At 61.8% G+C, this 42,923-nt stretch carries 32 protein-coding genes; 5 read left to right on the forward strand and 27 right to left on the reverse strand.

Features of this window, described 5'->3' with window-relative positions:
- Positions 1 to 84: 84 nt before the first annotated feature.
- The 5 genes from HMPREF3055_RS08335 to HMPREF3055_RS08355 all read right to left on the reverse strand — a co-directional run bounded on the left by HMPREF3055_RS08335 (position 85) and on the right by HMPREF3055_RS08355 (position 3,277).
- On the reverse strand, positions 85 to 891 hold the full coding sequence (locus tag HMPREF3055_RS08335; RefSeq protein WP_070738836.1) for a DUF3159 domain-containing protein: 807 nt from the start codon (positions 889 to 891) through the stop codon (positions 85 to 87).
- Entirely contained in the window at positions 881 to 1,420 is a 540-nt protein-coding gene (locus tag HMPREF3055_RS08340) for a hypothetical protein (RefSeq protein WP_005507846.1), read from the reverse strand. Before HMPREF3055_RS08340 ends, HMPREF3055_RS08335 begins: the two co-directional genes overlap by 11 nt.
- The gene (locus HMPREF3055_RS08345; protein WP_049337392.1) at positions 1,420 to 2,211 is read right to left on the reverse strand and encodes a DUF3710 domain-containing protein; all 792 of its coding nucleotides are present in this window, start codon (positions 2,209 to 2,211) and stop codon (positions 1,420 to 1,422) included. The genes HMPREF3055_RS08340 and HMPREF3055_RS08345 overlap by 1 nt, the downstream gene beginning before the upstream one ends.
- Before the next feature lie 77 nt (positions 2,212 to 2,288).
- The gene (gene dut / locus HMPREF3055_RS08350; RefSeq protein WP_070506583.1) at positions 2,289 to 2,735 is read right to left on the reverse strand and encodes a dUTP diphosphatase; all 447 of its coding nucleotides are present in this window, start codon (positions 2,733 to 2,735) and stop codon (positions 2,289 to 2,291) included.
- A gap of 242 nt (positions 2,736 to 2,977) precedes the next feature.
- Complete coding sequence (locus tag HMPREF3055_RS08355; protein WP_005506382.1) at positions 2,978 to 3,277, reverse strand: DUF4193 domain-containing protein; 300 nt, start codon at positions 3,275 to 3,277, stop codon at positions 2,978 to 2,980.
- 326 nt (positions 3,278 to 3,603) lie between these two features.
- Between HMPREF3055_RS08355 and sepH the strand changes: the two genes are divergently transcribed.
- The gene (sepH, locus tag HMPREF3055_RS08360) at positions 3,604 to 4,722 is read left to right on the forward strand and encodes a septation protein SepH (RefSeq protein ID WP_193389567.1); all 1,119 of its coding nucleotides are present in this window, start codon (positions 3,604 to 3,606) and stop codon (positions 4,720 to 4,722) included.
- Positions 4,723 to 4,822: 100 nt separating this feature from the next.
- Here sepH and HMPREF3055_RS08365 read toward each other — a convergent pair whose 3' ends face one another.
- Both HMPREF3055_RS08365 and HMPREF3055_RS08370 read right to left on the reverse strand, forming a co-directional pair.
- Positions 4,823 to 6,088, reverse strand: coding sequence for an alkaline phosphatase family protein (locus tag HMPREF3055_RS08365; RefSeq protein WP_070738837.1), 1,266 nt, complete (start codon positions 6,086 to 6,088; stop codon positions 4,823 to 4,825).
- An 86-nt stretch (positions 6,089 to 6,174) separates the two neighbouring features.
- The gene (locus HMPREF3055_RS08370; protein ID WP_005506389.1) at positions 6,175 to 6,768 is read right to left on the reverse strand and encodes a DUF5998 family protein; all 594 of its coding nucleotides are present in this window, start codon (positions 6,766 to 6,768) and stop codon (positions 6,175 to 6,177) included.
- Positions 6,769 to 7,054: 286 nt separating this feature from the next.
- Here HMPREF3055_RS08370 and HMPREF3055_RS08375 point away from each other — a divergent pair, with 286 nt between their 5' ends.
- Positions 7,055 to 9,580, forward strand: coding sequence for a DNA gyrase/topoisomerase IV subunit A (locus tag HMPREF3055_RS08375; protein WP_049346342.1), 2,526 nt, complete (start codon positions 7,055 to 7,057; stop codon positions 9,578 to 9,580).
- Positions 9,581 to 9,773: 193 nt separating this feature from the next.
- Here HMPREF3055_RS08375 and HMPREF3055_RS08380 read toward each other — a convergent pair whose 3' ends face one another.
- From HMPREF3055_RS08380 to clpS, 14 genes are all read right to left on the reverse strand, one after another.
- The gene (locus tag HMPREF3055_RS08380) at positions 9,774 to 13,754 is read right to left on the reverse strand and encodes a thiol reductant ABC exporter subunit CydD/CydC (RefSeq protein WP_246826927.1); all 3,981 of its coding nucleotides are present in this window, start codon (positions 13,752 to 13,754) and stop codon (positions 9,774 to 9,776) included.
- Positions 13,755 to 13,932: 178 nt separating this feature from the next.
- On the reverse strand, positions 13,933 to 16,182 hold the full coding sequence (locus tag HMPREF3055_RS08385; protein WP_049352960.1) for an ABC transporter ATP-binding protein/permease: 2,250 nt from the start codon (positions 16,180 to 16,182) through the stop codon (positions 13,933 to 13,935).
- Positions 16,179 to 17,306: an efflux RND transporter periplasmic adaptor subunit gene (locus HMPREF3055_RS08390; RefSeq protein ID WP_049352961.1), complete on the reverse strand. Its 1,128-nt coding sequence runs from the start codon at positions 17,304 to 17,306 to the stop codon at positions 16,179 to 16,181. Before HMPREF3055_RS08390 ends, HMPREF3055_RS08385 begins: the two co-directional genes overlap by 4 nt.
- Positions 17,307 to 17,369: 63 nt before the next feature.
- A complete protein-coding gene (locus tag HMPREF3055_RS08395; RefSeq protein WP_049340615.1) occupies positions 17,370 to 18,323 on the reverse strand; it encodes a hypothetical protein in 954 nt (317 codons plus the stop codon).
- 232 nt (positions 18,324 to 18,555) lie between these two features.
- Positions 18,556 to 19,626, reverse strand: a complete 1,071-nt coding sequence (gene cydB / locus HMPREF3055_RS08400; protein ID WP_070688870.1) for a cytochrome d ubiquinol oxidase subunit II — start codon at positions 19,624 to 19,626, stop codon at positions 18,556 to 18,558.
- Between the two features lie 21 nt (positions 19,627 to 19,647).
- Entirely contained in the window at positions 19,648 to 21,219 is a 1,572-nt protein-coding gene (locus HMPREF3055_RS08405; RefSeq protein WP_049340619.1) for a cytochrome ubiquinol oxidase subunit I, read from the reverse strand.
- 525 nt (positions 21,220 to 21,744) lie between these two features.
- On the reverse strand, positions 21,745 to 23,847 hold the full coding sequence (locus tag HMPREF3055_RS08410; RefSeq protein WP_070543255.1) for a DNA gyrase/topoisomerase IV subunit B: 2,103 nt from the start codon (positions 23,845 to 23,847) through the stop codon (positions 21,745 to 21,747).
- 333 nt (positions 23,848 to 24,180) lie between these two features.
- Positions 24,181 to 25,410 carry an RDD family protein gene (locus tag HMPREF3055_RS08415; RefSeq protein WP_070604658.1) on the reverse strand — a complete coding sequence of 410 codons (1,230 nt, stop codon included), beginning with the start codon at positions 25,408 to 25,410 and terminating at the stop codon, positions 24,181 to 24,183.
- A 321-nt stretch (positions 25,411 to 25,731) separates the two neighbouring features.
- Positions 25,732 to 26,388: a non-canonical purine NTP pyrophosphatase gene (locus HMPREF3055_RS08420; protein ID WP_070690115.1), complete on the reverse strand. Its 657-nt coding sequence runs from the start codon at positions 26,386 to 26,388 to the stop codon at positions 25,732 to 25,734.
- Positions 26,389 to 26,426: 38 nt separating this feature from the next.
- On the reverse strand, positions 26,427 to 27,158 hold the full coding sequence (gene rph / locus HMPREF3055_RS08425; protein WP_005506419.1) for a ribonuclease PH: 732 nt from the start codon (positions 27,156 to 27,158) through the stop codon (positions 26,427 to 26,429).
- A 142-nt stretch (positions 27,159 to 27,300) separates the two neighbouring features.
- Positions 27,301 to 28,194 (reverse strand): MBL fold metallo-hydrolase, encoded by an 894-nt coding sequence (locus HMPREF3055_RS08430; RefSeq protein ID WP_049350312.1) that lies wholly within the window; start codon positions 28,192 to 28,194, stop codon positions 27,301 to 27,303.
- Positions 28,185 to 29,237, reverse strand: a complete 1,053-nt coding sequence (gene murI, locus HMPREF3055_RS08435) for a glutamate racemase (protein WP_070690113.1) — start codon at positions 29,235 to 29,237, stop codon at positions 28,185 to 28,187. Before murI ends, HMPREF3055_RS08430 begins: the two co-directional genes overlap by 10 nt.
- 154 nt (positions 29,238 to 29,391) lie before the next feature.
- Positions 29,392 to 30,018: a DUF2017 domain-containing protein gene (locus HMPREF3055_RS08440; protein WP_070634413.1), complete on the reverse strand. Its 627-nt coding sequence runs from the start codon at positions 30,016 to 30,018 to the stop codon at positions 29,392 to 29,394.
- Positions 30,018 to 30,338, reverse strand: coding sequence for an ATP-dependent Clp protease adapter ClpS (gene clpS, locus HMPREF3055_RS08445; RefSeq protein ID WP_005506424.1), 321 nt, complete (start codon positions 30,336 to 30,338; stop codon positions 30,018 to 30,020). Before clpS ends, HMPREF3055_RS08440 begins: the two co-directional genes overlap by 1 nt.
- Before the next feature lie 239 nt (positions 30,339 to 30,577).
- Between clpS and HMPREF3055_RS08450 the strand changes: the two genes are divergently transcribed.
- Both HMPREF3055_RS08450 and HMPREF3055_RS08455 read left to right on the forward strand, forming a co-directional pair.
- Positions 30,578 to 31,876, forward strand: a complete 1,299-nt coding sequence (locus HMPREF3055_RS08450) for a nicotinate phosphoribosyltransferase (protein ID WP_070738839.1) — start codon at positions 30,578 to 30,580, stop codon at positions 31,874 to 31,876.
- Between the two features lie 74 nt (positions 31,877 to 31,950).
- Positions 31,951 to 32,577 (forward strand): isochorismatase family protein, encoded by a 627-nt coding sequence (locus HMPREF3055_RS08455; RefSeq protein ID WP_070600355.1) that lies wholly within the window; start codon positions 31,951 to 31,953, stop codon positions 32,575 to 32,577.
- 182 nt (positions 32,578 to 32,759) lie between these two features.
- On the opposite strand, the gene HMPREF3055_RS08460 is transcribed toward HMPREF3055_RS08455, so the two are convergent.
- The 6 genes from HMPREF3055_RS08460 to HMPREF3055_RS08485 all read right to left on the reverse strand — a co-directional run bounded on the left by HMPREF3055_RS08460 (position 32,760) and on the right by HMPREF3055_RS08485 (position 41,218).
- The gene (locus HMPREF3055_RS08460; protein ID WP_246826928.1) at positions 32,760 to 34,187 is read right to left on the reverse strand and encodes a transcriptional initiation protein Tat; all 1,428 of its coding nucleotides are present in this window, start codon (positions 34,185 to 34,187) and stop codon (positions 32,760 to 32,762) included.
- Between the two features lie 319 nt (positions 34,188 to 34,506).
- A complete protein-coding gene (locus HMPREF3055_RS08465; protein ID WP_070738841.1) occupies positions 34,507 to 36,294 on the reverse strand; it encodes a DEAD/DEAH box helicase in 1,788 nt (595 codons plus the stop codon).
- Positions 36,295 to 36,623: 329 nt separating this feature from the next.
- A complete protein-coding gene (locus tag HMPREF3055_RS08470; RefSeq protein ID WP_005506434.1) occupies positions 36,624 to 36,923 on the reverse strand; it encodes a DUF3039 domain-containing protein in 300 nt (99 codons plus the stop codon).
- A gap of 310 nt (positions 36,924 to 37,233) precedes the next feature.
- A complete protein-coding gene (locus HMPREF3055_RS08475) occupies positions 37,234 to 38,910 on the reverse strand; it encodes a hypothetical protein (protein WP_049352976.1) in 1,677 nt (558 codons plus the stop codon).
- A complete protein-coding gene (locus HMPREF3055_RS08480; protein ID WP_049352977.1) occupies positions 38,886 to 39,902 on the reverse strand; it encodes an ABC transporter ATP-binding protein in 1,017 nt (338 codons plus the stop codon). Before HMPREF3055_RS08480 ends, HMPREF3055_RS08475 begins: the two co-directional genes overlap by 25 nt.
- A 317-nt stretch (positions 39,903 to 40,219) precedes the next feature.
- On the reverse strand, positions 40,220 to 41,218 hold the full coding sequence (locus HMPREF3055_RS08485) for a co-chaperone YbbN (RefSeq protein WP_049350321.1): 999 nt from the start codon (positions 41,216 to 41,218) through the stop codon (positions 40,220 to 40,222).
- 294 nt (positions 41,219 to 41,512) lie between these two features.
- On the opposite strand from HMPREF3055_RS08485, the gene HMPREF3055_RS08490 reads away from it, so the two are divergent.
- Positions 41,513 to 42,799 (forward strand): AI-2E family transporter, encoded by a 1,287-nt coding sequence (locus tag HMPREF3055_RS08490; protein ID WP_049347476.1) that lies wholly within the window; start codon positions 41,513 to 41,515, stop codon positions 42,797 to 42,799.
- The last annotated feature ends 124 nt before the right edge of the window (positions 42,800 to 42,923 follow it).

The raw sequence follows: 42,923 nt of genomic DNA on the forward strand, positions 1-42,923 counted from the left end.
ATGCGTCCAAGTTTCGGGGCGCAGTTCAGGTACCGGGGCTTTCGCGTACTTCTATGAAGTTCTTCTACGTATGAAGTTGTGGAGTTAGCGGCTTTCTGAACCGTCAGCTTCGGTAGCGACAGATACGTCAGATTCTTCAGCATCTTCAGATTCCTCGCTCACCAGCGCCTCCTCCGGTGCCGACACACGCCACGCCAGCCACACGCCCAAAGCGTACAGCGGCAGACCCATAATCAGGCGGGTCGCGCCCAGCGCCTCCACATTATTCGCAAAATACAGGGGCACCTGCACGGCAAGGCGCAGCATCATCAGCACGGTAATAATCCAGGTCGCCAGCATGTACTGGCGCAGGCGTACCGGGTTCTGGCGCCAGCTCAGCGCCTCACCGCGAATGACCGCAAAAATCAGGCCCGTAATCGGCCAACGCACCAGCATCGACAGCAGATACGCCAGGATGTACACGCCGTTCGTCCAGAAGCCCACCACAAAGTAGTCGCTCGCATTACCGGTACGGTACGCGGCAAACGCACAAATCGCCACGCCCACCAGACCGGTCAGCGCACTCACCAGCTTAGAGCCCTGCACCAGACGAATCAGCGTGAACACGCCCGCCGCAGCCAACGCCGCAATCAGGGACAGGTTCAGTTCCTTCGTCACGGTGAACAGCACCAGGAACGCCACAGCGGGCAGGGAGGATTCCACCAGGCCGCGCCAGCCGCCGATAGCGTGCAGAATATCCACGTCGCCGTTGGCGGTGCGGCGCATATTCGCACCCATGGAGGCGCTCAGGCTCTGCGCGAGCTGGTTCTCCTCCCCCGCAGGGCCAGTTTCAGAGCTAGTTGCGGGGTTAGCGTTCGGATCGGGCTGGGTCGAAGACTGCTCAGCGCTCATGTTTTCCCTTCTCAGCAAAGAATTGCGGCACGATCTCATAGCGCGGGTTATAAATCACCGGCTGATGAGCCCTCACCGACACCACACCGGAACAGCGCAACAACGCACCGGCAAGCACACCGGGCACCATCTGCTGCCCCTGCCACTTCAGCAGCACCCTATCCCCCGGGTTGAACGGCGCATACGGCGGGAAAGACACCTCGTGAGGCTCCTGCACCGCCACGGTCGCCAAAGACGCCGTGTTCAGATGGTGCTGCTTCTCGGGGTCCTCGGATTCCTCCTCGAAATCCTCACCGGGCGGCTCCACGATCGGCATACCAATCAGCGCCAGCGGGCTCGACCACTGCAGGGGTTTCGACTTAGCCACCACCAGCTCGGCACGGTACATCGGCTTATCCTGCAACGCAGGCAACCACACCTGCTCCACGCGTCCGGCAAGGCGTACGCGAAAGCGCTCGGGGTACCCGGGAGCAAGAATCTGCTCCTCAGGAACCGCGAGCGCACTCGGGTAGTTCGAAAACTCAGGCATTAGCCAATCTCGGTAATCTCAGGGCCGCGGCGAGGCATCGGGCGCAGCTTGCTGTGCTCGTTCTCGGTTTCTTCCTCAACGGCGGGCTCTTCCTCAGCCACAACCAGGTCGGCGGGCAGAGTCATGGGCAGCAGTTCACGCGGCGGGCGCGGGTCGTCGCCACGGTCCACCACGACGGTGCGGAAGACTTCCTCCACGGAGGCGGCAGCCTTATCGTCACCGAGCACAGCCGCGCCGGAAATCACGCCGCGCAGGAACCAGCGGGGGCCGTCCACACCCACGAAGCGGGCGATGCGCTCGCCGGGCTGACCGTCCGGGGTGACGGCGGGCAGGCGGGTCAGCATCTCGGCACCGAATACGCCGGCGTAGATTTCGACGATGCCGCCCTGGGATGCGACGGACTCGGTCAGATCGTGACGGATGTCGTCCCAGATGCCGGTGGTGCGCGGTGCGGCGAATGCCTGCACCTGCAGGGTTGCGCCGTCGCGGGTAATGGTTGCGGCGATGACGGCGCCGGTTGCGTCGTCAGTTTCGAGGCGCAGGTTCATGCCGTCGAGCAGCTTGATGCGCAGTGCACCCAGGTCGACGTAGTCTTCGAGGTCTTCGGCGGTGACTTCTTCAATGTCGTGCGGGCCGTTGACGCGGTCGTACTTGATGACCTCGGGAGAGTTCTCCTCTTCCTTCAGCTCCTCAACCTCGACGTTGGTCTCCTCAATCTCTTCGGCGACAGCCTTGTCGATGGCGGCCTTTTCAGCCTCCTCGGCGTGCTTCTTCTTACCAAATCCGAACATGGTATTCCTACTTTCACCGCACGCAGGGTGCGGGGGTTTCTTCTCTTCTCTCGTGCGACAATCGCGGTGAGAGCAGACTAGTGGATTCCGCTGGAGCCGAAGCCGCTGGAGCCGCGTTCGGTCTGTTCCAGTTCATCCACCACGGTAAAGGTTGCGTGCTCGTACTTCTGAATGATTAGCTGGGCGATGCGGTCGCCGCGCTGCACGTGGAAGGACTTGGTCTTGTCAGTGTTGAGCAGGGTGACCATCAGCTCGCCGCGGTAGCCGGAATCAACGGTGCCGGGTGCGTTCACAATGGTGATACCGTTCTTGGTCGCCAGGCCGGAGCGCGGGTGCACCAGACCAACGTAGCCTTCGGGCAGGGCGATTGCCACGCCGGTGGGGACGAGGGCGCGTTCGCCCGGTTCCAGTTCGAAGTCGATGCGGGAGCGCAGGTCAGCGCCGGCGTCGCCGGGCTTTGCGTAGGCGGGTGCGGGCAGCTCGGGGTCGAGCAGCTTAATGTGGACGTTTACGGGGGTCATCATGGTCAATACTCTAACCTTTCGCGGGTGTCTGTGCCATCACCTCGCGCTGTGTTGAGGCTCTACTGCGGGGTGTTTTCGTTGCATGTTCGCGTTCAGCACGTGCCGCGGCATGCTGTGCCGAGGCATATACGCGGCGCTGTTTGTGTGTGCGCGGCTTTCACATACTCAACGGGGCGGGTGCACTCGGCACTCGCCCCGTCATGAGGTGTATGTCGGGTGGGTGTTAGCCCTTCCCTAAAGTTTTAGCCCTCGCACTCGATGCAGTAGGACAGGCCGCCCTCTTCGCGTGCAATCTGCGAGCGGTGGCGCACCAGGAAGCAGGATGCGCAGGTGAACTCGTCGTCCTGAGCGGGCAGAACAACAACGTTCAGCTCCTCGTTGGACAGGTCAGCACCGGGCAGCTCGAAGCTTTCTGCTGCGCTGTTTTCGTCTTCGTCCACCGCACCGGACTGCATCTCGGAACGGCGGGCGTTCAGCTCCTCGTAGGACTCTTCGTTCTGCTCTTCGTCCTGCTTGCGAGGTGCATCGTAATCAGTTGCCAAACTTTCACGCTCCGTTGGTTCTGTGGCTGTGTGTTGGACTAGGCCACGCTGGTTTAATGAGTGCTCTAGGTGCCGCTGGTGTGTATTTAACCTCGACGGCATGCCAGGTATTGTTCACCATTGGCACCCTATTTGTCTAATCCTGGGTAGGCTTTGGACTGTTTAGGCGTCACATTCTAGCTTTTTCGGTGCGAAAAGTACATCTTTTTTTGGTGAAAATCCCGCCTCCGCTACTGATTTACCGCGCTTTCACGGTACCCTGGTAGGTAGTTTGCGTTCCGTGCAACACATTCACGAACGCGTCCGGTTCACCTATGGAGGTTCTCATGCTTGAACTGCGTCTGATTGGCGTTCACGATGACGGCGAAAATCTGGTGCTTGAGTCTGCTGACGGCACCCGCTTCTTGTTGCCGATTGACGCGAACCTGCGCACGAGCATCACCAAGGCTCGCCGTATTCAGCCCGCCCGCGGTCTGGGCGCTAAGGGCACCTACGGTCCGCGCGATATTCAGACCCGTTTCCGTCAGGGTGCCTCCGTTGAGGAAATCGCTGAAGAGTCCGGTTGGGAACCGGAGCGCGTGCGCCGCTACGAGTGGCCGATCGTTGCTGAGCGTGCCCACATTATTCGTGCCGCTCAGAGCGTGAAGATTGGTCGCCGCAGCTCCGCTTCGGGTACCGCACAGATTCCCGTGACCCTGAGCGCCCGCATTGAGGAAGTCTCCGAGCGTTACGGTTTTGAGGACGCAACCCAGGACTGGACCACCCGCCAGCAGGAGAACGGTCAGTGGCGCGTTGAGGTTGATATTGCGCTGAAGGATTCGGTGCGTCAGAACCTGCCCGCGCAGGTCGTCTTCCCCGCACGTTGGGTGTACAACCCGGCGAACCAGGGCTTGTACGCTTCGAATGAGGCGGCGTATTTCCTGATGGGCAATAGTGAGGATGCTGTTGCCGCCGCCGCGAAGAAGGCTCCCGTGGAGGTTCCTCCCGCCCGCCTGCCGAAGGCACCCGAGCCCGCACCGGCACCCCTTACTTCCTCTGAGAGCGCTGATGAGCGTAAGCTCAAGGAGCTTTTGGAGCGCGCCCGCTCGGTGCGCCCGGCGCAGGTTGAGGAGCCCGAGGTTTTCGTGCACCGCGAGTCCGCTCAGCCCGCTGAGCCTGTAGCACCGGCGACTCCTGCTGCACCGGCAGCCCCCGAGCCCACCGCAGAAACCACCGTAGAAACCACCGACCCGCTGGCTGTGGATTCGGAAGCACCCGTTGAATCCGTTCCGGTCGAGTCCTTCGCCCTGCCGGCACCCGTCGAGGACGCACCCGCTGCTGAGGCGCCCGCAGCTGAGGTACCGGCTGAGCCCGCCTCCGCGGCCGAGAAGCCCAAGTCTTCCTCGAAGAAGCAGCGCGTGAGCGTTCCCGCCTGGGACGACATCATCTTCGGCGGCCGCAAGTAAGCGACCGCCCTCGCGCCGCCTGATCAAGGGTATCTAGACATACGAAAACCGCTGGTTATTCACCCGAATAACCAGCGGTTTTCGTTTATCCTCCAGCGTTTTAGAAGGTCTTGAGCATGCGCAACGGCACCAGACGCTCAGCGTCCGTCAGCGAACCATGCTGACCAACCATGTGCAGGGCACGCTCCTGATAGTGGCGCATATCGTACAGCGCCCAATCGTCGCGAGCGCACACCATCAGGTCGCCAATACGGCCGCGCGCCGCATCCGTGATGACCGGACCAAAGTAGCCGGCACGCATCAGCTCACGAGAGTCAATCACCCAGGCGCGCTCGCCCCAGTACTGCGCCCAACGCTGAGCGGTGGCGGTACGTGCCGCCTCCGAGGTGTCTTCCAGGTACAGGTGCACGGCGCGCGGTTCACCGGCGGTCATGGCGATGTTGCGGGTCAGCTCCTCCACGCCAGAATAGTCGATGCGCTGGTGCTCGGGCACGTTCACCATGCCGTGATCGGCGGTCACGAAGAGTGCCGCCCACGCAGGGGCGCGCTCCGCCAGACGCTTCAGCACCGAGTTCAGTTCCTCCAGCTGCTGTAGCCATTCGTCGCTGCCCACACCGTAGCGGTGGCCCGCCGCGTCAATCTCGCCCCAGTACAGGTACACGGTGGTCGGGGTGCGGCTGGAGAGCGCCTCCAGGGCGTAGGTGACGCGGGCGTTATAGCCGACGGCGTCCACGAAGTCGCCGCCGCGCAGCGCCGCCTCCGTCAGACCGGTACCGCGGTACTTACCCAGCGAAATGGTGAGCACGCGGCGGTTCGTATGGTGGCGTTCCAGCACGGTCGGCAGCGGCTGCCAGGCGTGCGGGTCCACCGACTGATCCCAGCCGGACAGGTGGTTCATAACCGAACCCGCTCCCCCATTACCTGCCGGGTTGCGCACCTCGTAGCCGGCAATGCCGTGCGCGCCGGGTGCCGTACCGGTACCCAGCGAGGTCAGGGAGGCGGCGGTCGTGGTGGGGAACGCAGCGTCCAGCGGGCCCAGGTTCAGGGTCTTACGCAGGGCGGGCGCGTAGCCGCCGTAGCTGTTGAGCAGCTGCTCACCCAGGCCGTCCACCATGATCACGCAGGCGTGACGGAAAGACGCCGGATCAACATCCTGCTCCGCGAGGCGACCGGCAAGGTTCAGCGGGTCGGCAACAGAGTTGAACGCCGGGTCAGAATCCAGGGCGTGCGCGGGGCGCGCCAGGCTTCGCTGAGCCACCAGAGAGGAGGCGGACTCCAGCACATCGGCGATGCTATTGCTGCCGTAGGCGGGCGCGGGAGGCAACGGCGCGCCCAGAGCATCGTGCAGGGTGGTCTGTACCGTCATAAGGTCCTCTCAGGGGTGTGGCGGGTGTGTGAAAGTACGGGGCACCGCGCGGGCTGTTATCGTGCGGCGAGCGCTACCGCCGGTGCTTATCGGCGGGTTGCGTACATGCGGGCACGGTGCAGCGCACGCGCAAAATGCTGCGCACGCTGAACCGACTCCGGGCCGTCAGCGGTCGCAGAAACACGCACCGCAATGTCCTCACGGCGCGCATCGCCGGTGAAGCCGTGGTCGGCGTTGCACTGCGGATCCTGGCAACCGGCAGGAGCCAGCTCCATGTGCAGCGAACCGGTCCAAGCAATCTGGAAGGAAATCTCAGTCGGGGCGGTGCTACCGGCGTTGTACGCCTGCGGCTGGCTGAAACCGTAGCTGATGGTGACCGCGTTCAGGGCGCTCAGGTGCACCGCCTCCACGCTCACATGTGCCACGGTGCCCTGCGCGTCACCTTCAAGGTGCTGGTCGTCCAGGTGCGCAAAGATGACGTGCTCACCGCAGAGCACCATCACGGTGATGTGGCGGTGAAAATCATCGCGTGAGAAGTGGGTTTCATGCTGTACGAAGTGCGCGTCCGGGTTCATGCCCGCCAGCGCGTCATCCACCACTTCCAGCACGAGGTCGGGGTAGAAACCGGCATGCTTAATGTCTGCGACCAGTTGCTCGCGTTCGGGGGTGGTGGCGTACATCGTACCTCTTTCGTGCGGTGCCCTCATGAGGCGACGTCGGTCGGCACACACGATGAGGGCGGTTAGGTATTACTCCCCTCTACCTTAGAGGGTTCCAGCCGGGCTGTGCTACTTGACCACGCTAATACAGGCTCATATGACGGTGTGCAATCCCCCGGTATGCTTCGGTTACTGCCCCGCAACCGCCTTGGCGCACCCCACAGATGACGCCGACCAACCAGCCCGTCTCATCCGCTACCACCCGCTAAAATAGGAGGAGCGAAAACACACCGACACGAGGAGATATATGGCTCGCCGATCCAAATCCGCCGTCAGCGACTACCCGGTGGATGTGGTAGAGAATATCGTCGACATCGACGTATCCGCCGAGATGGAAACCAGCTTCCTGGAATACTCCTACTCGGTGATTTATTCGCGCGCCCTCCCCGACGCCCGCGACGGCCTCAAGCCCGTGCAGCGCCGCATCCTCTACATGATGCAGCAGATGGGCCTGCGCCCCGACAAGGGCCACGTCAAGAGCGCCCGCGTGACCGGCGAGGTCATGGGTAAGCTCCACCCGCACGGCGACGCCGCCATCTACGACGCCATGGTGCGCCTCGCCCAGCCCTTCGCGCTGCGCCTGCCCCTCGTTGACGGTCACGGTAACTTCGGTTCCCTCGATGACGGCCCGGCAGCCGCCCGATACACCGAAGCACGCATGGCGCCCGCCGCGCAGGCACTCACCGCGGACCTCGAAGAAGACGTGGTTGACTTCGTACCGAACTACGACAACCAGTTCATGCAGCCCTCCGTGCTGCCCGCAGCGTTCCCGAACCTGCTCGTCAACGGCACCACCGGCATCGCGGTCGGTATGGCGACCAATATGGCGCCGCACAACCTGCGCGAGGTCATCGCCGGTACCCGCCACCTCATCGCCCACCCCGAGGCGACCCTCAAAGACATCATGAAGTTCATCCCCGGCCCCGACCTGCCCACCGGCGGCACCATCGTGGGTCTGGGAGGCATCCGTGACGCCTACGAAACCGGCCGCGGCACCTTCAAGACCCGCGCGAAGGTCTCCATCGAGCAGGTCAGCCCCCGCAAGCAGGGCATTGTCGTCACCGAACTGCCGTACATGGTCGGCCCCGAAAAGGTCATCGAAAAGATTAAGGACGGCGTCAACTCCAAGAAGCTCACCGGCATCTCCGACGTGGTCGACCTGACCGACCGCACCAATGGTCTGCGCCTCGTCATCGAAATCAAGAACGGTTTCAACCCGGAGGCGGTACTCGCCGCCCTCTACAAGCACACCCCGCTTGAGGATTCCTTCGGCATTAACAACGTGGCGCTCGTGGACGGTCAGCCGCAGACCCTCGGCCTGCTCGACCTGATGCGCGTGTACATTGACCACCGCCTGAACGTGGTCCGCCGCCGCACCGAATTCCGCCTGGGCAAGCGCACCGACCGCCTGCACCTGGTGGAGGGTCTGCTCGTGGCAATCCTCGACATTGACGAGGTCATCCAGATTATTCGCGAGTCTGACGAGACCGCTCAGGCACGCGAAAAGCTGAAGGTCGTCTTCGACCTGACCGACACCCAGGCGAACCACATTCTGGAGCTGCGTCTGCGTCAGCTCACCAAGTACTCCCGCCTGGAGCTCGAGGCCGAACGCGACACCCTGCAGCAGGAAATCGCTGAGCTGCAGCGTATCCTCGGTTCCGATGCGGCGTTGCGCGAGCTGGTCTCCGACGAGCTCGCCGAGGTCGCCGAACGCTACGGCACCGACCGCCGCACCCAGCTCAAGACCAAGGACGACATGCAGGTCGCCATCGAGGCGGTTACCGCGCAGTCCAAGGCGAAGAAGAGCCTGGGCCTCGCCCTCGAGATCGCCGACGACCCGTGCTGGGTACTGCTCTCTGCCTCCGGCATGATGGGGCGAACCCCCGGCAAGCCCATCCGCGAGGCGCTCGTGGATCCCGGCAAGCGCTTCAAGCACGACGTGTTCACCTCGATTGTGCCGACCACCGCGCGCGGCGAGATTGGTGCCGTGACCTCCGCAGGACGCATGGTGCGTCTGTCCGTCATGGACATTGCGGTGCTGGACGAGAACGGCGGCACCCCCTCCATGGCGTCGGCGGTGAAGGCAGCCGAGCTGGTTCAGCTCGCCAAGGGTGAGAAGCTGGTCGCCCTCGTACCGCTGAATACGGTGCTGGCGCTGGCAACCGCGGGCGGCGTGATCAAGCGCCTGAACCCGGATTACCCGCTGAACCAGACCGAGTGGGACATCATGAAGCTCAAGGACGGCGACGAAATCGTAGCCGCCGCCCCCTGCCCCACCGACGATATGATTCTTACCTTCGTCACTCGCGACGCGAAGCTACTGACCTTCGACGCGGCGAAGGTCCGCCCGCAGGGACGCACCGGTGGCGGTATCGCAGGCATCAAGCTTGCCGACGGTGACCGCCTCATCGCCCTGGGTGTGACCGCGCCCGGCGACGCGGCGGAGGTCGTGACCGTCACCAACGGCAAGGACGGCCTAGCAAGCGCCAAGGTCACCGCCCTGAGCGAGTACCCGCAGAAGGGCCGCGCGACCGGCGGTGTGCGTGCGCACCGATTCCTCACCGGTGAGAGCCAGCTGGCCCTGGCGTGGGTGGGCGTGGGCCCGGCGAAGGCGGCATCCTCCGGCGGCGTGGCTCGTTCCCTGCCGACCGAGCACGGTGCCCGCGACGGTTCCGGTGTGATGCTCACTCAGAGCATCGGCATTGTGGGCCCGAACTATGCGGCTGTTTCTGCTACGCTGGCGGTTAGCCCGGAGGGTGAAAAGCTCTTCTAGGCGCGCCGTTCACGGACTTTCGACCTCAGGTTGTTTACAGAGCCTGGGGGAACCCGCGCAGATATAACGCGCAGAGCAATATGCCCAGAAAATTTTGCACAAAGAAATGCCCCGGTACTTTCACGAAGTACCGGGGCATTCCTCGCAGTTTCTTGCGTTCAATCTCGCCCGCGATGGCTACGCTCAGCTGCGTTTAGAGGCGAACCACTTCATCGCAGCGGGCAATATCCTCGGGACGGTGCGACACCAGAACCGTAGCCACAGAGCTAGAGCGGGTCGCCGCATCCAAGTCAGCCATCAGCGCGCGGGCAGACTCAGCATCCAGGTGCGCGGTCGGCTCATCCAGCAGCAGCACCGGCGAGTTCACCAGCAGGGCACGAGCCACCGCCAGACGCTGACGCTGACCACCCGACAGGAACGAACCGCCGGCACCCACCGGGGTGCGCAGGCCCTGAGGCAGAGCGTCAAACCACTCGCCCAGACCCACACGGCGCAGAACCTCAACCAGCTCTTCCTCGCTCGGGCGATCCGAACGGTCACGAGCCAGCAGCAGGTTACCCTCAAGGGTCGACTCGAAGATGTGAGCCGCCTGCGGGCACCACGCCGCGTAGCCGCGCAGCTGCTCGCCCTCCAGGACCTCACCGGAAGCCAGCACACGGCCGGACTCCAGCGGCAAGAAGCCCAGAACGGTCGCAAGCACCGTAGACTTACCGGAACCGGAGGGGCCGGTCACCGCAGTCCAGGAGCCCGCGCGGGCGTCCATGTTCAGGTGCGCGAAGACCGGGTGATCCATGCCGGGCCAACGGGCGGCGGCGTCCTGTAGGCTCAGGGCGGGATCAGTCTCAGCTACCTTCACGCCGAGCTCCTGCGGGGTACCGCAGCTGACCAGCTTGGGCTCGCCGGGCTTCGGGGGCCGCGGGGTATCGCTCTTAGAACCAGCCGCAGATTCGGGGCGGTCAAAGCGGTGGGCACGCTGACGGTCAGCCTCCAGCAGCTCCTCCATCTCGGCCTCCGCGCGGGCACGCAGACGCTCAACACGACGCGGCAGAACGTGGGTGTCCACCTCCGCCTCGGTCGGCACGGAACGCTTCAGGGTCGAGGTGGCAACAACGCCCTCCAGGGATACGTTGCGCACGCTCGGGGCAATCGTCGCGAGCAGGCGGCTGAACGCGGGCCAGGAGCGGACCGCCTCAACATGGCCCAGGGAGCTTTCCAGCATACCGGTGCACAGCAGCACCACAATCGCCGCTTCGGGGGCACGCACAGTGCCGTCAACAGCCAGCGGGTACGCAATGACTGCGCTCGCCAGAGCCGCACCGAACCAGCTCAGGGTCACGAGGGTACGGCCCACGCCCTGAGCGGTCGAGCCCTTCTGCAGGGCGGACAGGTTCTCGGCGTCCAGGGCACCGTTAGCCTTCTCAGCGGTGGTTGCCACGCCGTTAGCGCGTAGGTCCTCAGCCGCCGAGAGCATGCCGGTACCCAGGCGCAGCATCTGCGCGGTGGAGCGGCGAGCCAGCGCCTCCGCACGGGCATCGGCGCGGAGCACAATCCACGGAGCCACAAAAGTGCTGACCAGCACGGCAAGCAGAACCGGAATCAGAGCCTGCGGCAGGATGCACGCGGTTGTAATCAGCGCCGCGGTCATGACCAGCAGGTGCGCAGCCGGCGGAATAATAACGCGCGGCACGCCGTCACGCAGCTCATCAATACCGCCGACGAGGCGTTCGAGCAGCGCGTCACCACGCAGCAGGGCACGCACGCTGCTCACGCTCTGCCATGCGCCAACCCAGGCGCGCAGACGCAGAATATTTGCGGCGGCAAGAACCTTCGAGTGGGTCATCAGACGCTCAGCGTAGCGGGCGCAGGCACGGCCCAGACCGAAGAAACGCACGCCCACAATGGCGACCATCAGGTACATCATTGCCGGGCCCTCGGCGGCGCGAACAATCAGCCAGCCGGACAGCGCGGTCAGTGCCGCAGCCATCAGGGAAGTAATCGCAGCCATAATCACCGGGCCGGTTGCGGCGCGAACACCGATACCGGTCAGTTCCTTCAGGGTGCGCAGGCTTGCGAACAGGCCGGCAGGCTCGGCTTCCTCGGCCTCGGTAGCTGCGGAGGTGCCCGCCGGGGCGGTGCTTTCAGCCTCGTACTCTTCCCTGTCCTTGAGCAGGTGCGCGGGGGCTTGCTCGGGAACCTCAACGCGGGCGGTGTTCGCCTCGGCGGTCCAGGTGTAGCCCTGGGCGGTCTGCACGGCACGAACAAGGGTGTCGCATCCGGCGGCGAGCTCCTGCTCGTGGGTCACGATCAGCACGGTTGCGCCCAGTTCCGCCAGGCGGTGCAGGGCGCGGGTCACCAGGTATGCCGAGTAGGCGTCCAGGTGCGCGGTCGGCTCATCCACCAGGACGGTCAGCACGGTCTGCTCACCGCTGGCACGGTAGATAGCCTCGGCACGAGCCAGGGTGCGTGCCACGGCGAGGCGGCGCGCCTGACCTGCACTGAGGGCACCGGGTTCAAGGGCGGTCAGCTTCTGCATGCCCAGCTGAGCCAGCGGGCCAACCAGCAGCGCGGACTCGGCATCGGTGACGGACAGCTTCTTGGAGTCCATCGCTTCGCCGAGCAGAGCGGCTGCACGCTCACGCTCCGCCTCGGTGGCGCTGAGTGCGTAGAGCGCCATTTCGGTCTGCACGGTCGGCGCGGTGAAGACCGGTGACTGCGGAATAACCAGGGTAGTTCCCAGACCGGTCACGCTACCGGTCAGGTGCACGGGCTCCTCCGAGCCGGTGGGCACCAGACCTTCACGCACGGCACCGGAGAACACGTTCAGCAGGGTGGACTTACCGCAACCGGATTCACCCATCACGCCGATAACCGCACCGCGCTCACCCTGGGCGGTTTCACCCTGGGCGGTGGCAACGCGACGGTCCAAGTTCAGGGACAGGTTAGTCAGCACCGCAGGACGCGCCGGGTAGCTCACCGACAGGTCCTCCACAGCGATGGTGGAAGGCTGAGCCTTCTGCGCTGCCGAATCCTGCGCTGCCGAGTCCGCAGCGGCGGCGGGCAGGGGCGCATCAATAATCTTCTGAGCGCTACGCAGGGCGGCAACGCCGTCCTCCGACTGGTGGTAGGCGGCACCCACATCACGCAGCGGCTGGTAGCATTCGGGAGCCAGCAACAGCACGAGAATTGCGGTGTCCAGGCCCAGGGTGCCGTTGACCAGGCGCACACCAATCAGCACAGCAATCAGCGCCACCGAAATGGTGGTGATGAGCTCCAGCGCGAGCGAAGACATGAATGCGCTACGCAGGGTCTGCATGGTGCGTTCACGGTAGCGCTGACCGAGGGCGTTCATGGCGCGGGTCTGCGCGCGTTCACGGCCCAGACCGATAATGACGGGCAGGCCGCGTACCAGCTCCAGAATATGGTCGGAGAGTCGGTGCAGTTCAGCCTGCGCTTCCGCGGTTTCGTCGCGGGTGTTCTTACCAATCAGGATCATGAACACCGGAATAAGCGGCAGGGTACATGCCAGGACCATGGCGCTCATCCAGTCCAGGGACGCCACAACGACCCAGAGGATGAACGGTACAATCGCGGTGGACACGAACGCAGTCAGGGTCTTGGTGTAGTAGTCATCCAGGGCGTTCAAGCCGCGGGACAGCAACACAGCGGTCGCGCCGGTACCCTCGGGGGTGTCTGCGCCACCGGTGGCGAGCACACGCTTGAGCAGCGAGGAACGAATCTGAGACTTCGCCCCGGAGGCGGCACGCTGCGCGCTCACAGCCAGCAGGTAGTCGGTACCCGAGCGGACAAGCAGGGCAGCCACGGCGACCGCAATCAGGCCGGGGGTAATGGTGTCTGCGTCGCCGAAGATACCACCGAGGCCGAGCAGCCAGCCGCCGTGCGCCTCCAGCTGCGCCTGTGCGGAGCCCGAGAACTCAATGTAGGCGCGGTACACGTCCGGGGCGCTCGTCTCTTTGAGGCGCGCGTGCTCGGCGGCAACAGCGGCGAAACCGGCGTGTGCTGCGCGGGCAATAATCACAGCCAAGGCGGCACTGAAAAGCACCGTCGCGATGGTGTGCACGGCGGTGATGACACCGAACGTGCTGAGGGTTTTACGGGCGTCAGGGCCCAGAGGTGGGCGGCGGTCAGTGCGGTCATTGCGCTTTCCTTCGGTCACCTCTGGTGCCTCAGTGTTCTGATGTTTGTCAGCGTGACGCGGTGTGTGCGTTCGACTCACGTGTTGTCCTTAGTCTTCTGCTGTTTTTACCTCCCATCAGTTTAAGGGTTGGGCTATCTAATACCTATTTGACCAGTCAGGTTTCAGGTAATTAGTTGGTCCTCACCCGGCGCTCACTCTAGCCGCGCATCGCATCGGCTGGGCTCTTGCGGGATGCCACCCACGCCGGGTACGCCGAAGACACCAGACCGGTAAGGGCGCCAACGCCCACGCCGAGCACCACGAATCCGGGTGAGAGAACCGCCTGCCAGCCCTGCACGAGCGAAAGAATAATCGTCGCAATCATGCCGGAGCAGGCGCCGATGGAGCCGCCGAGCACGCCGAGCATGACGCCTTCCATGAGGAAGATGCGGGCAATCAGCCATTTACTCGATCCGATGGCGCGGCGCAGCGCAATCTCTGCGGTGCGCGATTGCACGGACAGGTACATTGCGGTTGCCGCCGAGAGGGAGGCGAGCACCAGCAGAATACCGGAGAGCACACCCACGTACAGGCCCAGATCCGAGGCAATGGACGCGCGTAGGCTCTGCAGGTCGGAGGGGGTTTCCACGTTGATCTGGCTGGGTTCAGCGGGCTTGAGGGTCAGCGGAATTGCCTTGGCGACCGCTTTGCCGTAGCCCCGTTCGGTTTCGGTAATGTAGGTCACCTGGCCGCGTCCGGTGCGCTGAAGTGTGCCCGGGGAGACAATGACCGTATTCCTGAATTCGTAGCCGCTATTGCCGGGGTCGAAAAGGCCGACGACTGGCATCAGCTGACCATCCACCCAGATGCTCACACCGGGTGCCACCTGCGGCAGTCCGCCGAGCTTAATGCCGTACTCGACGGCGGGTAGCTCGCCGGGGCGGGGCTCGGTTGTGGCGTTATCTGCCGCCTTATCTTCGGGGATAATGCCGAGGGCGCGGGCAGCGGAGACCGACACAATAGCGCCGGAGAGCTGCTCGGAGCGTTCACGGTCGGCAACGTTCTGCTGGGTGAGGGTCGAGTTCATCTGTTCGAGCGCACGCAGGGTTTCGGGGTTCATGCGGGCACCGATTTGCTCGAGCCGGGTCTTCGAGGTGGAGCTGAGGCCAATCGCCGTTTTGGGTTCGTCCTCGTAGGGGCTGAACCGGGTGATTCGCACGTCGGCGGGTGCCACGCTGCTGACGAATCCGGTGTTCTTCACGTAGTCCAGCGCGCTAATGCGGTCGGCAACATTCTGCGCGGATTCGCCCTGCCGGTAGGTTCCGAGCATGTTCTGGTCATTGTCCCTGTCGCTGATGTAGAGCGTGGATTGTTCGGATCCGAGCAGGCGCTGGTTCACCTGGTAGCTGGCGGATTCGCTCATGCCGGAGGCGCTGATGAGTCCGCCCACGCCCAGTGCGAAGGACAGACCCAGCAGCAGGGTGCGTAGCGGTCGTGAGGTGAGCGCCGAGATTGCCTCGATGCTGTCGTCGGTGAGGAAGCTTCCGCGGCGATGCGTAGCGGGCTTCTCCCCCGGTGCGAGGCTGGTGGTAGCATCTACCGGGGCACCAACCGTGGCTTCTGCCGGGGTGTCCGTTGCAACCGGCACAGCCTCGGCAACCGGCACCTCAGCGACCGGCACCGTAGCCAAGTCGGCGCGGCTCTGCTCGTGCAACTGCCCATCCTCAATGCGAATCACACGGCGGGCGGCGGCGGCAACCTCCGGGTCGTGGGTAATAACCAGCACGGTACAGCCGGTCGCGTTAATGCGCTGCAAAATCTCAATGACCTTGGCGCTATTGTGGCTGTCCAGGTTGCCGGTGGGCTCGTCGGCAAGAATCAGCGGCGGGCGCGTGGCGAGGGCACGAGCAATGGCGCAGCGCTGCTTCTCGCCGCCGGAGAGGTAGCGGGTGCGGATGCTGGCGCGGTCGCTCAACCCCAGAAATTCTAGGGTTTCTTCGGTGCGTTGCAGGCGCTCGCCGTAGGGTACGCCCTGCACGCGCAGGCCCATGGAGGCATTGGTTGTGCTGGTTTCATCCAGCAGCATGTTTGAGGACTGGAAGATGAAGCCGAGGTGATCTCGGCGCATTTCGTCGCGTTCTCTGTCGCTGAGTCCTTCCGTGTTTTTGCCGAAGAGGCTGTAGGTTCCGCTGGTGGGCGTGTCGAGCAGACCAATGGCGTTGAGCAGGGTTGATTTACCGGAGCCCGACGGACCAATAATGGCGAGGAATTCGCCGCGTTCGACCACCAGGTCGAGGTGGTCGAGGACTGCTCGTTCGCTCCCCTCGAAGACACGGGTAATGCCGTGCATTTCGATAGCAGGCGCGGTACCGAGTCCGGCGGCAGGTGTAGCTGCGGACGCTACGTTGGGCGCAACTGTAGGCGCACGTCCTGGGCTTGTGTCGGGGGTTATCTTGCGGCGGCTCATGAGACAAGCACCTTCTGTCCCGCGCTGAGGTTAGCGTTAATGGCGGCGTATCCGCCGGCGGTGCGCAGGACCTCAACGTTGACTCGTTCGGTGGCGGGCGCGTCCTTGCTGGTCGAGGTGGAGCTTCCGCCCTTTTCAACGAGCACGTAGGTGCCCTGGGAGTCCTGGCGTACCGCGGTAGTCGGCACGGCGAGGGTGGTTGAGGTGTTGCCCTTGCTGGTGATGGAGGCGCTCTGCCCCGGAGTGAGCTTGCTCGGGTCGTCGGCGCTGAATCGCACGCTCTTCGCCGCACCCTTGGAGGGGTCGTTCTGCAGCTCACCAATGCTGGTGATGGTGCCCTCCACGCTGCCGGTAGAAGTGCGCAGGCTAACGCGGTCGCCGGCCTTGAGCTTATTGGCAACGGAGAGCTCAACGCTGGATTCCACGTAGGGTTCGCTGGTTTCTACACTCGCGATGGGGTTGCCGTCGTTAATGAGCTGGCCGACTGCCGCAACTGCGGTGACGGTGTGGCTTCCGCCGGGCAGAATCGCGTAGTTGTTACGGGCAATGCTGGTGACCCCTTCGCTGGGCACGCCGGTCAGGTGCGCGCGGTGCAGGCGCGTGACGGCGTCGAGGGTGTCCTCGGTGACGGTGCCGCTCTGAGCGGTGGCGTACCCGGCGGAGTTCAGTGCCTTCTGGAAGGCGAGCACGTCGTCGCCGTTATCGCCCAGGTTGAGGTCGCGGTACAGCGGCAGCGGCCCCTCCAGCACGAAGACGGGGTCGGCGCCAATGATGCCGATGAAGTCACCGGCCTTGAGCACGTTGCCGGGCTTCTGGTTCTGGTAGACGAGCACCGGCTCACCGTTGGTGCGCGCGCTAATCGGGGCGGTCTCCCCAGCCTTGGTGGTTCCGGCAATGGCGAGGCCCTCGCTGACGGTTCGTTCTTCAACCTTCGCCCAGACCGGGATCACGGTTTTTGCCTGCACGGCCGGGTCGGGGCCCGTGGCGGCGTAGCGGGTGCCCAGGTAGAAGGACAGCATGAGCGAACCGATGGCGAGGATTGCCAGCAGCAGGAGCACGCGGGGTCGGGCGATGCGCTCGCTGAAGCGGTGCCCGCTGTTTTGGTTCTGTGAGTGAGTGGTCATGGCGGTGTCTTTCTGAGCTGTTTTTGCGCTGTCTTTTGTGGTGCTGTCTTTCAGCGTCCCGGTTTACTGGTGCTCCATAACGTACTGCTTGAACTTCTCGTCACGCTCACGTTCTGCCTTGCGGTCCTGTTCAAGCTGTGACTGGTACTTGCGGATGAGCGGCATCTGGTACTGAGCTTCCAGGTCGTAGAGCTGCTTGCTCATGCCGACCTGCTGGTTACATTCGGCCTGGATGGTGGCGATGCGAATCTCTTCTTCGGAGGCGGGCTCGTTGAATCCGTTGTTCTTGCTCAGCTGCTCAGCCAGCGGGGTTTCCTCGGCGACGGAGCCTGCCGAGCGAGGGGTGAGGCCGCGGTCTGAGACGCACTGCTTCCACTTCTCTTCGAGCTCGCGGTGCAGTTTGCTACCGTAAACGGCGTTACCCGCCTCAGTAGAGATACGACTGGATGTGGACTGCCCTTCATTCTCGGGCCTCTTGCCTTCGGGCACCGCGGCCTCCAGGGTCTCGCGGGCCTTGGGGTAGCATTCGGTGCGAAGCTTGTCCTCGGGGCTCATGCTCTCCCCCGAGTTATAGGAGATGGGGGCGGCTGCGTTGTTGGGGTCTCGCTTCTGAAAACCGTACTTCTGGGCGTACTCGACGTTCCAGGGACCGTACTTTCGTCCCAAATCACCGCGGGGTGCGCTTTCAGAATAGGGAGCCTGGATGGTGTAGTTCTGCCCGTGTTCGGCGAAGCATTGCTTCATGGCAATCTGAAAGGCCGTGTATTCGTAGTTGGTGCGCTCGTAGTAGAGGTAATCGTCCAGGGGCATCTTCACGATGTCCTGTTCCGCGTCGAAGATGGCGTGGACGCTTTCGTCGCGTTCCAGCGGCGGGTTGAAGAGCGAGCAGGCGCTCAGGGGCATGATGCCGATACAGAACAGGGCACCCGTGGCGAGCAGGCGGCGGCGCGTGCCGGTGCGAGGGGTAGTTCCGGTGCGAGGAGCGGATGCAGTGGAGCTACGGTTGAGGGACTTCATCGTTGAACACCTTTCATAAGAGTGAGTTGCTCACCACATTACACTTTTTGCTCCTTGCCGCGCTCGAATTTCGGGGGGGGTGTGCACCAAAAATTTTTGCGCGCCCACTCATCTGCCGAGAGCTGCAGCCTCTGCGAGAATATCCTCTGAGGGAATAGTCCTCTGGGTGGCATAGAAAAATCCCCCGAACTTCTCGAAAGAGAAATCCGGGGGATTTTCAATCAGCTACATGCTACTTGGTCGGCAGTTCAGCCAGTTCGGTAGCGTCGTGAGCCTCGGGGATGTGATCCACGTGCAGACGCTTACGGAAGACCCAGTAGGTCCAAGCCTGGTAGACGAAGACGACCGGCAGACCAAGGCAGGTCACGAAGGTCATAACGCCCAGGGTGTACTCGGAGCTGGATGCGTTCGCAATGGTGAGCGAGTATGCCGGGTCCAGAGTGGAGGGCAGAACGTTCGGGTACATTGCGGTGAAGATTGCCAGCGCGCCTAATGCGAGGAACACGGACAGGCCAGCGAAAGCGCGACCCTCACGGCCACCCTTTGCGGAGATCCAAGCAAACAGAACAGCAACCACAGCCAGGATGGTGCACAGCCAGGAGACGCCGTTACCGGTGGTGAAGTCCAGTGCCAGAACCCATGCAACGATCGGCAGCAGCAGGACGGGAGCCCAGCGTACCAAGGTGTTGCGGGCACGGTCGCGGATGTCACCGTCGGTCTTCAGAGCGATGAAGGCAAGACCCTGAACCAGGGAGAAGCCAACGAAGCCCAGACCGCCGAGCAGAACCGGCAGGGAGACCCAAGCGAAGGCGCCGCCGACGCGGTCACCATTGTCGTTGATGGGCAGGCCCATGGAGGTCAGACCCAGCAGAGCACCGACGAGCAGTGCGATGAAGAAGGAAGAAACAGACAGAGCGATGTTCCAGTTACGGATCCACTTCTCGTCATTCTTCTTACCGCGGTATTCAATGGCGACCACGCGCAGAATCAGGAAGACCAGCGCGAGGGTCAGAGGAATGTACAGAGCCGAGAAGAGGGCTGCGTACCAGATGGGGAATGCTGCGAAGATAGCAGCACCGCCGGACACAAGCCACACCTCGTTACCGTCCCAGACGGGGCCGATGATGTTCAGCAGCAGACGACGTTCCTTCTCGTTCTTGCTGAACTTGGAACCCATCAGCATACCGACACCCAGATCGAAACCGTCGAGAATCATGTACATGATGAGGAAGACGCCAATGGCGACAAACCAGAGGGTGGGCAGGCCAGGCTGACCGGCAAAGATATTGAAATCAAAGTTCATGGTGAATCAATCCTTACCCGCCTAGTAGGCGAACTCCAGCACGTCGCGCTTGGACTTGTCGTTGGACTCGTCCTCGTGGTGCGACTGAACCAGCTCGGGCATTGCAGCAACCACACCGGCCTTGACGTACTTGATGAGCAGGTAAACCTCAACCACCATCAGCACGCCGTAGAGCAGGCCCAGGGTGAGCAGGGAGAAGAGGATTTCTTCACCGGAAACACCCGGGGAGATAGCTGCTGCGGTGTACAGGCGGATTGCGGGATCGCCCTCAAGGTTGGGGACAACCACGAAGGGCTGACGGCCCATTTCGGTGAAGATCCAGCCCAGTGCAATTGCGAAGAAGGGAGCCAGGATGGACCAGACGGCAACGTTCTTGAGCAGCTTGGACTCGGGGACGGTGCCCACGCCCTTCTTACGGGTAACCCACAGTGCGTAGAGGTAGAAGGGAACGACGACTGCGCCCAGACCGATCATGCCGCGGAAGCCCCAGTAGGAGACCTCGAGGGAGGGCAGGTAATCAATCTTCTGACCTGCACGCTCACCGTAGAGCGGGTTATCGGGCAGGTTGGTGCCGTACTTAGCTTCGTACTCGGGAACCAGGGTCTGGATACCCTTCACCGGGGTGTTGAAGTTGTCGTGTGCCAGGAAGGACAGCACGCCGGGAACCTCGATGATGGTGTGAATCTTGTCGCAGCTCTGAGCGCCAAGCTCACCAACGGTCAGCACGGAGAAGGAGGTACCGTCGTGGCAGGCGGCCTCGGCGGCAGCCATCTTCATGGGCTGCTCGTGAATCATCATCTGTGCCTGCAGGTGGCCGGATGCACCAACACCTGCGAACGCGAGGAGACCAACGACTGCGCCCAGGCGCAGGGACTTGATCCAAACCTGGAAGTCCTTCTTGTCTCGTGCGCCCTTGTCGGACTCACCAACGACGACCTTGCCGTCAACGACCTTGTCGATGCCGTCCTTGCGGCGACGCCACAGCTTGTACCAGGCAATACCGACCAGGAAGCCACCGGCAACCTGGATGGATGCGGTGATGACGTGAGAGAAGGTCACCCATGCGAGGGGGTTCATCAGCACTGCGCCAATGTCGGTCATGCGGGGACGACCGTCAATCATTTCTGCACCGACGGGGTGCTGCATCCAGGAGTTTGCAACCAGAATGAAGAATGCAGAAATCCAGGAGCCGAGAACTGCCATGAACAGACAGAAGGCGTGGACTGCGGGCTTGAGGCGGTCCCAACCGAAGATCCACAGACCAAGGAAGGTCGACTCAACGAAGAAGGCGAAGAGGCCTTCCATTGCCAGCGGAGCGCCGAAGACGTCGCCGACGAAGCGGGAGTATTCACTCCACGCCATGCCGAACTGGAATTCCTGAACCAGACCGGTGGCCACACCCATAGCGAAGTTAATGAGGTACAGCTTGCCCCAGAACTTCGTCATGCGCTTGTATTCGTCCTTCTTGGTACGAACGTAGCAAATGTACAGGTAGGTCACCACAAGGCCCAGACCCAGAGTCAGCGGAACCATGAAGAAGTGGTAGACGGTGGTAATACCGAACTGCCACCTACCAAAATCAAGGGGATCCATTGATAGGTCCTTACTATGTGTGTACTTAATGTGCGTTTGTGCCAGATTTCGGGTAGTCCACCATCGATGGAGGGCATACGAGAGTTACTGACACAGTGTCTCTCATGCTTCTAAGGTACAGGGTTTTCCTAAGAAGCTGTGAGTAGGCTGTGCATAGTATGGACGTTTATTGTTTGACGTTTCGCTAAAGGTACCTTGGACGTTATCCCTCGATGCAAGGGTGGTGAGAGGAATGAGACACGATGGTGCCTTGCGGGGTTGAGAAGCAGTTTCGGAACCTTGGTGAAATATTGCAGTTTTTAATATTTTCTGCAAAATTTTGGTGACAGATTTCGTGATTGTGACAGGTGCTTCAAGTAGTGCTCAAAGCTTAAATTTGCCTGTTTCATGCGGAATTTACGCGGAATCTCCGAGAATTGCGTGACTATTCTCACACAAAATTCATGGATTGTGACACGCCAGCCACCACTGCCCCGCAAGGCACCGCAATGCCCCGCAAGGTACCGCACGCTACATATCGATGCTCTACATATCAATGCTCTCGGCATCCAGCTGATGAGCACCCGCAATAATGAATTCCTTACGCGGAGCCACCTCAGAACCCATCAACAAGGAGAACGCACGCTCGGCAGCCTCCGCATCCTCAATGCGAATACGGCGCAACATGCGATGACGCGGATCCATCGTCGTCTCAGCCAGCTGGTCAGCGTCCATCTCACCCAGACCCTTATAACGCTGAATGGGTTCCTTATAGGACACCCCCTGCTCCCGCAGAGAATCCAGAAGCTCGTGCAGCTGCTTCTCCGAGTAGGTGTACACCATCTCGTTCGGCTTGCCGCGGCGCACCACCTCCACACGATGCAGAGGCGGAACCGCAGCGTACACGCGACCCGCCTCAATCAGCGGACGCATGTAACGGTAGAACAGGGTCAGCAGCAGGGTACGGATGTGGGCGCCGTCCACGTCCGCATCGGTCATCATAATGACCTTGCCGTAGCGAGCAGAGTCCAGGTCAAAGGTACGACCCGAACCCGCACCGATCACCTGAATCAGCGCCGCGCACTCAGCATTCGCGAGCACATCAGTCACCGAAGCACGCTGAGTGTTCAGGATCTTACCGCGAATCGGCAGCAGAGCCTGATACGAGGAAGAACGCGCCAGACGCGCCGTGCCCAGCGCCGAGTCACCCTCCACAATGAACAGCTCAGAATGCTCAACATTGGTCGAACGGCAATCCACCAGCTTGGTGGGCATGGACGAAGACTCCAGCGCGGTCTTACGGCGCTGAGTTTCCTTATGGATGCGCGCCGAGACGCGGGTCTTCATCTCAGAGACGACCTTCTCACACAGAGCGGTCGCCTGAGCCTTCTCCGCACGGGCGGTCGACTCCAGGCGAGCCTTCAGCGCATCGCCCACGACCTTCGACACGATCTGGCGAACCGCCGGGGTACCCAGAATCTCCTTGGTCTGACCCTCAAACTGCGGCTCGGCAAGACGCACGGTCAGCACGGCGGTCAAGCCGGCGAGCACGTCGTCCTTCTCAATCTTGTCGTTACCCACCTTGTACTTGCGGGCATTATCGGCAAGGTGCTTGCGCATCACGCGCAGCAGGCCCTGCTCAAAACCGGTCGTGTGAGTACCGCCCTTGGGGGTGGCAATAATGTTCACGAAGCTGCGGACCGTCGTCTCGTAACCAATGCCCCAGCGCAGCGCAACGTCCACTTCGCAATCGCGCTCCACGTCGGTCAGCTGCGAGCGGCCGTCCTCACCCAGCACCGGCACGGTCTCGGTGAAAGATCCGCTGCCGCTAAAACGCCAGGTGTCGGTAATACGCTCATCGTGCGCCAGAAACTCGACGAACTCGCTAATGCCGCCGTCGTACTGGAAAACTTCCTCGTGGGGTTCCAGCTCGCCGGGGGTGCCGGGCAGTCGGCGCTCATCACGGATGCAAATACGCAGACCCGGAATGAGGAACGCGGTCTGGCGCGCACGAGCAGCCAAGTCCTCGTAGCTGAACTTAGCGTCGGGGGTGAAAATCTGCGGGTCAGCCCAATAGCGCACACGGGTGCCGGTCACGCCACGCTTAGCGCGACCCACAATCTGCAGGGCGTCAGTGCCCTCGGTTGCGGGAGTGAACGGATCTTCGGGCTTGGGGGTGCGGCCGGACTCGAAGAATCCGGGAATGCCGTGGCGGAAGGACATCTGGTAGGTCTTCGAGCCACGGTCCACCTGCACGTCCAGACGGGAAGACAGCGCGTTCACCACGGAAGCGCCCACACCGTGCAAACCACCGGACGCGTTATAGGAGCCGCCGCCAAACTTACCGCCGGCGTGTAGCTTGGTGAATACGACCTCGACACCGGACAGGCCGGTGCGCGGCTCAATGTCGGTGGGGATACCGCGGCCATCATCGCGCACCTCAACCGAACCGTCACGGTACAGAATGACCTGGATGGACTGGCCGAAACCGGCGAGCGCCTCATCCACCGAGTTGTCGATAATCTCCCAGAGGCAGTGCATCAGGCCGCGAGAGTCGGTGGAGCCAATGTACATGCCCGGGCGTTTGCGTACAGCTTCCAGACCTTCCAGCACGGAGAGGTGACGGGCGGTGTAGTTCGAAGACGCCACGGGAATCCTTTCGGCAAGTGATGACTGTGTGCAAGTGATGACTGTGTATTCAGCACGGCAAGCTTGCGGAAGGGAGAAAAAATGCCCCGGGCTTGCGCTCATAGTGCTCTAAGTTTCTATTCTATCGTGGCTTGTTGCCCGCTTCTGCCTGCGCCGTCATGAGGCTCTCTGTACCGTTATTAGACGCTGCCGAGAGAATGAAACAGCAGAAAAGCACCGGCTGCCACTCCCCTATGGAGTAGCAGCCGGCGTGTGAGTATCTGTGGATGTCTGAATTTTTAGGGGTCGCTTCTGAGGTGTCCGCCCTGGGCGCCTCATAGCAGTGGCACTGCCCTAGTGAGCTTCACCCGAGGCGCGCGAGGAGCTCTCGTGACGGTTCGTGACCATGATATTGGACTTGAAGTAAAACTCTTCGGGAAGCTCATTCGTGACCGGGCCGTGCGGGAATTCGCTGAGCTTTGGCACGAAGTACCAGTCCATCAGCTCGCCGCTGCTCTGCTTGAGCACACGGCGTTCCCTCATGGCGTGGCGTACCTTGCGGCGCAGGCGCGGGCTGTCTTTCAGAGTGCTGGTGAAGACCCACGGAGTCTCGTAACCCTCGGTGATCATGCCGAAGGTGATGCGCAGGTTGCCATTCTCGTCGGCGTCCATCGTGAAGTCGCCGTCTGCGATATCGGTGAAGGCGAGCATCCAGCTGTGTCGGCGTTCGTAGCTTTCGCGGGTGGTCTGCAGCGCCGCAATGATGCGGTGGTCGATCAGCAGCTCCACCTTGCGTTCGGTGATTTCGCCCAGACGAGCGTAGGAGCCGAAGGCGCGGTTGGCGCCGCTGCGGCGAGGCCACTTCGTCACCGCACCGTGCGGCACCTCCCCCGCAAAGGTAAAGGGGCCCGTCATGGTGCCGGGCAGACGCAGACGCTCAAACGGAGCAGTCGGCAGGAAGGTCGTCAGCAGCTGATCGGAGCTGACCGACTTACCCCAGCGCGCCATCTCAAAAATAGTCGGTTCAGGGCCTACAGGGTAGATATGCGGCATCTTGCGGCCGAACTCGTCAAAGCCCTCAATAAACTCGCCGTTGGAGCTGTACCCGGGCATGGTCGCACCGAGCGGGCGAGTCCACGACCCCGAATACGGCTTGGTCAGGTGCGGGTTCTCCACCGGCAGGATGCTGGTGCGAGCACCCAGGTAGGCGGGCATGCGCGAGAGGTTACGCCAGGCGAACTTCGCGGCAACCGCCTCGCGCCACCACATGGGGCGCTTGCCGGGGGTTTGGCCGCCCAGGCAGTGCATGAGCAGCCAGAATCCAGCCCAGCCGAGGCACCCTGCGGCAACCACGCAGAAAATAATCGTCAGCACAGTGTGCAGGGTTCCGGTCGCCCAGATATTCGTGGCGATCAGAGCCATGAACGCCACCCACGCCGCCATGACGTACGGGCCGAGCGTAATCATCGGATCGACCACCTTCACGGCGGCAATGACGCGGCGGTTCAGGCCGCGCCACACGTAGGAGTACGCCCAGCATCCGGCGGCAAGGGCGAGTGCCATCAGCAGAAGAAGGATGAGCATCGGTGTGTCTCTTTCGCTGCAGGTTTTTCTACCGTGGTCGGTGACAGCAAGCGTCGGGCAGATGCCCCGCTGAAAGGCTCTTCAATAGCAAAACTCGCCTGCCGAAGGTACCTTCAGCAGACGAGTTTCTTTGGTGTCACTAACCTTGAGGTAAAGCTTCTCACACTATTGTGCCTTTAATTGGTATCCCTGTGGGGGATTTTAGGGGGATGCACGAAAAAATCGTACCCAACCCCCGCGTTTTTACCCATCAGACCGGCACCGTGAGACCAGCAGACCGAGTAAGCTCTGGCGCCTCAGCGACTGTTTTAGACAGCGGTTTTAGGAGACCAACGCGGCAGCAATCTGAGGAATCAGTGCCTCAAAAGCACGCGCACGGTGGCTAATCGAGTTCTTAATCTCGGCGGGAATCTCAGCGCAAGACTTGCCAGCGTACTGACCCTCGTACAGGGCGTTCTCACCGTTCAGCTCCACGGGGCGCAGAATCGGGTCGTAACCGAAGCCGCCCTCCCCCGCCGGTGCGGTCAGCAGCTCACCGGGCAGCTCGCCGTACTCGACCGCATCAAAACCGTTCGGGGAGGCAACCGAGGCCGCGCAGCAGAATTTCGCGCCGCGGTGCTCGGCAGAAATATCGCTCAGCTGAGCCAGCAGCAGGTTCAGGTTCGCGGAATCGTCACCGTGGCGACCCGCCCAGCGCGCCGAGAAAATACCGGGGGCGCCGTTGAGCACATCCACCGACAGGCCGGAATCATCAGCAATAGCGACCAGGCCGGTTGCCTCGGCAACAGCGCGCGCCTTCAGCAGGGAGTTCTCAGCGAAGGTCACGCCGGTCTCGGGAACATCGGGGGCGTTCATGCTGGAGGCGTCAACCACCTGGGTATCAACGTCCAGGCCGTCAATGCGTCCGCGCAGAATTTCGCGCAGTTCCTTGAGCTTGCCCTTATTGTGGCTTGCCAGAACAATCTTTGCGTCTGCCATAGTTTCTCCTTGTCGACGGAACTAGTTACTGGGACGGGTTAGTGTGCCAGTGCTTCACGCTGAATCTGAGCCAGCTCTGCGGTGCCTTCCAGCGCCAGGTCGAGCAGGCTGTTGAGCTCATCGCGGTCGAAAGGCGCGCCCTCGGCGGTGCCCTGAACCTCAACGAACTTGCCGCTGCCGGTGACGACCACGTTCATGTCGGTCTCGGCGCGAACGTCCTCGGTGTAGGGCAGGTCCAGCATGGGGGTGCCATCAATAATGCCCACCGAAATTGCGGACACCGAATCGATCAGCGGGTTCGCCTTAGCGGGCAGAATCTTCTGCTCCTTCGCCCAAGAAATAGCGTCAGCCAGCGCCACGTACGCACCGGTAATAGAAGCGGTGCGGGTGCCGCCGTCAGCCTGCAGAACGTCACAGTCGAGCACGATGGTGTTCTCGCCCAGCTCATCCATGTTGATGACCGCACGCAGGGAGCGACCAATCAGGCGAGAAATCTCGTGGGTGCGGCCACCCACGCGACCCTTCAGCGACTCGCGAGAAGAACGGGTGTTCGTGGCGCGCGGCAGCATCGCGTACTCGGCGGTCACCCAGCCCTTACCTTCGCCCTTGAGCCAGCGCGGCACGCCCTCGGTGAAGGATGCGGTGCACAGCACGCGGGTGTTGCCGAACTCGATGAGGGCGGAGCCCTCAGCGTTGCGGGACCAGCCGCGGGTAATAGTGATGGGGCGCAGTTCGTTGAGGGCGCGGCCGTCTTCGCGGGTTGCAGTCATGGGTTCTCCTTGAATCTGTCTGCGGGATCTGTGTCTGTCTGTTGAATCTATGTCGAAAGGCAGGTGGAGCTGAGCGCAGTTTGCACTAGTCCAGTTTGTTTTAGCCTAGCTCGGGTTTGGTCTAGTCCAGCTTGGGCTTCGCCTAATCTAGTTCGGGCTTAGGGAGCGCAATCGCGGTGTTCAGCGGCGGGTCAAGCACCTCCACCACGTTCAGGGTGGACGTGACCGGGTGAGCCTCCGTCGGGCGCGGGTAGATGCGGTAGCTTGCCGCCATTTCGGCAATGCCGACCGGGCCGGAGAAGGCGCTGCGCGCCTCCGCGCGGGCAATGTCCGGGTCGTTCCACACGGGCAGGTGGGTCAGCAGCAGGTTACGCACGCCCGCCTCCGTGGCGGCTTCGCCGGCGCGCTTGCCGGTCAGGTGAATACCGCGCAGGGCGTCGTCGCGCCCCTCCTGGTATGCCGCCTCGCAGAGGAACAAGTCAGCACCGCGCGCAGCCTTGACCAGGCCCTCGCACAGGTCGGTATCGCCCGAGTACGAGAACACGGTGTGGCCCTCGCGGTCGTTGCAGGTGATGCGCAGCGCGTACGGGTCCTTCGAGGGGTGAACCACGCGGAACGGCTCCACGCGGAAGGGACCAATCTGCACGGGCTCGCCCTCAGTCCAGGTGTGGTAGTCAAACTCGGTGCTCATGCCCGGCTCCGGGTCCAGGCCGTGAGTTGCCGAAAGGTACTCGTTAATCGCGGCGGGACCGTACAGCGGAATGCGACCCTTGGGCCAGCCGCGCGGATCCCACTTGACTGCCACGTGCAGACCGGACAGGTCGATGCAGTGGTCCGGGTGCAGGTGCGAAATCAGAATCGCGTCGATATCGCTCAGGTCGATATGGCGCTGGAGCATGCCGAGGGAGCCGTTGCCCATGTCCATGATGATGCGCCAGGTTCGACCCGCGAAGTCCGTGGCGGTGAGCATGTAGCAACTAGCCGGTGAGACGGGGCCGGGAAAGGAGCCCGTGCAACCGATAACGGTTAGACGCATGAGGTGTCGTCCTTAGGGGTGGTGCCGGAAAATTCGGTGCCCGCGACAGTGTGTGCTGCCTCTGCAGGATCTGCCGATTCGTCGAGGGTGATGCTGCGGTGTGCCGCGAGCATCTCGGGGGTAATGGCGGCAAGCGAGCCGGTCGGGTAGCGTTCAGCCACGGAGCTGGTGTGGCGAACGTTGGTGACCTCGGGGCCGAGGAAGCGGCGCGCCAGCTGCGAGAACGTCTCAGATTCGCCGGTGGCGAGGAATTCGTGGTGCGGGTTTTCCTCGGGGACCGGGCTTTCAATGGCGTGGTTGAGCAGTTCGCGGTACACGTCCTTCGCGGTCTCATCCGCGGAGGAAACCAGGGTGACATCCTCACCCATAATGTAGGAAATCACGCCGGCCAGCAGCGGGTAGTGGGTACAGCCGAGCACGAGGGTGTCCACGCCGGCATCCTTGAGCGGCTGCAGGTACTCGCGGGCGGTCTCCAGCAGCTCGGGGCCGGAGGTAATGCCCTTCTCCACGAACTCCACGAAGCGCGGGCACGCCACCGAGTGCACCTCAAGGTTCGGGGTGATCGCGAAAGTGTCCTCGTAGGCGCGGGAGGTGACGGTCGCCTCGGTTGCAATCACGCCGATTTTGCGGTTGCGGGTTGCGGCGAGCGCGCGGCGGGCGGCGGGCTGAATCACCTCGATGACGGGGATGCCGTACTGGCGGGTGTAGCGTTCGCGGGCGTCGCGGAGCACCGCTGCGGAGGCGGTGTTGCAGGCGATGACGAGCATTTTCACGCCGGAGTCGACGAGTTCGTCCATGATGCGCAGTGCATTGGCGCGTACTTCTGCGATTTTGAGGGGGCCGTAGGGGCCGTGAGCGGTGTCGCCGACGTAGATGATGCGTTCGTGAGGCAGCTGGTCCATGATGGCGCGTGCCACGGTGAGTCCACCCACACCGGAGTCGAAGACGCCGATGGGCGCCGCGGCGGTGGGGCCTACGGGCGCGGGGCTACCCCAGGGGGTGCGGGCACGGTAGGGATTGGTTGCGTCAATGCTTTCGCTCATGTGTCACCTACACTTCGTTATCGGTCGGGTACCACGTTCTATGCTAACTCGCTAAGGTTACCCTTTTAGTCCGTTGAGCGGTTAGATGAGTCGAGAACCACCATTATGTGGTTGTATATGACGATAGTTTGAGGGGGAATTTGAAAAATTCGTTCTATTCTTGCTCGTTTGCCCCGCCATTTGTCCCGCCAAATACTCCGCCGGTCGTTTCTTCGTCGTCCAGCCCGTCGAGCATGGCGAGCATGAGAGAGTCCTGAACCCAGGAGACAAAGTTGTACACCACAGCCATGTACTCTTCTTGGGTCTCGATCTCGGAAGGGTCGGTGAACGCCGCAATATCTTCTGCGGTGTCTTCGTCCACGATGTAGAGGCGGTCGGCGAGCACCAAGCGGATATCGCCGAGCGCAGCAGCCCAAGCGCGGGCGTGTTCTTCGTTCAGGCGCAGGTCGCTGGACTCAATGTCGAAGGCGAGCATTGCGAGGTTCGCGCGTTTAGTTTCGCGCAGGTCGCGTTCGGTATAGCGGCGGTATTCGGTGGCGGCCTCGTCGTCACTGCTTGCGGCGGGTAGCAGGCGTGCTACGGCACTGTCGGCGGGGATAGTGGGGTTTTCGGTGATGCCGACCAGCGCCTCCAACGGGTCGACGGTGCCGCCGTCGGCGGTGGTATCTGCCGGGCGCAGTAGCGCGCGCACGTCTTCGGCGAGTTCGCGAATCAGGTCACGTTCGGCGGGTTCGAAGGAGGCGGTGTAGCCTCCGGGGGTGCGGCGGAAGGGTCGCGCCATTAGTTTTCTACTTTCTCGAAGGTTGCCAGCAGGCCCCAGGCGTGCATTGCCTGGGTGTGTTTTTCGGCGTCTTCGCGGGAGCCGGTGAAGACGATTGCCTTGCCGTTGTTGTGCACCTGTAGCATGAGCTCTTCTGCGCGGGCGCGGGAGTAGCCAAAGTGGCTGCGGAAGACGTAGGACACGTAGGTCATGAGGTTGACGGGGTCGTTCCAGACGATGACTTTCCAGGGGGTGTCTGTGGCGAGGATGTTCTCCAGGGTGGTGTCGAGGTCGGTGTCCTCGAGGGTTCCGGTGGAGAGGGTCACGGCGGTAGTGTTCATTGGTTTCCTTTGCGGCCGGTTCCCTTTGATTATACGGGCGGGTATGTGTTGCCCCTGTGTTCGTCCTGCGCTACTGCGGTGTTCGTCCTGCACTACCCCGGTGTTCGTCCTGTACTGCTCCCGCACAGAGTGCTGGTAATTTGTCATACTACAGTACTTAGAGTCAAGAATACTTTATGTAGTGATTGACACGCCGACTCAAGAGGAAAAATACCCTAATCCCCCACTACAATAAACACATGGCTACTACTTCCCTTCTCACCGACCACTACGAACTGACCATGCTCCAGGCGGCACTCGCCTCCGGCGCAGCCAACCGTAAGTGCACCTTCGAAGTCTTCACCCGCCGCCTGCCCGCGGGCCGCCGCTACGGCGTCCTCGCAGGCACCGGCCGATTCCTCGAAGGCCTCGCTAACTTCCGCTTCAACGACGAAGAACTCTCCTTCCTCTCCTCCCGCAATATCGTCAACAAAGAGACCCTCTCCTACCTCGAATCCTTCACCTTCAGCGGCAATATCCGCGGCTACGCAGAAGGCGAAGCGTTCTTCCCCCACTCCCCCGTCCTGCAGGTCGAAGGCACCTTCGCCGAAGCGTGCGTCCTCGAAACCTACCTGCTGTCCATCCTGAACTTTGACTCCGCCGTGGCAAGCGCCGCCTCCCGCATGAGCGCAGCCGCAGGCAACCGCCCCTGCCTCGAAATGGGTTCGCGCCGCGCCCACGAACGCGCCGCCGTCTCCGCCGCACGCGCCGCCGTGATTGCCGGCTTCGCGGGCACCTCCAACCTGGAGGCTGGCCTGCGCTACGGCCTGCACACCATCGGCACCAGCGCCCACGCCTTCACCCTGCTGCACGACAGCGAACGTGAAGCGTTCGAGGCGCAGCTGCGTTCCCTCGGCGCCCGCACCACCCTGCTCGTCGACACCTACAACGTGGACGAGGCAGTCCGCCTCGGCGTGGAACTCGCGGGCGAAGAGCTTGGCGGCGTGCGCCTGGACTCCGGCGACCTGGTTGCCACCGCGGCACGTGTGCGTGAACTGCTCGACTCGCTCGGCAACACCCACACCAAGATCACCGTCACCAGCGACCTGGACGAGTACGCCATCGCATCCCTGGCGGCAGCACCCGTGGACTCCTACGGCGTGGGCACCAAGCTGGTCACCGGTTCCGGCGCGCCGACCTCCTCCATGGTGTACAAGGTCGTTGAGCGTGAGAACTCCGCCGGTGAAATGCAGCCGGTCGCTAAGGCGTCGGCTGGCAAGGCGTCCATCGGTGGCGCCAAGCGTGCGGCCCGCCGCCTCAACGGCATGGGCATTGCGACCGCCGAGGTTCTGGGCACCCACGAGGACCCGAACCTGCTCGAGGACACCCGCCCGCTCATGGTGGACTTCGTCCGCAACGGCGAGCTGCTCCCCGGCTTCACCGGCGAGGAAGGCGTGCGCCGCGCAACCGCCCGCCACGCAGCATCCCTGGCTGAGCTTCCCGAAGCTGCCCACCGCCTCTCGGAGGGTGAGCCGATCATTCCGACCGAATTCATCTAAACCACCCTTCTGAGATACTGTTTTTCACCTGGCGAATCAGAGTGAAAACTCATTCCTACTTGTAAAGGACAGACATGTCTAAGGCACTGATTATTGTTGACGTGCAGAACGATTTCTGCGCCGGCGGCGCCCTCGCCACCGAGCGCGGTGCGGACGTTGCCGCGCTGATTAGCGAATACGTGGAGAACAACCACCACCGCTACGACGCGATTGTCGCCACCCAGGACTGGCATATTGATCCGGGTTCACACTTCTCTGACACCCCCGACTACGTTGACTCCTGGCCGGTGCACTGCGTCGCCAAGAGCGAAGGCGCGCAGATTCACGAGAACCTGGACACCGACTACATTGAGGCGTACTTCCGCAAGGGCCGCTTCGAGGCAGCCTACTCGGGTTTTGAGGGTCTTCTCGCCCCCGAGGATGAAGTCGCAACCGGCGAGCACGAGCCTGGTGCGGATGCGTCCGAGGACGGTCCGCAGACTCCCCTGTCGGAGTGGCTGGATGAGCGCGGTATCGAGTTCGTCGATGTTGTCGGTATCGCCACCGATTATTGCGTGTCGGCAACCGCTCGCGATGCGGTCGATGCAGGCTACGAGACTCGCGTGCTGCTTGACCTGACCGCGCCCGTGCACGAGGACAAGCTCGACGACGTGGTTGCCGAGCTTGAAGATGAGGGCGTCGAGGTGGTTGAGGTCCTCTAGCCTCAACACAACTCGCACAACGATAGGGCGGGCACCCCGAGAGTACTCGGGATGCCCGCCCTATCGCGTCTACACGAACAAATCACGCAAAAGCCCCGCGAGCGCATACACACTCGCGGGGCTTCAAGCCAAGAACTGCTACCGGTAGTAGCTAGTTCAACATGCGCTTAAGCGATATCAAATTACTTTCCGGTCTGGCAAAGGAATACCTTCACGATACCATCATGGGAGACGGTTGCCCCGTTAAACGCCTCATCGGAAGTGGCGTTATTGGAGTTAGAGATCTCCCCCTCCATCACCTGCGGCGCCAGGTAGGAACCACCCGCACCACCAGAGCCTGCCAGCTGCACATAGCTGATGCTCTGGCGCACACCCTTCGGGTTGTTATTCCACTTCTGGGCAATCGTGATAGATGACTGCGAGAGCGCCGCGCCGGAGCCGCCGCCGCCGTAACCGCCACCACCGCCACCGGACACGATAATCTGCCCACCGTTAAAGTAGGGTGCTACACCGTAGTAGTGGATTTCTTCTCGAGTTCCATCGGGAAATTCAAGAACTTCTACGTCTTCCTGACGGTACCTTGCTTCGTTATCGTCCAGCAGGTAGCTCACCGACATCACGCCGTCGCCACCTTTGCCGTCCAGGCCGTTGGTGCCGGGGTTGCCTGCCGTCGAGGAGCTATAAAGCACCTGCTTATTCTGGCTGTCAAAACTAAAGATGCTGTTGGGGGTACCGGTCAATACGGTCGGCTTAGCGCCGCCGGCACCACCAATGCCCCCACCGCCGCCTTTACCACCTTCAACAGTCAGTTCAAGACTCAAATCCTGAGCATAGTATTCGTGACCTTCGGTGGCGTCACCACCACGAGCCCCGCCAGCAACGCCAGCAGCGCTATATACAGGCGCGTGGGTCGGATGTTCCGGACCTGTCATGTGGACATCCACGATGCCAGGGAAATGAGGGTCATTAGGTTTTACAGTGTACGATTTTCCAACAACGGACACACCACCGCCACCACCGGCAACGGCAATGACTTCACCATCAATCAGTAGTGCCGATGAGCCACCACCCGAGCATCCGTAGACTTCTTCCATAGGCGAAGGATTGGGTCTGTAAGACCAATGGTGAGCCCAGACCCAGCGCTCATATACTTTATCCATCACATCGTCAGGAATATGGACCTTAGGAATTGAGCCTCCGTCGCCGAATCCGTACCCACCCTTCACCGGACCGGTGCGGTACCCGTCACCGTTGGGGTAGAACTGAGGGCCAAAGCTACCGCCACCGCCAGCAATAATTTTGACCGTCTGGTAGGGTTTCACTTCAACGATTCCGCTGACCTTGGCGCCGGATCCTCCATCCAGGCCCTTCTCGTATCTTCCGCCTGCCCCGCCGGTCAACTCAAAACGTAGCTTATGGGTGCCCGCTGGAATGGAAAATTCTTCCTCTACCCGATAAGAATTACCCTCCCCTCTAAAAGACTCGTAGGCGTTCTCTGCAAAAGTACAGTCCACCGAAGAGGCGAAGGTCGGCACGACTGAAGAAGCCGCAATCACGGGCGTTGCCCAGGCGGCACCCTTCACGACCTTACGGCGAGAAATATGAGACATCACTGTCCTTCAATGGTTGGTGCAACCGTCCCACTGCGCACTATCCGGGTGCGCGCCTTCATGGGGTTGGTTGCATGGTGTTTCTTAAAGTTTTGATGACCCAGCATAGACCTACATGCTGCGCATCAATGGAAAGTTCTCTGAGCCCGGCGACCATGCCGTGTTTTCTAAAGAACTTACCCCCACTAGGCTACACGTTCTATCTCCGCGATGCCATGATTATCGCGCCTCAGACCCAATATTTCTGCATTTTATGCACACAAAAGCCCCGCGAGCGCATACACACCCGCGAGGCTTCTCTTTACGTTCTATCCACGTTCTAGCGTCGGCCCACGAACCAGTCCGACAGCTTATCGATACGCGCCTGAATCTGCTCAGCAGAAGCCTGCGCGACCGCCGGGCCGCCACAAATCTTACGCAGCTCATTATGAATCACGCCGTGCGGCTGACCCGAACGAATCGACCACGCCGCCACATTCTTCGCCAGCTTATTGCGCAAATCCTTCAACTGGCGGTGATCCACCATCGAAGGCGCCGCAGTCGCCGGGCGGCGTGCCGCATGCTCACGCTGATGCGCTCGCAACAGCGTACCGACCTGTTCGGCATCCAGCAGGCCTGGAATACCCAGGAAGTCCTGCTCCTCCTCACTGCCCACGGCAAGGTTGCCGGAGGAGAACTCGGCGCCGTCGAACAGCACACCGTGGAAGGACGCCTCGGAGCCGAGCGCCTCGAACTTGCCGCGTGCCAGTTGCTCGGAGGCGCGTTCCTCGCGGTTTGCTTCTTCGAGCAGGTGGTCGTCCAGGCCCTCAACCATGGGGTCGATTTCCTGGGGTGCGCCGCGGTCGAGGGCGTGGTCGCGTTCTACTTCCATGTCGTTGGCGAGCATCATCAGCTGCGGCACCGACGGCAGGAACACGGAGGCGGTTTCGCCGCGCTTGCGGGCACGCACGAAACGGCCAATCGCCTGGGCGAAGAATAGCGGGGTGCTGGTGCTGGTGGCGTACACGCCCACGGCGAGGCGGGGCACGTCCACGCCTTCGGACACCATGCGCACGGCGACCATCCAGCGCTGCATGCCTTCACGGAATTCGTCGATTTTCGCGGAGGCTTCACGGTCGTCAGAGAGGATCACGACGGGGTATTCGCCGGTGATTTTCTGAAGCTGCTCTGCGTAGGCTTTGGCGTCCGCATGGTCGGTAGCGATGACGAGCGCACCGGCGTCGGGCACGGTGCGGCGCACCTCGGTCAGGCGCTTATCGGCTGCCGCGAGCACGGTCGGGATCCATTCGCCGTTGGGGTCGAGGGCGGTTCGCCACGCCTGGGAGGTGATGTCCTTGGTGAAGCCTTCGCCGAGGTTTGCCGCCATTTCCTCACCTGCGGAAGTGCGCCAACGCATCTGGCCCGAGTACGCCATGAAGATGACCGGGCGCACCACGTGGTCCTTCAGCGCGGGGCCGTAACCGTAGGAGTAGTCTGCCTTGGAGCGGCGGATACCGTCATTGTCGACCTCGTAGGTGACGAATGGAATCGGGGAGGTGTCCGAACGGAACGGGGTACCGGTCAGCGCCACGCGGCGAGTCGCGTCGTCGAACGCTTCACGCAGGCCGTCACCCCAGGAAAGGGAATCACCGGCGTGGTGAATCTCGTCAAAAATCACGAGGGTTTTCGTTTCCTCGGTGTTGCGGGCGTGCAGCTGCGGCTTATTCGCCACCTGCGCGTAGGTCAGCGCCACGCCCTTGTAGTGGCGGCTGATGGTCACATCCGCGTTCTTGAAGTTCGGGTCAATGGGAATACCGACCTTCGCGGCGGCGTCTGCCCACTGCTTTTTCAGGTGGTCAGTCGGCGCCACAACGATGAGCTGGCGGACCGTGCCGCGGTTGAACAGTTCCTTGGCGAGGGTGAGCGCGAAGGTAGTTTTACCCGCGCCGGGGGTTGCCACAGCCATGAAGTCGCGGGGGTTGGTTTCGAAGTACTTCTGCATGGCTTCTGCCTGCCAGGCGCGCAGGTGCACCGAGGTGCCCCAGGGGGCGCGGTCGGGGTATGCCGGGGAGAGCTTCGGCTTCACCATACTGTCGAATAGGGTGGGTTCCTCTGCGGGTGCGCTCATTCTCTCCTTCTTCCTCTTCTGCCTCTGCTGATTCCTCCCGCCAACTCAGCGCAGGGTGTTCCTCCCCCGTGTGGAGGTGGTGGGCACTCTGGCGTTCCCATTGCTCTGGTGTTCTTAGCGCTCTGGCGGTCCGGGCACAGCGAGGTTAAATTCTAGCACCACATCCGCGGGTTGGGCCGGGCTGTGGTGCAAGAATTTGGTGCTCGTCAGCAAAGTCTCATGAGCGGTGTTGGGCCGTTGAGTCTTGCTGCTGCGGCGTGTTATTTATTCGTATTTATTCAGGCGTATCGCCCAGGTTGTGTTGTCTGAGGCGTGTCGCCTGGCGCGTATTATTCGCCGGAGCCGTTGTCGCCGTCGTTGCCGGGTGCGAGGCCTTCGTAGATTTCCTTGCACTGGGGGCAGACGGGGAACTTCTGCGGGTCGCGGCCGGGTACCCACATTTTGCCGCAGAGGGCGCGCACGGGTTCACCGGTCAGCGCCGATTCGAGGATCTTTTCCTTGCGTACGTAGTGGGAGAAGCGCTCGTGGTCGCCGGGCTCAGAAAGCTGGGTTTCTTCGCGTTCGAGCAGTGCGGTGCCGCCTGCGGTTCCTGGGCCAAAGGGGTCTTCGATGCCTTCGATCGAGCTCATGTTTCTCCTTGATGATGAGGTGGGATACATAGGGTGAGGGGTGCCGCTGCACGGTTGGGTGATTGGCGCCTTCTCTATTTTAGTAGCAGTTGGGAGGTGCTGAGCCCCCGGGCGGTCAATATGGAGGCAGACCACAGCTCAACCATAGACTCTTAGGTATTGCGGTGAGCTTCTTTCCGCTAGAAGTTCGGGGCTAGAAAGTTCAGGGCTAGAAATTCGTGCGGCACAGAAAAGGGGTTCCGCGCCAGACTTAGTACCTAACACGGAACCCCTCTCGTTTATTCCTGATGTGCTGGAGCTTCGACTCTTGTTAGTTCGCTTGGAAACGTGCCACGCGTTCCAGCATCTTGGAGCTGACCTTGTCGTAGCGGTGACCGCCCCACGCCACGCCACCCACGAGCAGTGCGGCACCAATCAGGAGCTGAATCAAGCCACCGAAGACGAGGGTTAGTAGATCTTGGGTCACGAAAATGTACACAACAACCGAGATACCGCCGGGTAGCGCGCTGAGCATCACCAGAATTACGGTGAGCATGAGCAGCAACTGATTAGCGAAGCCCTCATTGTTCTTCGGGTTCTTGAACGGGTTAGCACCCGGAGGCGCCACGGGCGGGCTAATGAAGGTGTCCATCACGCTGCCCATACCAGCCGCTGCGGCGAGCACGCCCAGCTGGTGCATCAGCACGATGGGGAAAAGCTCCAGGTGTCCATTTGCCGCTGAGGCGACGAACACCATCACCACCACGATCGGAACCATCAGGATGCTGTAACCCCAAAGACGGCCGAGACGATCGTCAATACCGCGTAGCGGGGAGAGCACGTGCAGGCTGAATGCGGTGTTGTCGTAGGAGACGAGATAGCACATGTAGTAGCCGGTGAAGACGGTGCAGAAGTACATCCAGAATCCGAAGAGCTGCATCACGCCGCTATTGATGATCTGGTTAGCTTCAGCCGCGTTGACGCCGTTAAAACTGGCCCGACTTTCGAAGGAGCCTACAGAGCTCAGGAACAGGGGCATAGCCACCGTCAGTATCAGGTAAAGCATGGCGGTGCTTGCGGTCAGCAGCTGCAGACGGTTGTCTTTCAGAAATGAGTGCAGGGTTCGTGCCGCCACGGCGCCACGCGGGGTTGCCGGGAACCGTGCCAACAGACCCAAATCACCTGCGGCGACTTCGGCAGCGCTGGCGTGGTGCGCGCTACCGCCCACATTCGCCATGGAGCGTGCCAGGTTCTTACCCCACAGCCACCATCCGCCAGCCAGGTAGACGAGGGTCAGAGCCAGGCAACCAAGGGCGGTACCCATATTGCCGGTCGCCATAAAGTAGGGCACCGCAAATGCCGACCCGAAGGGCGTCACGCTGAGCCACGGCAGGTAGGGCAGCACCTCTTCCCAGTGCTTGGTCAGGTAGGTTATCGTTCCACCGAAGATAAAGCCGGCGCTCATCATCAGTAGCATGGCAACGATCATCAGGGTGTTGGCGATGCGCGGGTTATCATTCAACGCCATGCCCAGGCGGTTGGCGAGACGAGCCCACACCATGAGGTTCGCAAGGCCGAGCACGCAGCAGATGAGGTACACGACCAGCGCGAGCGGTTGCGATATAAACGCGATCGCACCCAGCAGCACGGCAATGATGCTGGCAATGCCGGGGATACCCACGAACCCGCCGAGGAACTGGCCCTTCTGCAGGGTGGAGGGCTTGATGGGGAAGAGCACGAATCGGCTCTCGTCCAGGGTGCCGTCCAGTCCGCTAAAGAAAATGGGGACAATAGCCCAGGCGAGCGCAATAACCGCGCCTACCAGGAGGGTTCCGAGCTGACCGTATTCGGGTACCTCCGAGTTAGCGATAAAGTATGCGGAGCCGAGGCCGAAGAGCATGCCGCCCGCATAAAGCGCCGCAAAAATTAGGCCGATGAGCGCCCAGATGCTGCGGCGGAAGGAGGCGAGCACATACTGCCACTTTAGTGAGACGAGGTGCCCAACCATGACAATCCTTCCGAGGAGGTGCGGCCGCCGACCAGCTGCACGAATCGTTCTTCAAGGCTCATGCCGGCGCGTACTTCATCGACCGTTCCGGCGGCGAGAATACGGCCGGAGTCCATGACGGCTACGTGGTCGCACAGGCGCTGGACAAGGTCCATCACGTGCGAGGAGATAATGACAGTTCCGCCGGAGGCAACGAAGCCACGCAGAATGTCCTGAATATTAGCGGCGGAAACCGGGTCGACCGCCTCAAAGGGCTCGTCCAGGATCAGCACGGAGGGCGCGTGAACGAGAGCGGCGGCGAGCGCAATCTTCTTGGTCATACCGGCGGAGTAGTCGGCGACGGCACGACCCGCAGCGTCGGTCAGGTCCATTGCGGTGAGCAGGTCCTTGACGCGGGATGCGACAGTTTCCTTATCGATTCCGTGCAGGTAGCCGGAGTAGGTGATGAGCTGCTCGCCGGTGAGCTTGTCGAAGAGATGCACACCGTCGGGTAGCACGCCCAGGTGCGCCTTAGCCTTGAGCGGTTCGGCCCACATGTCGATGCCTCGCACGTATGCGGTGCCTTCGCTGGGCATGAGCATGCCGGTGACCATGGAGATGGTGGTGGTTTTACCGGCGCCGTTGCGGCCGACCAGCCCGTAGAAGGATCCAGAGGGGATATCCAGGTTGATGCGGTCGACGGCGACCTTCTGACCGAATGCCTTGGTGAGGCCGCGGATTTCGATGGCGGGGCGAGCGCCAGCTGCAGGTATAGTCTGCGGGGTGACGGGTAGCTGCGGTGCTACCGATGCGGGAACTACAGCTTCCGGCGCTACAGGCTCGAGGTTTGTAGCTTCCGGCGCTGCAAATTCGGGGACTATAGCTTGAGGTACTGCCGCGGCGGGGGTTGCCTCTACTGTGGTCTCTAGTACCGGGTTGGTCTCTTGTACCGGGTTCTGCGGTGAACCTGGTTCTTGCAGGTTCGGGTCCTGGGGAAAGTGACTAGTGTTCATATTTTCACCCTACCACCCCCCCATGAGGTCTAGCAGGTTTGGTGATGAAACCTGCATTATTAAGTACTCACAATGCATAATATGGACATTTCGGGGTGCTATAGATGCCATCCAACCGCGCTATCAGACAGGTTGAGTCGCCTGCTCTCCCCACCCTTAAAACCGCTCAAACCCGCGAACGCAGAACGGGCTACAGCCTCCCCCGCAGCCCGAGTGCAGGGGTAGACGATAGCCCGTCCGTATTCAAAGTTTCAGCCGCCTAGATTAGCCAGAGCTCGCTAGACCGGCTCATGACGTTTCCCAGGCGACAGCGCCTTTTAGAACAGCGCCATAGTCAGTGCCGCACGCGCCTTGACGGTGCGCGGGTCAGATGCACCCACCACATCGAAGAGCTGCACGAGACGCTCGCGCACACGCGCCTTATCGTCAGGACCAACAGCGCTGAACAGGCGCAGTAGACGGTTGTACGCGTCCTCCACGTGGCCACCGACCAGGTCCAGGTCGGCTACGTTGAACGCGGCGTCAATGTTCATGGGATCTGCCGCGGCCGCCGCACGTTCGGTTGCCATGTCCAGATCCTTCACACGGGCGAGCAGTTCAACCTGTTCCAGGCCGAGCTTCGCTTCCTTATCACCGGGGTTCTCGGCAATTGCCTTGCGGTATGCGGCGCGGGCGCCCTCCAGGTCGCCGCGGTCGAGGGCGGCGACAGCTTCTGCGTGCAGGGGCGGCAGGGGCTTTTCATCTTCGGGAACGACCGGGTCGAAGCCGCCGGGCAGCTGGTACTGTGCCGCGAGTTGCAGAACCTGGGAGAGCACATCGCCGAGGTCTTCTGCGCTGACCGGGCCGGTGTAAATCGGTGCCGGGCGGCCCGCCAGAACGGCAACGCCCGCGGGCACGCCGCTCACGCCGAATGCCTGGGCAGCTTCGGGGAGCTTGGTGACGTCCACGGCAGCGCAAATCATGCTACCTGCGGCGGAATCAACAAGCTTCTGCACGCCTTCGAGCATCTGCAGGGAGGAGGGCGAGTGCGGCGCGTAGAGCGCAAAAATTACGGCACCCTGGCTGGAGAGCTGAACGAACTTCTGGAACTCTTCGGGGGTGTTGACCTCGTAGCGCCAGGTGGGAGCGGAGGGGGTCTGCTCGCCGCCCTGTTCGCCAGCAGACTGTGCCGCGTTGGGGTTTAGTTCCATGGCGTTGCGTACGGAGGCGGGAATCTCCTGCGCTGCCCCGTTCTGCGCTGCACCACCCTGCGCGACATGACCCTGTGCCGCGTTCTGGGATGCGCCGCGGTCTGCCGGATCAAAAATAATGCTCATCCTGGGCTCCTTTACGTTCTGTACCTATTGTTGCGTGCGGGCTAAATCCTTCACGCGTTCCTTCCTCTATTATCCCCACAACGCACCGTTGCGAGCGCCCGTTCTCTGTCGCCTACGCTCTGAGCTCATGCCGGGGATAGCGTTTGGGCTATTGCCCGATCCGTCCCGCAAATATCTCTCCCACATGCACTCCCCTGTCCTTGGGATTCACCGTGGACGCCGTAACAAAGTAAACCAGCCGGTAGAATGGCACAGTAGAGAAAAAATACCCGGAATGATTCGGAAAGGAAGAGCATGAGCGAGAAGAAAGCCTCAGAAGCTCCCGCAGAGACGACATCGTCCCCCGAGACGCGCAAGAAGGAATCCCTCACCGATCAGCTAACGGAGACCTTCAGCGAGCTGACCGAAAGCATTAGCCAGGTGCGTTCCAACCGCCGCCGCGCTTCTATGCCTCCTACGGATACCATTCCGGTGGTTCCCGCCGCTTCTGAGGATGCGCCTCCCGCACCGAAGGTGGTCGGCAACGGCAAGACCTCGATGATGCATAACCCGGTCGCTTTTGGTTTCCTCATGACCGTGGGCGTGGGTCTGGCGCTCTTCGCCTACTACATTTTCAATAATGTGGGTGCCCTGGTGGGTTGGGTGACCGGTGCTATTTTCATTGCTCTGGGTCTGGACCCGATTGTGCGCCGCCTGGAGTCTTGGGGCATTAAGCGCGGTATCGGCGTGATTGCTGTGCTTGCTGGTTTTGCTGGCGCTGTGACCGGTCTGGTGATGACGATTGGCCCGGTCATTAGCGAGCAGGCGTCTAAGTTTGTGCAGTACGCGCCGGGTATTTATCAGAACACGATTGATTCTGATTGGTACCACGAGCTTGATCAGCGTTTTAGCATCAGCACCTGGGTGAATGAGAACGTCCCTAAGTTCTTGGAGTCGACGTTCTCCTCTTCGCAGGTCAATAGCTTCATGTCGAGCCTGGTTTCTGCGGGTTCTACCCTGGCGCAGAGCGTGACCGGCGTGATTATTGTGCTGTTCCTGTCCCTGTACTTCCTCACGTCGATGGACACGATTAAGGCGTGGGGTGTGCGTTTGGCGCCGGCGTCTAAGCGTGTGCGTGTCAAGTACATTACCGACAAGATTACTGAGTCGGTGGGTAACTACGTGATGGGCCAGGCGATGGTAGCCATTCTGAACGCCCTCTTCGCATTCTTCATAATGTTGTTCTTGGGCTTTAGCTTCCCGCAGTTGATGGCTTTGGTCGTTATGATTCTGGCGTTCATTCCGCTGGTTGGTGGCGTGATTGCGCTGATTTTGACCTCGCTGATTCTGCTGACTCAGGGTTGGAGTCTGGCGCTGTGGTTTGCGGTGGCGTACTTCCTGTACTTGCAGGTGGAGGCGTACCTGATTTCTCCGCGTATTATGGCTCGCGCTGTGTCGGTCCCTGCCGGTGTTGCGATTATTTCGGTGGCTGCCGGTGGCGCGCTATGGGGCGTGCTGGGCGCGCTGATTGCTATTCCGGTGGCGGCTTCCATGCTGATTCTGGTGCGTGAGGTGTTCATTCCTCGCCAGGACCAACTATAGTCACCGCCCAGTTGTAGTCGCCTCCCAGCTGTAGAGTCCCCTCTAGGTTCTCTACGCGCTCACGGCTCTTCCACCGAGCAGGCGTTTAAGACATAAGGCGGCGGCTTTGGATGTTCTATCCAAA

The organism is Rothia sp. HMSC061C12 (genome assembly GCF_001815755.1).
GTDB lineage: Bacteria > Actinomycetota > Actinomycetes > Actinomycetales > Micrococcaceae > Rothia > Rothia mucilaginosa.

Coding starts and splice junctions, on each gene's coding strand:
- HMPREF3055_RS08345 (WP_049337392.1), bottom strand. CDS start 2,211: ATGTTCGGATTTGGTAAGAAGAAGCACGCCGAGGAGGCTGAAAAGGCC.
- HMPREF3055_RS08405 (WP_049340619.1), bottom strand. CDS start 21,219: ATGGATCCCCTTGATTTTGGTAGGTGGCAGTTCGGTATTACCACCGTC.
- HMPREF3055_RS08480 (WP_049352977.1), bottom strand. CDS start 39,902: ATGAACACTAGTCACTTTCCCCAGGACCCGAACCTGCAAGAACCAGGT.
- HMPREF3055_RS08460 (WP_246826928.1), bottom strand. CDS start 34,187: ATGTCTCATATTTCTCGCCGTAAGGTCGTGAAGGGTGCCGCCTGGGCA.
- sepH (WP_193389567.1), top strand. CDS start 3,604: ATGCTTGAACTGCGTCTGATTGGCGTTCACGATGACGGCGAAAATCTG.
- HMPREF3055_RS08485 (WP_049350321.1), bottom strand. CDS start 41,218: ATGAGCATTATTTTTGATCCGGCAGACCGCGGCGCATCCCAGAACGCG.
- HMPREF3055_RS08375 (WP_049346342.1), top strand. CDS start 7,055: ATGGCTCGCCGATCCAAATCCGCCGTCAGCGACTACCCGGTGGATGTG.
- dut (WP_070506583.1), bottom strand. CDS start 2,735: ATGATGACCCCCGTAAACGTCCACATTAAGCTGCTCGACCCCGAGCTG.
- HMPREF3055_RS08420 (WP_070690115.1), bottom strand. CDS start 26,388: ATGGCAGACGCAAAGATTGTTCTGGCAAGCCACAATAAGGGCAAGCTC.
- murI (WP_070690113.1), bottom strand. CDS start 29,237: ATGAGCGAAAGCATTGACGCAACCAATCCCTACCGTGCCCGCACCCCC.
- HMPREF3055_RS08390 (WP_049352961.1), bottom strand. CDS start 17,306: ATGACCACTCACTCACAGAACCAAAACAGCGGGCACCGCTTCAGCGAG.
- HMPREF3055_RS08490 (WP_049347476.1), top strand. CDS start 41,513: ATGAGCGAGAAGAAAGCCTCAGAAGCTCCCGCAGAGACGACATCGTCC.
- HMPREF3055_RS08415 (WP_070604658.1), bottom strand. CDS start 25,410: ATGCTCATCCTTCTTCTGCTGATGGCACTCGCCCTTGCCGCCGGATGC.
- HMPREF3055_RS08440 (WP_070634413.1), bottom strand. CDS start 30,018: ATGGCGCGACCCTTCCGCCGCACCCCCGGAGGCTACACCGCCTCCTTC.
- rph (WP_005506419.1), bottom strand. CDS start 27,158: ATGACTGCAACCCGCGAAGACGGCCGCGCCCTCAACGAACTGCGCCCC.
- HMPREF3055_RS08370 (WP_005506389.1), bottom strand. CDS start 6,768: ATGTACGCCACCACCCCCGAACGCGAGCAACTGGTCGCAGACATTAAG.
- HMPREF3055_RS08335 (WP_070738836.1), bottom strand. CDS start 891: ATGAGCGCTGAGCAGTCTTCGACCCAGCCCGATCCGAACGCTAACCCC.
- HMPREF3055_RS08395 (WP_049340615.1), bottom strand. CDS start 18,323: ATGAAGTCCCTCAACCGTAGCTCCACTGCATCCGCTCCTCGCACCGGA.
- HMPREF3055_RS08365 (WP_070738837.1), bottom strand. CDS start 6,088: ATGACGGTACAGACCACCCTGCACGATGCTCTGGGCGCGCCGTTGCCT.
- HMPREF3055_RS08465 (WP_070738841.1), bottom strand. CDS start 36,294: ATGAGCGCACCCGCAGAGGAACCCACCCTATTCGACAGTATGGTGAAG.
- HMPREF3055_RS08475 (WP_049352976.1), bottom strand. CDS start 38,910: ATGGTTGGGCACCTCGTCTCACTAAAGTGGCAGTATGTGCTCGCCTCC.
- cydB (WP_070688870.1), bottom strand. CDS start 19,626: ATGAACTTTGATTTCAATATCTTTGCCGGTCAGCCTGGCCTGCCCACC.
- HMPREF3055_RS08450 (WP_070738839.1), top strand. CDS start 30,578: ATGGCTACTACTTCCCTTCTCACCGACCACTACGAACTGACCATGCTC.
- clpS (WP_005506424.1), bottom strand. CDS start 30,338: ATGAACACTACCGCCGTGACCCTCTCCACCGGAACCCTCGAGGACACC.
- HMPREF3055_RS08455 (WP_070600355.1), top strand. CDS start 31,951: ATGTCTAAGGCACTGATTATTGTTGACGTGCAGAACGATTTCTGCGCC.
- HMPREF3055_RS08385 (WP_049352960.1), bottom strand. CDS start 16,182: ATGAGCCGCCGCAAGATAACCCCCGACACAAGCCCAGGACGTGCGCCT.
- HMPREF3055_RS08340 (WP_005507846.1), bottom strand. CDS start 1,420: ATGCCTGAGTTTTCGAACTACCCGAGTGCGCTCGCGGTTCCTGAGGAG.
- HMPREF3055_RS08430 (WP_049350312.1), bottom strand. CDS start 28,194: ATGCGTCTAACCGTTATCGGTTGCACGGGCTCCTTTCCCGGCCCCGTC.
- HMPREF3055_RS08470 (WP_005506434.1), bottom strand. CDS start 36,923: ATGAGCTCGATCGAAGGCATCGAAGACCCCTTTGGCCCAGGAACCGCA.